Annotated in this window: 50 protein-coding genes (2 of these 50 cut by a window edge); 19 read left to right on the top strand and 31 right to left on the bottom strand. The window is 73.9% G+C overall.

What is annotated here, in order from left to right; translation table 11 throughout:
* Positions 1-1099, bottom strand: partial view of a glucose-6-phosphate isomerase gene (gene pgi, locus AB0C33_RS11640; RefSeq protein ID WP_358286286.1) — the 5' portion only. Its footprint begins 533 nt before the window's first position; 1099 of the gene's 1632 nt are visible here — the first part of the coding sequence; it begins with the start codon at positions 1097-1099; its stop codon lies beyond the left edge, outside the window.
* Positions 1100-1234: 135 nt separating this feature from the next.
* A complete protein-coding gene (locus AB0C33_RS11635) occupies positions 1235-2941 on the bottom strand; it encodes an IlvD/Edd family dehydratase (RefSeq protein ID WP_358286284.1) in 1707 nt (568 codons plus the stop codon).
* A gap of 62 nt (positions 2942-3003) precedes the next feature.
* Between AB0C33_RS11635 and AB0C33_RS11630 the strand changes: the two genes are divergently transcribed.
* Positions 3004-5307: a phosphoketolase family protein gene (locus tag AB0C33_RS11630; RefSeq protein ID WP_358286282.1), complete on the top strand. Its 2304-nt coding sequence runs from the start codon at positions 3004-3006 to the stop codon at positions 5305-5307.
* On the top strand, positions 5283-6461 hold the full coding sequence (locus tag AB0C33_RS11625; protein ID WP_358286280.1) for an acetate kinase: 1179 nt from the start codon (positions 5283-5285) through the stop codon (positions 6459-6461). Before AB0C33_RS11630 ends, AB0C33_RS11625 begins: the two co-directional genes overlap by 25 nt.
* A 7-nt stretch (positions 6462-6468) precedes the next feature.
* On the opposite strand, the gene AB0C33_RS11620 is transcribed toward AB0C33_RS11625, so the two are convergent.
* The 3 genes from AB0C33_RS11620 to AB0C33_RS11610 form a co-directional block, all read right to left on the bottom strand.
* Positions 6469-7893, bottom strand: coding sequence for a PAS domain S-box protein (locus tag AB0C33_RS11620; protein ID WP_358286278.1), 1425 nt, complete (start codon positions 7891-7893; stop codon positions 6469-6471).
* A gap of 40 nt (positions 7894-7933) precedes the next feature.
* On the bottom strand, positions 7934-8362 hold the full coding sequence (locus AB0C33_RS11615) for an ATP-binding protein (protein WP_358286276.1): 429 nt from the start codon (positions 8360-8362) through the stop codon (positions 7934-7936).
* A gap of 93 nt (positions 8363-8455) precedes the next feature.
* Entirely contained in the window at positions 8456-9100 is a 645-nt protein-coding gene (locus AB0C33_RS11610; protein WP_358286274.1) for a response regulator transcription factor, read from the bottom strand.
* A 229-nt stretch (positions 9101-9329) separates the two neighbouring features.
* On the opposite strand from AB0C33_RS11610, the gene AB0C33_RS11605 reads away from it, so the two are divergent.
* From AB0C33_RS11605 to AB0C33_RS11590, 4 genes are all read left to right on the top strand, one after another.
* Entirely contained in the window at positions 9330-9812 is a 483-nt protein-coding gene (locus AB0C33_RS11605; protein WP_358286272.1) for a cation:proton antiporter regulatory subunit, read from the top strand.
* An 8-nt stretch (positions 9813-9820) separates the two neighbouring features.
* A complete protein-coding gene (locus AB0C33_RS11600; RefSeq protein ID WP_358286270.1) occupies positions 9821-10981 on the top strand; it encodes a cation:proton antiporter in 1161 nt (386 codons plus the stop codon).
* A gap of 17 nt (positions 10982-10998) precedes the next feature.
* On the top strand, positions 10999-11616 hold the full coding sequence (locus AB0C33_RS11595; protein ID WP_358286268.1) for a pentapeptide repeat-containing protein: 618 nt from the start codon (positions 10999-11001) through the stop codon (positions 11614-11616).
* A gap of 78 nt (positions 11617-11694) precedes the next feature.
* Positions 11695-13599 (top strand): hypothetical protein, encoded by a 1905-nt coding sequence (locus tag AB0C33_RS11590; RefSeq protein WP_358286266.1) that lies wholly within the window; start codon positions 11695-11697, stop codon positions 13597-13599.
* A 21-nt stretch (positions 13600-13620) separates the two neighbouring features.
* Here AB0C33_RS11590 and AB0C33_RS11585 read toward each other — a convergent pair whose 3' ends face one another.
* From AB0C33_RS11585 to AB0C33_RS11575, 3 genes are all read right to left on the bottom strand, one after another.
* Complete coding sequence (locus AB0C33_RS11585; RefSeq protein WP_358286264.1) at positions 13621-14613, bottom strand: hypothetical protein; 993 nt, start codon at positions 14611-14613, stop codon at positions 13621-13623.
* Positions 14603-15136, bottom strand: coding sequence for a copper resistance CopC family protein (locus AB0C33_RS11580; RefSeq protein WP_358286262.1), 534 nt, complete (start codon positions 15134-15136; stop codon positions 14603-14605). The genes AB0C33_RS11585 and AB0C33_RS11580 overlap by 11 nt, the downstream gene beginning before the upstream one ends.
* Positions 15137-15232: 96 nt before the next feature.
* The gene (locus AB0C33_RS11575) at positions 15233-15796 is read right to left on the bottom strand and encodes a hypothetical protein (RefSeq protein ID WP_358286261.1); all 564 of its coding nucleotides are present in this window, start codon (positions 15794-15796) and stop codon (positions 15233-15235) included.
* A 76-nt stretch (positions 15797-15872) separates the two neighbouring features.
* Here AB0C33_RS11575 and AB0C33_RS11570 point away from each other — a divergent pair, with 76 nt between their 5' ends.
* Complete coding sequence (locus AB0C33_RS11570) at positions 15873-16175, top strand: hypothetical protein (protein WP_358286259.1); 303 nt, start codon at positions 15873-15875, stop codon at positions 16173-16175.
* On the opposite strand, the gene AB0C33_RS11565 is transcribed toward AB0C33_RS11570, so the two are convergent.
* From AB0C33_RS11565 to AB0C33_RS11555, 3 genes are all read right to left on the bottom strand, one after another.
* The gene (locus AB0C33_RS11565) at positions 16142-17107 is read right to left on the bottom strand and encodes an acyl-CoA desaturase (protein ID WP_358287551.1); all 966 of its coding nucleotides are present in this window, start codon (positions 17105-17107) and stop codon (positions 16142-16144) included. The genes AB0C33_RS11570 and AB0C33_RS11565 overlap by 34 nt on opposite strands.
* 223 nt (positions 17108-17330) lie before the next feature.
* Positions 17331-17756, bottom strand: a complete 426-nt coding sequence (locus AB0C33_RS11560; protein WP_357976749.1) for a nucleoside deaminase — start codon at positions 17754-17756, stop codon at positions 17331-17333.
* Positions 17743-18624: an LLM class flavin-dependent oxidoreductase gene (locus AB0C33_RS11555; protein WP_358286257.1), complete on the bottom strand. Its 882-nt coding sequence runs from the start codon at positions 18622-18624 to the stop codon at positions 17743-17745. Before AB0C33_RS11555 ends, AB0C33_RS11560 begins: the two co-directional genes overlap by 14 nt.
* 95 nt (positions 18625-18719) lie before the next feature.
* Here AB0C33_RS11555 and AB0C33_RS11550 point away from each other — a divergent pair, with 95 nt between their 5' ends.
* Positions 18720-19178, top strand: a complete 459-nt coding sequence (locus AB0C33_RS11550) for an Lrp/AsnC family transcriptional regulator (RefSeq protein WP_358286255.1) — start codon at positions 18720-18722, stop codon at positions 19176-19178.
* 36 nt (positions 19179-19214) lie between these two features.
* Here the strand turns inward: AB0C33_RS11550 and AB0C33_RS11545 are convergent, their stop codons facing one another.
* From AB0C33_RS11545 to AB0C33_RS11525, 5 genes are all read right to left on the bottom strand, one after another.
* A complete protein-coding gene (locus AB0C33_RS11545; protein ID WP_358286253.1) occupies positions 19215-20354 on the bottom strand; it encodes an FAD-dependent monooxygenase in 1140 nt (379 codons plus the stop codon).
* 25 nt (positions 20355-20379) lie between these two features.
* Positions 20380-21948 (bottom strand): MFS transporter, encoded by a 1569-nt coding sequence (locus tag AB0C33_RS11540; protein ID WP_358286251.1) that lies wholly within the window; start codon positions 21946-21948, stop codon positions 20380-20382.
* Positions 21949-22033: 85 nt separating this feature from the next.
* The gene (locus AB0C33_RS11535) at positions 22034-23419 is read right to left on the bottom strand and encodes an FAD-binding oxidoreductase (protein ID WP_358286249.1); all 1386 of its coding nucleotides are present in this window, start codon (positions 23417-23419) and stop codon (positions 22034-22036) included.
* A 46-nt stretch (positions 23420-23465) separates the two neighbouring features.
* Positions 23466-23732 carry a hypothetical protein gene (locus AB0C33_RS11530; RefSeq protein ID WP_358286247.1) on the bottom strand — a complete coding sequence of 89 codons (267 nt, stop codon included), beginning with the start codon at positions 23730-23732 and terminating at the stop codon, positions 23466-23468.
* A 69-nt stretch (positions 23733-23801) separates the two neighbouring features.
* A complete protein-coding gene (locus tag AB0C33_RS11525) occupies positions 23802-24692 on the bottom strand; it encodes a hypothetical protein (protein WP_358286245.1) in 891 nt (296 codons plus the stop codon).
* Between the two features lie 247 nt (positions 24693-24939).
* Between AB0C33_RS11525 and AB0C33_RS11520 the strand changes: the two genes are divergently transcribed.
* From AB0C33_RS11520 to AB0C33_RS11500, 5 genes are all read left to right on the top strand, one after another.
* The gene (locus AB0C33_RS11520) at positions 24940-26643 is read left to right on the top strand and encodes an exo-alpha-sialidase (RefSeq protein WP_358287548.1); all 1704 of its coding nucleotides are present in this window, start codon (positions 24940-24942) and stop codon (positions 26641-26643) included.
* Positions 26644-26890: 247 nt separating this feature from the next.
* Entirely contained in the window at positions 26891-27685 is a 795-nt protein-coding gene (locus AB0C33_RS11515) for an ABC transporter permease subunit (protein WP_358286243.1), read from the top strand.
* Entirely contained in the window at positions 27682-28425 is a 744-nt protein-coding gene (locus AB0C33_RS11510) for an ABC transporter permease (protein WP_358286241.1), read from the top strand. Before AB0C33_RS11515 ends, AB0C33_RS11510 begins: the two co-directional genes overlap by 4 nt.
* Before the next feature lie 90 nt (positions 28426-28515).
* Positions 28516-29484 (top strand): ABC transporter substrate-binding protein, encoded by a 969-nt coding sequence (locus AB0C33_RS11505; RefSeq protein ID WP_358286239.1) that lies wholly within the window; start codon positions 28516-28518, stop codon positions 29482-29484.
* Positions 29481-30782, top strand: a complete 1302-nt coding sequence (locus AB0C33_RS11500; protein ID WP_358286237.1) for a flavin-dependent oxidoreductase — start codon at positions 29481-29483, stop codon at positions 30780-30782. Before AB0C33_RS11505 ends, AB0C33_RS11500 begins: the two co-directional genes overlap by 4 nt.
* A gap of 78 nt (positions 30783-30860) precedes the next feature.
* Here AB0C33_RS11500 and AB0C33_RS11495 read toward each other — a convergent pair whose 3' ends face one another.
* The 3 genes from AB0C33_RS11495 to AB0C33_RS11485 all read right to left on the bottom strand — a co-directional run bounded on the left by AB0C33_RS11495 (position 30861) and on the right by AB0C33_RS11485 (position 33061).
* Positions 30861-31760, bottom strand: a complete 900-nt coding sequence (locus AB0C33_RS11495) for a DUF2382 domain-containing protein (RefSeq protein WP_358286235.1) — start codon at positions 31758-31760, stop codon at positions 30861-30863.
* Positions 31761-31865: 105 nt separating this feature from the next.
* Positions 31866-32501: a hypothetical protein gene (locus AB0C33_RS11490; RefSeq protein WP_358286233.1), complete on the bottom strand. Its 636-nt coding sequence runs from the start codon at positions 32499-32501 to the stop codon at positions 31866-31868.
* 14 nt (positions 32502-32515) lie between these two features.
* Positions 32516-33061: a DUF4142 domain-containing protein gene (locus AB0C33_RS11485; protein ID WP_358286231.1), complete on the bottom strand. Its 546-nt coding sequence runs from the start codon at positions 33059-33061 to the stop codon at positions 32516-32518.
* Positions 33062-33246: 185 nt separating this feature from the next.
* On the opposite strand from AB0C33_RS11485, the gene AB0C33_RS11480 reads away from it, so the two are divergent.
* Positions 33247-33696, top strand: coding sequence for a pyridoxamine 5'-phosphate oxidase family protein (locus AB0C33_RS11480; protein ID WP_358286229.1), 450 nt, complete (start codon positions 33247-33249; stop codon positions 33694-33696).
* Between the two features lie 305 nt (positions 33697-34001).
* Positions 34002-34289, top strand: coding sequence for an iron-sulfur cluster biosynthesis family protein (locus AB0C33_RS11475; RefSeq protein WP_352327979.1), 288 nt, complete (start codon positions 34002-34004; stop codon positions 34287-34289).
* Between the two features lie 52 nt (positions 34290-34341).
* On the opposite strand, the gene AB0C33_RS11470 is transcribed toward AB0C33_RS11475, so the two are convergent.
* Positions 34342-35319: an acetylxylan esterase gene (locus AB0C33_RS11470; RefSeq protein WP_358286227.1), complete on the bottom strand. Its 978-nt coding sequence runs from the start codon at positions 35317-35319 to the stop codon at positions 34342-34344.
* A 111-nt stretch (positions 35320-35430) separates the two neighbouring features.
* Between AB0C33_RS11470 and AB0C33_RS11465 the strand changes: the two genes are divergently transcribed.
* On the top strand, positions 35431-35721 hold the full coding sequence (locus AB0C33_RS11465; protein WP_358286226.1) for a hypothetical protein: 291 nt from the start codon (positions 35431-35433) through the stop codon (positions 35719-35721).
* A 10-nt stretch (positions 35722-35731) separates the two neighbouring features.
* Complete coding sequence (locus tag AB0C33_RS11460; protein ID WP_358286224.1) at positions 35732-36922, top strand: alpha/beta hydrolase; 1191 nt, start codon at positions 35732-35734, stop codon at positions 36920-36922.
* Between the two features lie 7 nt (positions 36923-36929).
* Here AB0C33_RS11460 and AB0C33_RS11455 read toward each other — a convergent pair whose 3' ends face one another.
* From AB0C33_RS11455 to AB0C33_RS11430, 6 genes are all read right to left on the bottom strand, one after another.
* A complete protein-coding gene (locus AB0C33_RS11455; RefSeq protein ID WP_358286222.1) occupies positions 36930-41048 on the bottom strand; it encodes a hypothetical protein in 4119 nt (1372 codons plus the stop codon).
* A gap of 331 nt (positions 41049-41379) precedes the next feature.
* The gene (locus AB0C33_RS11450; protein ID WP_358286220.1) at positions 41380-42858 is read right to left on the bottom strand and encodes a DHA2 family efflux MFS transporter permease subunit; all 1479 of its coding nucleotides are present in this window, start codon (positions 42856-42858) and stop codon (positions 41380-41382) included.
* 335 nt (positions 42859-43193) lie between these two features.
* Positions 43194-43718: a type II toxin-antitoxin system prevent-host-death family antitoxin gene (locus AB0C33_RS11445; protein WP_358286218.1), complete on the bottom strand. Its 525-nt coding sequence runs from the start codon at positions 43716-43718 to the stop codon at positions 43194-43196.
* Between the two features lie 73 nt (positions 43719-43791).
* Positions 43792-44736 carry a TIGR01777 family oxidoreductase gene (locus AB0C33_RS11440; RefSeq protein WP_358286216.1) on the bottom strand — a complete coding sequence of 315 codons (945 nt, stop codon included), beginning with the start codon at positions 44734-44736 and terminating at the stop codon, positions 43792-43794.
* 145 nt (positions 44737-44881) lie between these two features.
* Complete coding sequence (locus tag AB0C33_RS11435; RefSeq protein ID WP_358286214.1) at positions 44882-45769, bottom strand: aldo/keto reductase; 888 nt, start codon at positions 45767-45769, stop codon at positions 44882-44884.
* A 132-nt stretch (positions 45770-45901) separates the two neighbouring features.
* The gene (locus tag AB0C33_RS11430; RefSeq protein ID WP_358286212.1) at positions 45902-46531 is read right to left on the bottom strand and encodes a class I SAM-dependent methyltransferase; all 630 of its coding nucleotides are present in this window, start codon (positions 46529-46531) and stop codon (positions 45902-45904) included.
* A gap of 483 nt (positions 46532-47014) precedes the next feature.
* Between AB0C33_RS11430 and AB0C33_RS11425 the strand changes: the two genes are divergently transcribed.
* Together AB0C33_RS11425 and AB0C33_RS11420 are read left to right on the top strand one after the other, a co-directional pair.
* Entirely contained in the window at positions 47015-47779 is a 765-nt protein-coding gene (locus AB0C33_RS11425) for an SDR family NAD(P)-dependent oxidoreductase (protein ID WP_358286210.1), read from the top strand.
* A gap of 59 nt (positions 47780-47838) precedes the next feature.
* Positions 47839-48438, top strand: a complete 600-nt coding sequence (locus tag AB0C33_RS11420; RefSeq protein ID WP_358286208.1) for a DUF4142 domain-containing protein — start codon at positions 47839-47841, stop codon at positions 48436-48438.
* A 135-nt stretch (positions 48439-48573) separates the two neighbouring features.
* Here AB0C33_RS11420 and AB0C33_RS11415 read toward each other — a convergent pair whose 3' ends face one another.
* The 5 genes from AB0C33_RS11415 to AB0C33_RS11395 all read right to left on the bottom strand — a co-directional run.
* Entirely contained in the window at positions 48574-51672 is a 3099-nt protein-coding gene (locus tag AB0C33_RS11415; RefSeq protein ID WP_358286206.1) for a chondroitinase family polysaccharide lyase, read from the bottom strand.
* A 59-nt stretch (positions 51673-51731) separates the two neighbouring features.
* A complete protein-coding gene (locus AB0C33_RS11410) occupies positions 51732-53114 on the bottom strand; it encodes a WD40 repeat domain-containing protein (RefSeq protein WP_358286204.1) in 1383 nt (460 codons plus the stop codon).
* A gap of 68 nt (positions 53115-53182) precedes the next feature.
* Positions 53183-54595 carry an aldehyde dehydrogenase family protein gene (locus AB0C33_RS11405; RefSeq protein ID WP_358286202.1) on the bottom strand — a complete coding sequence of 471 codons (1413 nt, stop codon included), beginning with the start codon at positions 54593-54595 and terminating at the stop codon, positions 53183-53185.
* Positions 54592-55752 carry a P1 family peptidase gene (locus AB0C33_RS11400; protein ID WP_358286200.1) on the bottom strand — a complete coding sequence of 387 codons (1161 nt, stop codon included), beginning with the start codon at positions 55750-55752 and terminating at the stop codon, positions 54592-54594. Before AB0C33_RS11400 ends, AB0C33_RS11405 begins: the two co-directional genes overlap by 4 nt.
* Positions 55752-56079, bottom strand: partial view of a M20 family metallopeptidase gene (locus tag AB0C33_RS11395; RefSeq protein ID WP_358286198.1) — the 3' portion only. The gene runs 854 nt beyond the window's last position; only the last 328 of its 1182 coding nucleotides appear in the window; the start codon falls outside the window, past its right edge — the gene reads right to left on this strand; it ends in the stop codon at positions 55752-55754. Before AB0C33_RS11395 ends, AB0C33_RS11400 begins: the two co-directional genes overlap by 1 nt.

The raw sequence follows: 56079 nt of genomic DNA, 5'->3' as shown, positions 1-56079 counted from the left end.
TCACCGGGCTGCCGTCGGCGCGCACCGACTTGCCGTTGGACTCCATGGTGAGCTGCTGGAGGTAGGCCGGGAAGCGGTGCAGCCGCTGGCTGTAGGGCAGCACGGCGCGGGTCTCGGCGCCGAAGAAGTCGGTGTACCAGATGCCGAGCAGGGCCATCAGGACCGGCATGTTGGCGTTGAAGGGCGCGGTGCGGAAGTGCTGGTCCATGCTGTGGAAGCCGGACAGCATCTCGCGGAACCGGTCCGGCCCGACGGCGATCATCAGCGACAGGCCGATGGCGCCGTCGAAGGAGTAGCGGCCGCCCACCCAGTCCCAGAAGCCGAACATGTTCTCGGTGTCGATGCCGAACTCGGCGACCTTGCCGGCGTTGGTGGAGACGGCCACGAAGTGCTTGGCGACCGCGTCCTCGCCCAGCGCGCCGACCAGCCAGGACCGGGCGACCCTGGCGTTGGTCAGCGTCTCCAGCGTGGTGAAGGTCTTGGAGGCGACCACGAACAGCGTGGTGGCCGGGTCGAGGTCGCGCAGGTTGCCCAGGATGTCGGCGGGGTCGATGTTGGAGACGAACCTGGCCTCGACGCCGGCGTCCACGTAGTCGCGCAGCGCCTCGTAGGCCATGGCCGGGCCGAGGTCGGAGCCGCCGATGCCGATGTTGACCACGGTCCTGATCGGCTGCCCGGTGGCGCCCTTCCACTCCTTGGACCTGACGCGGTCGGCGAAGGCGCTCATCTTGTCCAGCACCGCGTGCACGTCGGCCACGACGTCCTGGCCGTCGACGACCAGTTCGGCGTTCTCCCGCATGCGCAGCGCGACGTGCAGGACGGCGCGGTCCTCGCTCACGTTGATGTGCTCGCCGCCGAACATCGCGGCGATGCGCTCGCGCAGGCCCGCCCGCTCGGCCAGGGCCACCAGCAGGTCGATCGTCTCCTGGGTGGCGCGGTGCTTGGCGTAGTCGAGGTAGAGGTCCCCGGCGCTCACCGTCATCCGCCCGGCCCTGCCCGGGTCCTCCGCGAACAGCTCACGAAGCTGCTTTCCCGCCAGCTCCTCGTGATGCTTGCCCAGAGCCGCCCACTCCTGGCTCTGGCTGATGTCGCCGTTCACCGCTTCCTCCTCTTGCGTCGTCAAACCTGATCACATCGTCCCGCACTCGCGGGAGATCCGCTGAGCCGGGCTCCCGTAGGGAACCCCGTACCCCACGGGGAAGATTCCGCGCATGGCGCCGGGCACTCTTTGCTCTCAATGGGACTCCCGGCCGGGGGCGTCGCCGGAGGAGCCCGTCAGGAAGTCGAGGTCGGCGCCGAGGTGCGCCTGGGTGACGTGGTCGACGTACAGGCGCTCCCAGCCGCGGGCCGGCCGGGCGTGGCCGGTCATGACCGGCTCCCTGGCGGCCAGCTCGGCCTCCGGGACGTCCACGTCCAGCCTCCTGGCGGCCACGTCGAGCACGATCGGGTCGCCGGTGCGCACCCGCGACAGCGGGCCGCCGGCCGCCGCCTCCGGCGAGGCGTGCAGGACGACCGTGCCGTACGCGGTGCCGCTCATCCGGGCGTCGCTGACCCGCACCATGTCGCGCACGCCCCTGGCCAGCAGCTTGCGCGGCAGCGGCAGGTTGCCGACCTCCGGCATGCCCGGGTAGCCCCTGGGGCCGCAGCCGCGCAGCACCAGCACCGAGGTCTCGTCGACGTCGAGGCCGGGCGAGTCGAGCCGGGCGCGGGCGTCCTCGACGCCGTCGAAGACGATCGCCCGGCCGCGGTGGCGCAGCAGCTCCGGCGAGGCGGCCGCGGGCTTGATCACGGCGCCGTCGGGCGCGAGGTTGCCGCGCAGCACGGCGATGCCCGCGTCGGGCAGCAGCGGGTCGGAGCGCCGCCGGATCACGGTGTCGTCCCAGATCTCGGCGCCGGCCAGGTGCTCGACCAGCGGCCTGCCGGTGACGGTGATCGCCGCGGGGTCGAGCAGGTCCTCGACCTCCCGCAGCAGGGCGGTCAGGCCGCCCGCCCGGAACAGGTCGTCCATCAGGTGGCGGCCGGCGGGCTGGAGGTCGGCCAGCAGCGGCACGCCCGAGCCGGCCCGGTCGAAGTCGTCGAGGCTCAGCTCGACGCCGAGCCGCCCGGCGATGGCCAGCAGGTGCACGACCGCGTTGGTCGAGCCACCGATCGCGGCCAGCGTCACGATGGCGTTGAGGAAGGAGGCCCTGGTCATGACGCGGCTGGGGCGGCGGCCCGCGTGTACCAGCTCGACGGCCAGCCGGCCGCTGTCGTGCGCGCGTTCCAGCAGGCGGCTGTCGGGGGCCGGGGTGCCGGCCGTGCCGGGCAGCGTCATGCCGAGCGCCTCGGCCATGCAGGCCATGGTGGAGGCGGTGCCCATCGTGTTGCAGTGGCCGCGGCTGCGGATCATGGACGACTCGGAGGCGAGGAACGCCTCGCGGGAGAGCGTGCCGGCCCGCACCTCCTCGCTGAGCCGCCACACGTCGGTGCCGCAGCCGAGCGGCACGCCGCGGAAGTGGCCGGTCAGCATGGGCCCGCCGGGCACGACGAGCGCCGGCAGATCGACCGAGGCGGCGGCCATGAGCAGCGCCGGAACGGTCTTGTCGCAGCCGCCGAGCAGCACCACGCCGTCGATCGGGTTGGCCCGCAGCAGCTCCTCGGCGGCCATCGCGGCCAGGTTGCGCCAGAGCATGGCGGTCGGGCGCACGTTCGTCTCGCCCAGCGACAGGACCGGCAGGTCGAGCGGCACGCCCCCGGCCGCCCACACGCCGTTCGTGACGCTGCGGGCGACCTCGTCGAGGTGGGAGTTGCAGGGCGCGAGGTCGGAGGCGCTGTTGGCGATCGCGATGTGCGGCCGCTCGCCCTCGAACGCCTCGCGCGGCAGGCCGCGGCGCATCCAGGCCCGGTGGATGTAGGAGTTCCTGTCGTCACCGGAGTACCAGAGGGAACTGCGCAGCGCCATGTGACGGCACATTATCGGCAGCCCGGGGATTCAGCACCGCCTGCGGAGGAATGGGCAGGGGCATGGACCACATAGACGCGTACTGGCGGGCGGCCAACTACCTGTCCGTCGGGCAGATCTACCTGCTGGACAACCCGCTGCTGACCGAGCCGCTGCGCCCCGAGCACATCAAGCCGCGGCTGCTCGGCCACTGGGGCACCACCCCGGGGCTGAACTTCTGCTTCGCCCACCTCAACCGGGTGATCTCCGAGCGCGACCAGGACATGATCTACATCGCCGGTCCCGGCCACGGCGGGCCCGCCTCCGTCGCGCACGCCTGGCTGGAGGGTTCCTACACCGAGCGCTATCCGGACGTCTCGCAGGACGTCGAGGGCATGCGGCGGCTGTTCCGCCAGTTCTCCTTCCCCGGCGGCATCCCCAGCCACGTCGCGCCCGAGACCCCCGGCTCCATCCACGAGGGCGGCGAGCTGGGCTACTCCCTCGCCCACGCCTACGGCGCCGCGTTCGACAACCCCGGCCTGGCGGTGGCCTGCGTCATCGGCGACGGCGAGGCCGAGACCGGCCCACTGGCCGCGAGCTGGCACTCCAACAAGTTCCTCAACCCCCGGCGCGACGGCGTCGTGCTCCCCATCCTGCACCTGAACGGCTACAAGATCGCCAACCCCACCGTGCTCGCCCGCATCCCCGAGCAGGACCTGTTCAAGCTCATGGAGGGCTACGGCTACCGCCCCCACCTGGTCGGCCCCTCGCACGAGGAGATGGCCGCCACCCTCGACACCGTCTTCGACGAGCTGGCCGAGTACAAGGACGGCCAGGACCGGCGGCTGCCGATGATCGTGCTGCGCACCCCGAAGGGCTGGACCGGCCCGCGCGAGGTGGACGGCAAGCCGGTCGAGGGCACCTGGCGGGCCCACCAGGTGCCGCTGGCCGGGGTCCGGGAGAACCCGGCGCACCTGGCGATGCTGGAGGAGTGGATGCGCTCGTACCGGCCGCAGGAGCTGTTCGGCTCCGACGGCAGGCCGGTCGAGGAGGTGCTGGCGACGGTGCCGCGGGGACCGCTGCGGATGAGCGCCAACCCGCACGCCAACGGCGGCGAGCTGCTGCAGCCGCTGCGACTGCCGGACTTCCGCCGGCACGCGGTCGAGGTCAAGTCCCCGGCCGCCCAGCTGACCGAGCCGACGCGCGTGCTCGGCGGGTTCCTGCGCGACGTGATCGCCGGCAACCCGCGCAACTTCCGGCTGATGGGCCCCGACGAGACCGCCTCCAACCGGCTGCAGGACGTGTTCGAGGTCACCGACCGGGCGTGGGAGGCCGAGCTGCTGCCCACGGACGAGAACCTGGCCCCGGGCGGCCGGGTGATGGAGGTGCTGAGCGAGCACCTGTGCCAGGGCTGGCTGGAGGGCTACCTGCTGACCGGCCGGCACGGCCTGTTCAACTGCTACGAGGCGTTCATCCACATCATCGACGCCATGTTCAACCAGCACGCCAAGTGGCTGGAGTCGTCGCAGAAGATCGCGTGGCGGCGGCCGGTGGCGTCGCTGACGTACCTGCTGTCGTCGCACGTGTGGCGGCAGGACCACAACGGCTTCAGCCACCAGGACCCCGGCTTCCTGGACGTGGTCGTCAACAAGAAGGCGTCGGTGGTGCGGGTCTACCTGCCGCCGGACGCCAACACCCTGCTGTCGGTGGCCGACCACTGCCTGCGCTCGCGCGACTACGTCAACGTGATCGTGGCGGGCAAGCAGCCGGTGCTGGACCTGTTCACCATGGACGAGGCGATCGCGCACAACACCCGCGGCCTGGGCATCCTGCCGTGGGCCTCCACCGACCAGGGCAGCGAGCCGGACGTGGTGCTGGCCTGCGCGGGCGACGTGCCGACCCAGGAGACGCTGGCCGCCGCGGCGCTGCTGCGCGAGCACCTGCCGGAGCTGAAGGTGCGCGTCGTCAACGTGGTGGACCTGATGCGGCTGCAACCACGGTCGGAGCATCCGCACGGCCTGCCGGACGCCGAGTTCGACACGCTGTTCACCGTGGACCGGCCGATCATCTTCAACTTCCACGGCTACCCCTCGCTCATCCACCAGCTCGCCTACCGCCGCACCGGGCACGCCAACATGCACGTGCGCGGCTACAAGGAGGAGGGCACCACGACCACGCCGTTCGACATGGCCATGCTCAACGACATCGACCGCTACCACCTGGTCATCGACGTCATCGACCGGGTGCCGGGGCTCGGCTCCAAGGCCGCGCACCTGCGCCAGCGGATGAGCGACGCGCGGCTGCGGGCCCGCGCCCACACCAGGGAGCACGGCGAGGACCCGGCGGAGATCAGGTCGTGGACATGGCCGGCCGAATACTCGTCCTGAACACCGGCTCCTCCTCCATCAAGTACGAGCTGGTGGACGTGCGCACCCGGGAGCGGCCGGCGCGCGGGCTGGTGGAGCGCATCGGCGAGGAGCGGGGGCGGCTGACGCACCACGCCGGCGGCGGGCCGCCGTACGTGCGGGAGGAGCGGTTCGCCGGGCACGCCGAGGGGCTGGCGGCGATGCTGGAGGCGTTCGCGCGGGCCGGGCCCGAGCTGGAGCCGGTCGCGGTCGGGCACCGGGTCGTGCACGGCGGCACCCGCTTCACCGGCCCGGCGCTGGTCGACGACGAGGTGATCGCCGCGATCGAGGAGCTGGCGCCGCTCGCGCCGCTGCACAACCCGGTGAACCTGGCCGGGATCCGGGTGGCGCGGGCGGCGTTCCCCGGCGTGCCGCAGGTGGCGGTGTTCGACACGGCGTTCCAGCTCACGCTGCCGCCGCAGGCGTACACGTACGCGGTGCCGCGGGCCTGGCGGGAGCTCGGCGTGCGGCGCTACGGCTTCCACGGCACCTCCTGCGCCTACGTCTCCCGCCGCGCCGCCGCCCTGCTCGGCCGCGACCTGGCCGGCCTCGACCTGGTCGTGCTGCACCTGGGCAACGGCGCCAGCGCGACGGCGATCTCCGGCGGGCGCAGCGTGGACACCTCCATGGGGCTGACCCCGCTGGAGGGGCTGGTGATGGGCACCCGTTCCGGCGACGTGGACCCCGCGATCGCCGGCTACCTGGCGCGGGTGCGCGGCCTGGGCGGCGAGGAGGTGGAGCGCGCGCTCAGCCACGAGGGCGGCCTGCGCGCCCTGGCCGGGACGCTCGACATGCGCGAGGTGCGGGCCCGCGGCGACGAGGAGGCCCGGCTGGCCCTGGAGGTCTACACCCGGCGCATCCGCAAGTACGTGGGCGCGTACTACGCCCTGCTCGGCCGCCTGGACGCCATCGTGTTCACCGGCGGCGTCGGCGAGCACGACGCGGCCACCCGCGCGGAATCCCTGGCCGGGCTCGACCGGCTCGGCATCACCGTGGACCCCGCGCTGAACGCGGCCGGCCCGGCCGGGGAGCGGGCGGTCTCGCCGCCGGGCGCGGAGGTGGCGGTGCTGGTCGTGCCCACGGACGAGGAGTGGGAGATCGCCCGCCAGTCCCTGGAGGTGCTCCCCCGCCGCTGAGCGACGGTCAGGCGTGCGGGACGGCCGGGACCCAGAAGTCCACGATGGTCCCGGCCCCCGGCAGGTCGGTCAGGCTCCACCAGCCGCCCGCGATCTCGGCCCGTTCGCGCATCTCGATCAGCCCGAAGTGGCGCAGCGGCCCCTCGGCGCCCGGCGGCAGCCCGGCGCCGTCGTCGGCGACGCGCACGTGCACGCCGCGGTCGAGCGAGACCAGCGAGAGCCTGATCGAGGTGGCACGGGCGTGCTTGCGCACGTTGGTGATCGCCTCCTGGCAGATCCGGAAGATGGTGACGGCGGCCTCGGGCGGCGGGTCGGCGTCGAGGCGGTGGTCGATCTCGAACGACAGGCCGGTGCCGGCCGTCACCTGCCGCAGGTAGCCGGCCAGGCCCTCGACCAGGCCCTCCTCGTCGAGGGCCGGCGGGCGCAGCTCGAAGGTCAGGTCGCGCAGGCGGGCGACGGCGGCCTCGACGGCCTCGCCGATGCCGCGCACCTCGGCGGCCCGCTCACCGGCAAGGGCGCTCTCCATCGCGCGCAGGCGCATGCCGACGGCGACCATGGACTGGATCGTGTCGTCGTGCACGTCGTAGGCGATGCGCCGGCGTTCGACCTCCTGGGCGCGGACCAGGTGGGCCAGCAGCATGCCGCGTTCGTCGAGGGCGCGGGCCACGTTGCGGCGCTCGGTCAGGTCGCGGGTGACCTTGCCGAACCCGCGCAGCTCGCCGCGGTCGTCGTGCAGGGCGGTGATGACCACGCTGGCCCAGAACCTGGTGCCGTCCTTGCGGACGCGCCAGCCCTCCTCCTCCCACCGGCCGTCGGCGACGGCGACCTCCAGCTCCATGGCGGGTTTGCCGGCCGCGACGTCCTCGGGCGGGTAGAAGACCGAGAAGTGGCGGCCGATGATCTCCTCGGCGCGGTAGCCCTTGATGCGCTCGGCGCCGGCGTTCCAGCTGACGATCCGGCCCTGGGCGTCGAGCATGAAGATGGCGTAGTCGACGACGTTCTGGACCAGCAGGCGGAAGCGCTCCTCGCTGTCGCGCATCGCCTGCTCGGCCAGACGGCGCTCGGTCAGGTCGCCGGTGACCTTGCCGAACCCGCGCAGCAGGCCCCGCTCGTCGCGCAGGGCGGTGATGACCACCCGCGCCCAGAACCGGGCGCCGTCCTTGCGGACGCGCCAGCCCTCGTCGGCCACCCGGCCGACCGCCGCCGCGCGGCCCAGCAGTTGTTCCGGACGACCGGCCGCGACAGCCTCGGGCGGGTAGAACAGCGAGAAGTGCCGGCCGATGATCTCCTCGGCCCGGTAGCCCTTGATGCGCTCGGCGCCGGCGTTCCAGCTGGTCACATGGCCCGCGGGGTCGAGGAGACAGATCGAGTAGTCGACGACGCTGCGGACGAGCAGCTGGATGTCCTCTGACTGCCTGTCTTGACCGGGCATACTGCAGCTTCGCACGGCCCGGCGGCAGACCGAAACTCGATCATGCCCTGGAGCGCTCCTGGGCGGGCGCGACGGCGTGCGGCGCCAGCTCGCACCACACCACCTTGCCGCCTTCGCCGCCCCCCTCGGCGCGGGCGACGCCCCAGCCGGTGGACAGCAGCTCGATGACGTGCAGGCCCCAGCCGTTGTCGGGCCCGGGCTCGCGCGGCTCGGGCAGGCGGTGGCCGCAGTCGCGCACCTCGATCCGCACGTGGGAGGGGGTGCAGCGGATGCGTAAGGCGGGCGGGCCGTCGCCGTGCACGAGCGCGTTGGTCACCAGCTCGGAGACCACGAGCAGGACGTCCTCGCGGCGCCCGCGGTAGCCGCACGCGGCCAGCACCTCACGTGCTCTCTGTCGGGCCGCGGTGATGCTGCCCATCTCTTCCGGCAGCTGGGTGTCCACCTGGTACGGCGCAGCGAAACTGCCCACCCTCCTACTGTCGGGCAGTACAGGACTGATCACGAGACGCAGTGGAACCACCTCTACCGGTGCGGATGAGGGGCGCCGTCTGGTGCGTCTGCGTCAGTCGAGCAACCCTTCCCTGCGCGCGACGGCCACGGCCTCCAGCTTGGACCGGGCCCCGAGCTTCTCCAGGACGTGCTGGACGTGGTTGCGCGCGGTGTTGCGGGCCACGCCGAGCCGCGCGCCGATCTCGTCCGTGCTCGCCCCTTCGGCCAGCAGCCGCAGCGTCTCGCGCTCGCGCGCGGTCAGCGCCGCACCCGGGCTCCGCACCCGGCCGGTCAGCCGGTCGAGCACGCCGGGCAGCAGGCCCGGCGCGAACACCACGCCGCCGGCGGCCACCTCGCGCACCGCCGACTCCAGCTCCTCCAGCCTGGACGACTTCACCAGCAGGCCCGCACCGCCCGCCTCCACCACCCGCGCGGCGACGGAGGCGGTGGCCTCCCCGGTGAGCACCAGCACCCGGGCCCCGGGCGCGACCGCCGCGAACCGGCTGATCGCCTCGACGCCGTCGCCGTCGGGCAGCCGCCGGTCGAGCACCACGACGTCGGGCCGGCGGCGGGCGGCCGCGGCGAGGGCGGCGGCGACCGTGCCCGCCTGCGCCACGACCTCGATGCCCGGCGCCCGGCCGAGCGCCAGGCCGATGGCCTCGGCCACCATCGCGTGGTCCTCCACGAGCAGCAGCCGGATGGAGGAAGTGGTCGGCATGGCTTCGTCTCGCCTCTCCCGCGGCAACGTCCCCGGCATCTTCCCACCCGCGTCCCGCCCGCGCCGCCCGTTCCCGGCGGGCCGGACGGGTGCCGCCGCGGGCGGCCGGAGAGCGCCGGACGGCATGCGAGGGCGGGATACGAGGGCGGGATACGAGGAGGTCAAGCGGGCGGAGACCGTTGGTAGTGTTGTCCAGAAATATGCGTATTTTTTGGGATGGGTGGGATAGGTGGAGGTTGAGCAGACAGCGTTGCCGGGCATCGGGCTTCGGCACGATTTCACCACCCGCGCCGGCCAGCGGGTAGGCATCGTCTCGCACCGCACCGGCCGTCGCGACCTGGTGATCTACGACAAGGACGACCCCGACCGCGCCTGTCAGACGGTCAAGCTGAACGACGAGGAGGCCGACGCCCTGGCCGAGCTCCTCGGCGCCCCCCGCATCGTGCAGCGGCTCAACCAGCTGCACCAGCAGGTCGAGGGCCTGGTCAGCGTCCAGCTCCCCATCCCGTCCGGCTCCCCCTACGCCGGGCGCGCCATGGGCGAGGCCCGGGTCAGGACCCGTACCAGCGCCTCCATCGTCGCCGTGGTCCGCGGCGGCCAGGTGTTCGCCAGTCCCGGCCCCGACTTCGTCTTCCGCGAGGGCGACGTCGTGGTCGTGGTGGGGAGCGCGGACAGCACCGCGGACGTCGCCGGCATCCTGGCTGACGGGTAGGACCGCGGGTGCACGAAACCGCGGTCATCTTTCTCGAGTTCGGTGCTGTTCTTCTGGGTCTGGGGGTTCTGGGCGCGCTCGCGCTGCGCGTCGGCATCTCACCGATCCCGCTCTACCTCATCGCCGGTCTGGCGTTCGGCACGGGCGGCGTGCTGCCGCTGGCGACCAGCGAGGAGTTCATCTCGGTCGGCGCGGAGCTGGGCGTCGTCCTGCTGCTGCTGACGCTCGGCCTGGAGTACAACGCCGACGAACTGGTCACCAGCCTCACGAGCAACGCGCGGGCCGGCATCGTCGACCTCGTGCTGAACGCCGCCCCCGGCGCGATCTGCGCCTTGCTGCTGGGGTGGGGGCCGGTCGCGGCGGTGGCCATGGCGGGCGTCACCTACGCCACCTCCTCCGGCATCACCGCCAAGGTGCTGTCCGATCTGGGATGGATCGGTAACAGGGAGACGCCGACGGTGCTGTCCCTGCTGGTGTTCGAGGACCTGACCATGGCGGTCTACCTGCCGGTCCTCACCACGTTGCTGGCGGGCCTGAGCCTGGTCAGCGGGGCGATCTCGGTCGGCATCGCGCTCGGCACGGTGAGCGTCGTGCTCGTCGTGGCGTTGCGCTTCGGGCGCTTCATCGAGGCGTTCGTGTCGAGCCCCAACTCCGAGGTGCTGCTGCTAAAGGTGGTCGGGCTGGCGCTGCTGGTGGCCGGGCTGGCCCAGCAGCTGCAGGTCTCGGCGGCGGTCGGCGCGTTCCTGGTCGGGATCGCGCTGTCGGGGCAGCTCGCGCACGACGCGCAGGCGCTGCTCGCGCCGCTGCGCGACCTGTTCGCAGCGGTGTTCTTCGTCTTCTTCGGGTTGCAGACCGATCCGGCGAAGATCCTGCCGGTGGCGGGGCTGGCCGCTCTGCTGGCGCTGGTGAGCATGGTGACCAAGCTCCTGACGGGCGCGTACGCGGCCAGACGGGCGGGCATCGGCAAGGCCGGTCAGGCACGGGCGGGCATCGCCCTCATCCCGCGCGGCGAGTTCAACATCGTCATCGCGGGCCTGGCGGTGGGCGCCGGGGCCCATCCCGACCTCGGGGCCCTGGCGGCGGCGTACGTGCTGATCCTGGCGGCGTTCGGGCCGCTGGCGGCCAAGCTCGTCCAGCCGCTCATCACGGCCATCGCGAACAAGGCGTGATCCGCTAGTTTGTTCGCATGGCCGACCGTAAGCACGGGGTGCCCGCGCCCCCGATCGAGACGACGATCCACGCCGACGACTGGGACAGGACGGAGATCGCCGGTGAGACCTTCCACCGGGTCCTGTTCCAGGGCGTCGACCTGACCGAGCTGGTCGACCAGGGGGCGTCGTTCGAGGAGTGCACGTTCAGGAACGTGCGGCTCAACGTCTCCACCCACGAGGACGCGTGCTTCCTCAACTGCCTGTTCAGCCGGTGCTCCCTGTTCGACGCCACGTTCAGGGGGTGCAAGCTGACCGGCAGCATGTTCGACGGCTGCACCTTCGGGCTGCTGAAGGTCGACGGCGGCGACTGGTCCTACACCGGGCTGCCCGGCGCCGACCTGCGCGGCAGCGCCTTCCACGGCGTCCGGCTGCGCGAGGCCGACCTGACCGGGGCCCGGCTCGCCGGGGCCGAGCTGCGCCGGGCCGACCTGTCGGGGGCCTGGCTGCACGGCGCCGACCTCACCGGCTGCGACCTGCGCGGCAGCGACCTGAGCACGCTCGACCCGCACACGGTCACGCTCAAGAAGGCGGTCATCGACCCCTTCCAGGCCACGGTCATCGCCGAGGCCCTGGGCCTGGAGGTCCGCTCCTGAGCGCCGGCCTGGAGGTCCGTTCCTGAGGCACTGGGCCTTGAGGTCCGCTCCGGCGGTGGGGTCGGCGATGATGGCGGTGTGCCGATCGCCGATCTCCACGACACCGAGCGGGCCGTGGCCGCCGCGCTCGCCCACGGCCGCGCCGTCGACCTGCGCACCGGCGACCCCGCCGCCGACGACCCGGCCGCGGCCGCGTCCTGGGGCCCCGGCCGCACGGTCCGGGGCGAGGTGCTGGCCGGGCTGCTGCTCGGCGGGTTCGACGAGCCCGCCGCCAAGCCGCGGCTGATCCTGGCGGGGGCGCGGATCACGGGCGCGCTCAACCTGGCGTTCGCCGAGCTCCCCTTCCCCGTCACCTTCCAGGGCTGCGCCTTCGACGCCGTCCCCGACCTCTACCACGCCCGCACCCGCTTCCTCAGCTTCAGCGGCTCGCGGCTGCCCGGCCTGACCGCCTCGAACGTCCAGGTCGAGGGCAACCTGCGGCTGGCGGGCAGCCACGTCACCGGCGAGCTGCGGCTGCCCGGCGGCCGGATCAGCGGCAACCTCGTGCTCAACTGCGCCCGCCTGAGCCACCCGGCGGGCACGGCGCTCAACGGCGAGCACCTCGACGTGGCCGGTCACCTGCGCGCCCAGGACGGCTTCGCCTGCGACGGCACGCTCGTCCTGGCCTCCGCCCGGATCGGCGGCGCGGTCGAGCTGGACGGCGCCCGCCTCAACGCGCCGGGCGGCACGGCCCTGGAGGCGTCCAACGTGATCGTCCAGGTCGGGCTGTTCGCGCGGGACGTGGAGGCCGACGGCGAGGTCAGCCTGCGGTTCGCCCGCGTGTCCGGCCCGCTCACGTTACGCGGCTCGCGCATCCGGCGGCCGGGCGGGCTCGCGCTGCGCGCCACCGGGCTCAACGCCGAGGCGGGCCTCTTCCTGGCCGGGCTGACGGCCGAGGGGCAGGTGCGCCTCAACCGCTCGGTCATCGGCGGCACCCTCGGCCTGGAGGGCGCGCGGCTGAGCGCCCCGGGCGGCGTGGTGGTCGCCGCCGACGGCCTCACCGTGAACGGCTCGCTGCTGGCCTGGCGGGGGCTGCGCGCCGAGGGCGAGTTCAGCCTGCTCGACGCCACGGTCACCGGACCGGCGCACTTCGAGGGCGCGACCCTGGTCAACCCCGGCGGGGCCGCGCTGTCCGCCAACGGCCTGTCGGTGGGCAAGGTGCTCAACCTCTGCGACGGCTTCTCCGCCCGCGGCCGGATCAGGCTGACCAGCGCCCAGGTCGGCAGCCGCCTGTGCCTCGACGACGCCACCCTGTCGGCCCCCGGCGAGGTGGCGCTGAAGTGCTGGCGGCTGGAGGCCCGCGAGCTGGCGCTGCGCACGGCCGCGCCGGTCGAGGGGGTGGTGGAGTTACGGTACGCGCGGATCGGCGTCCTGCGTGACGACCCCGCCGGGTGGCCGCGGGCGATGCGCATGGACGGGCTGTCGTACGAGGTGCTCGACCCCATGCTGCCGGCCGCCGGGCGGCTGCGCTGGCTGCGTGCCGACCCCGACGGTTACCTGCCGGGCGCCTACGAGCAGTTGGCCGCGATGTACCGGCGGCTCGGCGCCGACGCCGACGCCCGCGAGACGCTGCTGGCCGGCCAGCGGCGACGCCGCGCCGCGCTCCCCGGGTACGCCCGCTTCTGGGGCCACCTCCAGGACGCCACCGTCGGCTACGGCTTCCGCCCCCTGCGCGCGGCGGCCTGGCTGGCCGCGCTGCTGGCCGCGGGCACGGTCGTGTTCGGGCTCGACGTGCCGCCGCCGTTGAAGCCGGGCGAGGCGCCGCCGTTCCACGCGCTGGTCTACACCCTCGACCTGCTGCTGCCGATCATCGACCTCGGGCAGGAGAAGGCCTACAACCCGCAGGGCGGCGCGCAGTGGCTGGCCTGGGGGCTCATCATGGCCGGATGGGTGCTGGCCACGACGATCGCCGCCGGTCTGACCCGCTCGCTGCGCCGGACCTGAGGCGCGCGATCCTGGGGCCCGTCAGCACAGTGCCATGGCCGTCTGCCACAGGCTGGGCAGGGCGGCCAGCACGTGGTCGCCGCGGCGGCGCCGGTCGGCGAACGTCTCGGCGCCCAGGTCGGCCAGCAGCTCCTGGAAGCCCTCCTCGTACCCGGCCGGCGCGCCGGCGGCGGCGCGTTTGTCCAGGCAGCGCGCGTACGTGGCGACCAGCCAGAACACCGCCTCCCGGTGGAGCCCGGCGGCGACGAGCTCGCGGCTGCCGTCGATGGCGATCGGACGCGCCTGCGGCGTGATGTCGGAGGTGAAGCGGTAGGAGGGCGCCTCCAGCCCGGCCGTCGCGTCGAAGACCGCCTCCAGGGCCGCCAGGTGCCGCTCCACCCGCTGGGGGGTCATCCGCGCGCAGCCCAGCAGTTCGAGCAGGTGCTCGTGCCAGTCGAGCCGGCCGTGCCCGGCCAGCAGCTCGCGCACGGCGACGTACCGGCGGCGCACAGTCGGGTTGCGCAGCCCGGCGACCAGCAGGACGTGCGTGGTCACGCCCGTGCCGAACAGCCAGGACGCCACCTGCTCGGGGACGGGCGCGTTCTCGTCCATGGAGTTGATCCAGCCGCGCACCCGGTCCATCGCCTGCGTGCAGCGGGCGATGATCCAGGGCCGCTCGGCGAAGTCGCGGGCCACCAGGCGCTGGATCTCGCCGAGCCGCCCGGTCGGGTCGGCCAGCACGCTGGGCAGATGGAAGCTGCCGGCCAGGTGGTAGTCGCTCAGCACCTCGTGGGTGGAGCCGATGCGGGCGATGCCGGAGACCTCCAGCAGGACGCCCTCGTAGCGGAACTTGCCGATCGCGGGCGGCGGGTCGGCGAGCACCATCACGTCCACGTCGGACGTGGAGCCGAGTTCCGTGCCCGGGGCCGCCCACAGCGCGGACCCGGTCAGGAACGCCCCCTCGAACCCGGGCAGGCGGGCGCCCTCGTCGAGCACCCACCGCCGCGCGAGCTGCCTGGCCCGCTCAACCAGCATCCACGTCCTCCCGGTCAGGGCCGCGGCGCGCGCCCCTGATCAGGAGGACCGCGCCCAACACGACGAGCACCGCCAGCCCGCCCCAGATCCAGCCGGGGACGCCCGTCGCGGCGGGCCGTTCCTCGACGGGCGAGGGCGCCGCTGCCGGTTGCGAAGTAGATCCTTTCATGACGAACGGGATTTCGCCCTCGATCGGATGTCCGTCCGAGGACACGACACGCCAGGCGATCACGTACGAACCGGGCGCGGGCTGCCGGGGCACCTCGGCGAACACCTTGGGCCCCTCGACGCGGGGCTTGCCGACCTCGACGGCCTTGCCCGCCGCATCGTGCAGCACGACGAAGGGGAACTGGACGTGGGCGTTGAACTCCAGCTCGATCCGCTCCATCGCGGACAACTGCGCGTTCTTGGCCGGTGAGCTGCTCTTGAGCGTGTCGTGGGCGAGCGCCGCGGTGGACGGCAGCAGCGCCAGGAGGGCCGCGCAGGCGAGCGCGGCCAGGCGGAAGGGCCAGGAGGGTTTCATGGGAGCTCCGGATGCGGACGGCCGGACCGGCGCCGGGGCGCCGTCCGGGCACGGAAGAGCAAGGACGGGGACGCGTCCTGGACCGGACGCGGCACTTCAGCGGAGGCGGAGCCGCCGGGGTGGTCCTCGCCGGGTGACCGTGCGGCAGGCGGTCCTGCCCATCGGAGTGGGGACGTCGGCGTACGCCGGAGGGCGCCCGTCGGGGCGGCGCGGCGGGCTCAGCGCCTCGACCGGCGCGAGCGGCAGCGGCCCGAGGATCGGGGGCGGCGCGGCGGACAGGCGGATCATGAGCCACAGCGCGCGCTCGCCGCGGTGCAGCCACCAGGCCGTCAGCGCGGCCACGGTGAGGTGGACCAGCGCCATGGCGGGCGCGGGATGACCGTGCCCGGCGGCGGCGCCCGTGGCGGGCGCGAGGCGTTCGAAGAGCTGGTGCAGCACGAGCTGGGTGAGCGTGGTGGCGGCCAGGATCGCCGCGGGGCCGCGCTCGCGGCCGTTGATCGTGAGCGCGGCGGCGAGGGCGGCCAGCACCCCGAGCGCGCCGCCCCAGAGCGGGACGGCCCCGCCACCGGCCAGCAGGTGCCCCGCCGCGGACACCAAGCCGCAGACCGTCGCGAACACGACGGCCCGCGACAGACGCAGCCAGACGGACGCGGCGGTCACAGCCGCCATCCTTACACAACCGCCACACTTACCAGGCGGCGCGTTCGGCGTGTCCGCGCGGGGGCAGCGGACTCTGATGGACTTCGCCCGAGGCGATGGGCCGGATCTGGAACTGGTGGTCCGGCGGGAGCTGACCGACGCGGGTTTCAACGTCGAGCCGTCCCTGCTGCCGGTCGACGGGGGGCTCACCGTCTGGCTCGATCCGTCCCGCGGCGTGGTGGTCGTCTGGGGTCCGGCCGGCACCGACACCGCCGCCCACCTGGCGAAGTACGCGACCATCCGCACCGCGGTCCTGCTCGCGCTGCGGATGGTCCTGGCCGGGGCCGGCCACGTGATCCGGGAGGATCAGGAGGGCCTGGAGCTGGTGGTCACCTCCTGAGGGGCGCGCAGCGGCGCCCCGACGTCGTGCAGGTGCCGCATGGCCTGGGCCCACGACTCGACGAGCCCGCACTCGGCGTACGCGACGCCGAGCTCCCGACAGTACTCGCGCACGAGGGGCCGGGCGCGGCGCAGGTTGGCCGAGGGCATGCCGGGGAACAGGTGGTGCTCGATCTGGTAGTTGAGCCCGCCGAGCGCGACGTTCATCAGCCGGCCGCCGCGCACGTTCCTGGAGGTCAGCACCTGGCGGCGGAGGAAGTCCAGGGAGTCCTCGGCGGTGAGCACCGGCATGCCCTTGTGGTTGGGAGCGAACGTGCAGCCCAGGTACACGCCGTAGCAGGCCTGGTGCACGGCGAGGAAGGCGAGCGCCTTGCCGGGCGGCAGCACCGCGAACACCCCCGCGAGGTAGGCCAGGTTGTGCGCGACGAGCAGCAGCCCCTCGGTGCGTCCGCCCTTCACCCTGCGCAGGGCGCGGAAGCCGGCCACCTTCAGGTTCAGGCCCTCCAGGGTGAGCAGGGGGAAGAACAGGAACGCCTGCCACCTGCCGATGAAGCGGGGCAGCCCGCGGCTGGCCTCGGCCTGCCGCCGCGACCAGATGAGGATGTCGGGCGCGACGTCGGGGTCGTGCTCCTCGTGGTTGGGGTTGGCGTGGTGGCGGGTGTGCTTGTCCATCCACCAGCCGTAGCTGAGCCCGACGGTCAGGTTGCCGACCACCAGCCCGGCGATCCTGCTGCGCCGCCGCGACCGGAACACCTGGCCGTGCGCCAGGTCGTGGGCCAGCAGCGTGACCTGGGCGAAGGCGACGGCCAGCAGCGCCGCGACGCCGAGCTGCCCCCAGGAGTCGCCGACCGCGGCGAACAGCGTCCACCCTCCGGCGAACAGGGCGGCCACCAGGCCGATCCTGATCGCGTAGTAGGCGGGCCGCCGCTCCATCAGCCCCGCCTGGGCGATGCGGCGCGACAACTGCGCGAAGTCGCTCCCCCGGGGCGCGGCGCGAGGGGTTTCCACCACGGTCAATGCTCTCTCCGATGCTGGTGAGGCGGGCGTGAACACTCCTCAGCATCGCGGCGGCGGCCTTCCGGCGGACCCCCGCTGTCACCCGTCCTGATGGTGGGGCAGGCCCTACCATCGGCGGCCCCCGGCGGGGCCGCGCGGGTCAGCGGTAGTAGCCCTCCAGCGGGGCGCTGGCCTCGGCGTACAGGGCCGGGCCCTCCTGCGGGACGTGCGGCCAGCCGGGGCCGGTCTTCAGGCCGGCGAGCTGCTCGTTCGACAGGGCGTACACCACGCGGCCGAGGCCGGAGCGTTCGATGGCGCCCGCGCACATGCCGCACGGCTGGCAGCTGGTGTACATGGTGGTGGCGGCCGCGGCCTCCGGGGTCAGCTCGCGGGCGGCCCAGCGGGCCAGCTTCAGCTCCGGGTGGGCGGAGATGTCGCGGTCGCCGAGGACCGTGTTGTGCTCCTCGGCCAGCACCTCGCCGCCGGGGCCGGCCAGCAGCGAGCCGAAGGGGGCCTCGCCGTTCGCGCGGGCGCGGGCGGCCAGCTCGATGGCCCGGCGCAGCAGGGTCTCGTCATCGGGGGTCATCGTCGTCCTCCTTGGACGGGTCGCGGGATTCGAGGTCCCAGTGGCCGGCCACGGCGGCGAGCGCGTGCCAGGCCGTCTGGGGGTGCAGCGTCTCGGCGGGGTCGCCGGCGAACGGGTCGAGCACGACGGTGTCGGCGCCCAGCTGCCGCAGCGCGTCGAGGTCGGCCAGAACCTGGTCGAGGGTGCCCTCCCCGGCGTGGCGGCCGGGGCCGGTGACCGGCTCGGCGGTCAGCCGCAGCAGGATGCGCGGCGCGAACGCGGGCACCGGGCGGCCGAGCTCGCCGGCGACGTCCGCCAGCCGCCCGGCGGCCTCGCGCAGCCAGGGCAGGGTGTTGCGCAGGGGGTGCCACGCCTGGCCCAGCCGTACGGCGCGGCGCAGGCCGGCCTCGCCGTTGCCGCCGACCCAGAACGGGATGGGCCCTGCGCGGTAGTCGTCGGCGGCGGACCAGGCGGCGCGCATGGCCAGCAGGTGGTCGTCGGTCAGCCGTCCGCGCCGCTCGAACGGCACCCCGAGCGCGTCGAACTCCTGCCGCGCCCAGCCGATGCCCACGCCGAGCACCAGCCGGCCGCCGCTGAACCGGTCGAGGTTGGCCGCCATCCGGGCCATCACCAGCGGATGCCGGTACGGCACGATGAGCACCGAGGTGCCGAGCCTGACCCGCGTGGTGATCCCGGCCAGCCAGGAGAGCGTGGTGAACGGCTCGTAGAAGGGACCCGGGTACTGCTGGGCGACGTCGGGGGTGATCGCGACGTGGTCGGAGATCATCAGCAGGTCGTAGCCGAGGCTCTCGACGGTCTGCGCCCATCGCCGCAGCGTGGCCGGGTCGGTGCCGGGCCCGAAGTTCGGTACGTTCACGCCGATTCTCATGACACCGAAGGCTATCCAGGCCGTCCCGCCGGACTGAAGGCCCCGCTCACGGTGTGCGGCGGGGATCGCCGTGGATCTGCCGGTATATTCGCCGGATGGCCGAGGATCTCGACGACACCGACTGGGCGATCCTGGCGGAGCTGCAGCGGGAGGGCCGGCTGCCGCTGACCGAGCTGGGCCGCCGGGTCAACCTCAGCGCCTCGGCGACGACCGAGCGGGTCAGGCGGCTGGAGGCGCTGGGCGTCATCGCCGGCTACCGGGCGGAGGTCGATCTGGGCAAGGTCGGGTTCGGCGTGCTGGCCGTCGTGCGGCTGAAGTATCCCGGCAGCCGGCACGAGCCGCTGCGCCGCCTGCTCGGCGAGCGCCCGGAGATCCTCGAATGCCTGCGCACCACCGGCGAGGACTGCTACACGCTGAAGGTGGCGGCCGGCTCGATGCCCCACCTCGAACGCGTCATCGACGAGCTGGCCCGGTTCGGCAGCACCACGACCAGCATCGTCTACAGCCAGACCCTGCCCTACCGGGGCCCGGCCGCCCCGCCCGCACGGCTCTGAGGCGGGCGCGCCGGGGCCTCGCGGAGGGCGGCGGGGTCAGATCGGCTGCAGCGCGGGAGCGGTGCGGGGCGCCGCCTCGTCGCCGTAGATGTGCAGGTCGGCGCGGAAGGCCCGCAGGTACGCCCGCCGGTCGTGGAACGTGGCGGCCAGGGCGTCGCCGTAGTCGATGAGCTGCCGGTGCGCCTGCCGGCGCGGCTCGTAGCGGGCCTGGAGCAGCTTGTCGAGCAGCGGCAGGTCGCCGCCGGCCGCGGAGATGACGTCGGCCAGGATCTCGGCGTCGTACAGGGTGTAGCTCATGCCCATGCCGGTCATCGGGTGGCAGGCGAAGGCGGCCGAGCCGAGCAGCGCGGCGTTGCCCCTGTGGTACGCCCCCACCCGCAGCGACGAGACCCTGATCGGCTGCCAGGCGGCGGCCTGCAGGGAGGCGAAGGCGTCGGTGCTGTCGGTGACGAAGCCCTTCAGCATGTCGGGCAGGCCGGCGGCGCCCCGGCCGAAGACCTCGTCGTCCTGCTCGGGGGGCAGGCCGACGAACACCCTGGCCTGGTCCTTGTCGAGCGGGTAGAGGTAGGCGAGCCAGCCGCCGGAGCTGAAGTAGAGCCGGTTGAGCTGGGCGACGCTGGCGCTCAGCGGCACGGTGGCCACCCGCATCAGCAGCCGGTCGTAGGGCATGGTGACCTGGTCGATGTCGAGCGCCCGGCGCACGGCCGACTTGGTGCCGTCGGCGCCCACGACCACGTCGGCGCGCAGCCGGCTGCCGTCGGACAGCGTCAGCAGCTCGATGCGGTCGCCCTCGCGCTCGACGTGCTCGATGGCGGCGTCGAAGCAGAACTCGACGCCCTCCATCGCGCAGCAGGCGTAGATGAGCTCGACCAGCTCGCGGTAGGGGCGGATGAGGAAGCCCCCGTCGGGGAAGCGGCACTCCCTGATCGGCTCGCCGTCGTGGTAGTAGCGGATGAGGTCGCGCCGCAGGCCGTGGCGCTCGACGAGCTCGGCCAGCCCGTGGCGGGCCAGCACCCGCAGGCCGGGGGGCTTGAGGAAGTCGGCGCCCGCGCTGGGGATCGAAGGTCCCTGCTCGATGACGACGACGCGCTGCCCGCGGCGGCGCAGCAGCAGTGCGAGGAAACAGCCGCCGAGCCCGGCGCCGACGATGGCCACGTCGCACGAGGTGGTTGCCATGACGAGAGCCCTTCTTGAGGTTGAACTAGACGTGCGTGGTTCCGTAGGTCTCCGAGCTCTCTGCCGCCCGGGGCCTCGGGATGTGATCCCTGGGGGTCGTGCGGGTCTCGACAGGCAGCAGCGCGTCGGCCTCCGCCGCGACGGTGGCGAGGGTCATGCGCAGCTCCAGCAGCAGCCGGCGCGGCACCTTGATCATGTCGTCGCCCGGGTCGGTCCGCAGCCGGGTGATCTTGGTGAGTGCGATGGCCCCGATGAACACCGAGATGGCCACGCACATGGCGAGCGCGCCGGCCAGCCCGGCCAGCGGGCCGGTCAGGATGAACGGGTGGTCGATGACGAGGGACACCACGGCGATGCCGACGGCCCCGCCGACCATGCGGGCCATGGTGGCCGCGCCGACGGCGGAGGCGTACTGGCTGGGGCGGGCGGCCAGGGTGGTGGCCACGGAGGTGCCGGGCGCCAGCGCGCCGACGCCCATGCCGACCACGACGCTGGCGATCAGGCCCCACACCGTCGGCCCTGACTGGGTCAGCACCAGCACGCACGCGCCGCCGCAGAGCAGGGAGCCGGCGTAGATCAGGCCGTACGCGCCGATGTGCTTGAGCAGCTTGCCGGCCAGGTAGCTGGTGACGACGACGGCCACCGAGGTGGGCGTCAGCCACATCGCCACCTCCAGCATCGGGTAGCCGAGGTGCAGCAGGTACAGCGGCTGCACGGTGAGCAGCCCGTAGGACAGGGCGCCGAAGAACCAGGTGGCCAGCCAGCCCCAGACGAACTTGCGCTGCCGCCACAACGCCAGGTCGATGGCGGGCAGGCGGTGGTGCCTGGCCTGGGCCAGCGCGCCGCCGAGCAGCGCCAGGGCCGCGACGGCCAGCCACACGACGTCCATGCCCCAGGCCATGGCCTTGGAGATGGCCAGCACGATCACCGCGATCCCGGCGGCCAGCAGCCAGGCGCCGAGCACGTCCGGCACGCCCTTGGCCGCGGCGCGCCTGCCGGACGGGAGCGCGGCGCAGGCGATCAGCAGCGCGACGCCCATGACGACGTCGGGCACGAACAGGGCGCGCCAGTCGACGGTGGCGGCCAGCCAGCCGCCGCCGGCCTGCATGAGCAGGCAGCCGAGCCCGGAGGCCGAGCTCCACAGCGCGATCGCGCCCCGGCGCTGCGACTCGGGCAGCTCGCCGAGCAGCAGCCCGAGGCTGGCCGGGATCATCGCCGCCGCGCCCGCGCCCTGCACCGCCCGCGCGGCCAGCACGAACGACCAGGACGACGCGGCCACGGTGGCGATCCCGCCGGCCACGAAGACCACCAGCCCGAAGGCCAGCACCCGGCGACGGCCGAACAGGTCGGCCCAGCGGCCGGCCGTGGCCAGCAGCGCCGCGATCGGGATGAAGGCGGCGCTGGTCAGCCAGACCAGGTCGCCCAGCGGCATGCCGGCGCCCGCGGGGGTGTAACGCAGCACGCCGACGGCCAGGGTGGTGGCCGTGGTGTCGGCCATCACGGTCAGCATCACGCCCGCGCCGACCAGCCGCAGCATCACGGCGTGACGGCGGGTCACGCCGGTTGCTCTGACGGCCACTGGTGTCTCACGCACTCGGTCCTCCTCGCAAGAAAGCCTCAGGTTCCCCGCCGGCCGGCACACTGCGGTGGGTGCGACCGGCGCGGGGTGGTTCGGGGGGTCAGGCGCCGTAACGGCCGGGAGAGAGCAGGCCGTCCGGGTCGAGAGCGGTCTTGAGCCGGTGGAGCATGCCGAGGCTGGCGGTGCTGGTCTCGGACCAGACGTCGGCGGCGGCGTGGTCGATGTCGGAGCGGTAGATGGCGCAGCCGTTGCCGCGCAGCAGGCAGCTCGCGTCGTTGCGCAGCTGGTGGGCGCGGTGGGCGGCGTCGGCGTCGGCCCGGTCGAAGAAGATCTGGATGACGGCGTTGGCCATGTGCGGGCTGACCAGGTTCCACTCCACCATCAGGGCGATGCCGTGGGTGTCGACGGCGGTCTGCAGGGCGTCGAGGATGCGCTCGGTCTTCGTGGCGTGCAGCGGCATCAGCGGCAGCAGCACGAGGAAGCCCATGCCGCCGGCGTCGATCTGGTCGCACGAGGTGACGCCGAGCGCGTTGCGCACGCCCTGGCAGGTCGGGATGCCCTGGGCGGTGAGCGCCCTGGTGTAGAGCGGGTCGTCGGGGCCGACCGCGGCGGCATCGAGCACGCGCAGCGTCTCGCCGCCCTCGACCTCGATGAGCGCCTTGCGCAGCATCTCCTCGGCCAGCTCGACGGTGGCGCCGGTGCCGAGCAGCGGACCGAGGACGGTGAACTTGCCGGTGTCCACGCCCGCCGGCAGCAGCCAGCCGCCGTCGCGGCCGGGCGCGAGGGCGAGCTCGCGGAGCCGCATGAGCCCGCCTGCCGGGTTGCCGCGGCGCAGGAACCCGGTCATCGCGCCGATCGCGGCGCCGACCTGGTCGCGCCGGATGCGCGCGTGCACGAGCCCGATCGTCTCCGGGCGCGGCACCAGCGAGACGGCCATGGCGGTGACGACGCCCAGGTTGTGCTGGACGAACGCGGCCGTCAGGTCGGGCCCGGCGACCCGGCCGTGGTAGACGCCGGTGGGGTCGAGCCCGCCGGTGGTGATCACGCTGCCGTCGGCGAGCACGGCCTCGATGCCGGCCACGTCCTGGACCCGGGAGCGGAAGCAGCCGTCGCCGCGTTCGAGGGCGTTGCCGATGACCGAGGTGTCGGCGCAGGAGGCGGTGACGTTGAGCATCCACGGCGTGTCCCGCAGCGCCTCGGCGAGCTGGGCCTGGGTCACGCCGGGCTCGATGACGGCGTAGCCGGCCTCCAGGTCGAGGCCGCGGATGCGGTTCATCCGGCTGAGGTCGACGACGACGTTGTCCTCGGTGACCGGCAGCGCGGAGCCCATGCCCCAGTTCCTGCCGGTGCTGACCGGGTAGAGGCGGCTCTTGCTCACCATGGCCCGGCGGACGAGGGCGCGTACCTCGTCCAGGGTGTGCGGGGTCTCGGTGCCCGCCAGCGAACGCGGTCGGTGGGCGCCCACGTCACGCGGCCGCAGATCCACTCGCGATAGTCCCTGCATGGCTCTCCTCGGGGGATGCGAAATCACGTCAGGCGGTGTGCTGGAGGAGGTCGTCGATGGAGCCGATGGCCTGGGTGGACATCTCCCTGATCTCACGCAGCCGCTGCTCGGTGAACGCCTCGTAGGGCGCGGGCGGGACGGCGGCGGGGGCGGGGGCGGGGAAGTCGAGTGAGCCGCGCGGGGCGGCCTGTGCGGGCACGTCGTGCGGGCCGTAGGGGTGGCGGCGGGCGCGGGTGCGTCCGGTGTCGGACGACTCGTGCCGGACGAGCGCGGGCAGATGCGGTGGGGTTCGCATGACGGGAGCTCTCCTACAGGGTTCGTACGGGTTGTGCGTGCTGCCGCCCGTGGAGCGGCACGTGGGTCGTCACGTGCTCTCCTGGTGGCCGGAGCGGGGGATGACGGCCGTGGGGGTCGCCCTCGGCACGCCGTGGTTGATGACGCTGGCGGCGATCCGACGCTCGGTCAGCCCCATGTGCGGACGGGGCGCGCCGGCCGGGCGCACGGCGGCGGTGCCGCGGATGATCGAGCTGGCGTGCACCCACCGGCGGGTCTCGGCCAGCACCTCGCGCTGCGCCCTGGGCAGGTCGCCGTGGGCGGCGTAGTGCTCGCAGACGGACCACGCGAGGGCGCGGGCCATGATCAGGTGCTCTTCGCAGGCCGCGGCCACCTTCGACTCCAGCCCGACCACCTGGGCCAGGAGCAGTTGCAGGTGGGCCAGGCCGGAGCTGCGGTCGAACCCGTCGAGCTCGGCCAGCCGGGCCGGCCAGCGCAGCCGCCGCTCGACGGCGGCGCGGGTCGCGGCGGCGACGTCGGCCGCGGTGCGGCCCCGCGGGTCCTCGCCCTCCAGTTGCACGGCCCGCTGCGCGGTGTGCTCGAAGTCGGACAGCCGCTTCAGCCCGCTCTGCAGCAGCCTGATGCGGTTGTGCAGGCAGGCGGCGCTCCAGCCGAGCACCAGCAGCCGGTCGCTGTCGGCCTCGCAGTGCCAGCCGACGAGGCTGACCTCGCGGGCCATGCGGTGGTGGAGCACCCATGCCTCGCGGGGGTCGACGTGGACGGGGGCGTCGATCCACACCTGCAGGCCGCCGGGAGGCAGCTCGCCGACGCCGACCTCGACCCCTTCGGGGGCCACCCTGGCGCAGATGCGCTGGACGACCTTCTGCTGCGCCGCCGTCTCCGGCGCCACCGGCGCCGGGTCCGCCGCCCAGACCGGCGGCACGCGCTCGGGGGCGACTCGCGCCCTGGGCTCGATGCTCATCTGAGGCCACCTCCAGACCCGAAGGTCCCTCCTACGTAAATTGACACTTAATCCTGCAGCTCTGATCCTCGGGTCGCAGCACGTCGCTGTCAACTGACACTTAACGAATACCTATCGGACGCACGGTTGGCAACCCTGGGACGCAGGTGAAACAAGGGGCCGGAGGGGGCAGAGACAAGGCATGGCCTCGCCCGTCGCGAGGCGGCCGCCCGCGAGCGGCCACGAGAGGAAGGAGTCCCCGGTGGCGATGCCCAGAGCCGCGCTGGCGGCGGTGTTCCTGGCCGCCGGGCTGCCCGCGGCCCATGGGGTCACGCACGCCGGCGAGACGTTCTGCCGTATGCCGGAGTTCACCGGCAAGTCGGTTCCGGAGAGGCCTTACCTGATCGACACTGATGTCTCACCGCGGTGGATTTACCCGTACCCGACGCCCGCCGAGCGCGAGCCGTCGTCGGAGCAGCGGCTCGACTTCGCCGGGTTCCCGAGCGTGGCGGCGCTGGACACGGTGGGCCGCGACGGCGCCCCGGTCAGGAAGCTCCTGGTCACCTACGCCACCAACGTGGACAAGGTCGTCACCCTCTCCAGCGAGTCGGCGACCTCCGACGACGGCGGCGTCACGTTCGGCCCGAGCAACCGCACGCCGCTGCGGGAGGCGCCGATCGAGCTGCGCGACGGCCGCCTGCTGGCCCTGGAGTACTACCTGCGGCGCTCCGGACCGGGCACCGCCAAGCTGGGCGTGCTGTCCTCCACCTCCGCACACGACGAGAGCTGGGTGCGCTGGGAGGCCACGGTCTCCTCGCCGGACGCCGGCGCCTCCGGCGGGGCCGCGCACGGCCTGCCGATCCAGCTCGCCGACGGCACGATCCTGTTCACGGCCTACATCCGCCAGGGCGACACCGAGGCCTACCAGGCGGAGGTGTTCGCCAGCGACGACGGCGGCCGCACGTTCGCCAGGCGCGGCGTGATCGCCCCGCCCCAAGGGCCGTTCGTCTACAACGAGACCGCCCTGGCCCAGACGCTCGACGGCTCCCTGCTGGCGGTGCTGCGCCGGGACGGCGAGCCGCCCTCCACGCTGCACCAGAGCCGCTCCTCCGACGGCGGCCGCACCTGGTCGCCGGTCCGGCCGCTGCGCATCGACGGCCAGGACTGCCTGGTGCGCGGCGTGGCGCCGCGGCTGCTGCTGATGCCGGACGGCGTGCTCGTGCTCAGCGCCGGGCGTCCGCACAACTGGCTGGCGATCGCCCCCGACGGGATCGGCGAGGAGTGGCGGCAGCAGACGGTGACGTACCGGAACAGCGACGGCGTGCGGGACGTGCACGGCTCCTCGGGCTACACCGCCGTGGCCGCGGTCGGCCCGCACCGGCTGATCCAGGTGTTCGACAACTGCAAGCTGCCCGGCGTGCGCCCCGACGGGCTGCTCAACGAGACGGCCTGCCCGGCCCACGGCAAGTTCGAGAACGGCGGCTGGTACGCGATCAAGCGCCGCCTGTTCACCGTCACGCCCCCCGGCCCCGACCTGCTCGACCTGGCCGCCCTGTACCGCCGCGGCGCGCTCAAGGTCGAGACCGACATGCGCTGGACCCGCCCCGGCCGGCCGCGCACCGGCCCGGCGGGCGCCTTCGACGGCAGCACCGACTACTGGTCCGGCGCCGTCGCCGCCGGCCCCGGCCGGTACGTCCTGCACCTCGACCGCCCGTACGCGATCAACCGGATCGGCCTCGCCCTGCGCCCCGGGCACGCGGCCGGCGCCCGCGTGTACGTCTCCGCCGACGGCCGCTCCTGGGGCGAGCCCGTCGTCACCGTCGAGGACCGGACCGACTACGCCATGCGCTACCACACGGTGGCCCGCACCGGGGCGCACGTCATGGTCGTCACCGAGCCGACGGACGACTGCGACGCCGAGATCGGCGACTCCTGCAGCATGCTCAGCGAACTCGAACTCTACGGACGCTGAACCCGGCCGGAATATGCGGGTTATCAGACGGGCCGAAATGGCGCGAGCCTACGGAATGTGACGCCCGGACCCGGCGGGCTTTTCGGGACCGGAGTTTTCCCCGCCGGGCGGAAACGCGCGGCTCGGTTACTGTGACTTCCGTTCCTCTCTGCCCGCCTTCCGGCCTGCCGCGGTGACGAATGGCCGGACCGATGTTCCGGAGAGCCGAAAAATTGCCGCCCCACTCCCCCGGCGCGGAGGCGTCGCCGTGCGCCTGATCCCCTCCCGCCCCTTCGACAGCGCCGCCGTGTGCGGCGTGACGGGCACCGTCGCGCTGCTGTGCGCCGCCGAGGCGGCCGGCCGCCTCGGGCTCGTCTCCCAGCTGGAGCTGCCGCTCGCCTCGGCGGTCCTGGCCACCGCCGCCGGGCTCGCCGCCGACCCCGCCTTCCTGGCCGACGTGCTGGCCACCTGCGGCGCGTGGGCGCTCGGACTGCTGACCGCCGTGGCGGTGGCCGTGCCCGCCGGGCTGCTGCTGGGCAGCCTGCCGCCGGTCGAGCGGGCCCTGCGTCCCGTGCTGGAGTTCCTGCGGCCCATCCCCTCGGTGGCGCTCATCCCCCTGGCCGCGTTCGTCTTCACCGGCCGCCTGGAGACGGAGGTCGCGATGATCGTGTACGCCGCGACCTGGCCCATCCTGCTCAACACCATGTACGGGCTGCGCGAGGTCGACCCGCTGGCCAAGGAGACGATGCGGGCCTTCGGCTTCGGCCCGCCGGCCGTCCTGTGGCGGGTCAGCCTGCCGAGCGCGGCCCCCTTCGTGGCGACCGGCGTGCGGGTGGCCGCGGCCATCGCCCTGATCCTGGCCGTCAGCACCGAGCTGCTGGCCGGCGCCAGCGGCATCGGCCACTTCATCATCGTGGCCGAGAGCAGCCCGGACGGCCTGCGGCTGACCATCGCCGCCACCCTGTGGGCCGGCGCGCTCGGCCTGCTCACCAACGCCCTGCTCGCCCACGCCTTCCGGCGGCTGCTGCGCTGGCACACGACGCTGACGGGAGCGGCACGATGATCAGACCCGTGGCGCGGCTGTGGGCCGTGCCCGTCGTCGTGGCCGTCTGGGAGCTGGCCACCAGGGCGGCGGGCAACCCCTACTTCCCGCCGCCGTCCACGATCGCGCTGCGCCTGCGCGAGCTGTGGATCAGCCGGACGGCCCTGGACGACCTCTCCCACAGCCTGGGCCGGCTGCTGACCGGCTGGGTGCTGGCCGGCGTGCTGGGCGTGGCGGCCGGGGTCGCCATGGGCCGCTCGCCGCTGCTGTCGAGGTTCGTGGACCCGGCGGTGCAGTTCTGCCGGGCGCTGCCGCCGCCCGCGCTGCTGCCGGTGTTCCTGGCGCTGTTCTCGACCGGCACCCTCATGCAGGTCATGACCATCGCGTGCGGCATCGTCTGGCCGGTGCTGGTCAACGCCGCCGACGGCGCCCGCGACGTGGACCGGCTGCACCTGGACACCGCGCGGGCCTTCAGGCTGTCGGCCGGGCAGCGCCTGCTGCGCGTCGTGCTGCCCTCGGCGGCCCCGAAGATCCTCGCCGGGCTGCGGCTCAGCCTGTCGCTCGCGCTGATCCTCATGGTGATCGCCGAATTCTTCGCCACCGACGGCGTCGGTTTCCGATTGCGCGCCGCCCAGCGCTCCTTCGACCTGCCGGGCATGTGGGCGGCCGTCACCGTGCTCGGGGTTCTGGGTTATCTGCTCAATCAGGTTTTCCTGATTCTGGAACGCCGGTTGGTGGCGCATTATGGCGCGACCGAATAAAGCCGCCCGGGAATGCGGAAGATTGCCGGACGGCTGTTCTTTTTCCCCGGCACGCTTTGTTCGCGAACTCAACTCTCTGGGAGCGTTTTCATGCGTCTGTTACTCGCGGCGGTCGCCCTCGCCCTGGCGATGACCGGGTGCAGCGGGGCGGACCCCCGGCCGTCGTCCGGCGGGCCGGAGAAGGCCGTGCTGAACCTCGGCATGCTGGCCCTTCCCGAGGTCGCGCCCGTCCAGATCGCCATCGACAAGGGGTTCTTCGCCGCGGAGGGGCTGACCGTCAAGCCCGTCGTGATCCAGGGCGGGGCCGCCGCGATGCCCGACCTGATCAGCGGCAAGCTCGACGTCCTGCACAGCAACTACGTCTCGGCGATGCTGGCCGCCGCGCGCGGCGTGGGCCGGTTGAAGGTCGTCGGCGACGCCTACGCGGCCAAGCCCGGCAACTTCGTCCTCATGACGAGGAAGGACTCGCCCGTCACGAAGCTGGCCGACCTCAAGGGCAGGAAGGTCGGCGTCAACACCCTCGGCAACGTCGCCACCCTGGCCGTGAGCGCGCTGCTCAAGCCCGCCGGCGTGGCGCCCGCCGACATCACCTTCGTCGAACGGCCCTTCCCGCAGATGGCCGGCGCCCTGGCCAACGGCGACGTGGACGCCGCCGTGCTGCCCGAGCCGTTCTGGCAGACCGCGGCCGCCACCAGCGGGGCCCGCAGCCTGTCGGACCTGTTCACCGGGGCGACCGCCGACTTCCCGATGGCGGGCTACCTGACCACCGAGGGCTTCGCGGCCGACAATCCGCGCACGGTGGCCGCCTTCCAGCGCGGCCTGCGCAAGGCGGTGGACCTGGCCATCGCCGACCCGGCCCAGGCCAAGGCCGCGCTGCTCACGTACACGAAGATCGACAAGGCGACGGCCGACCTGATGGCGCTGGGCGGCTACTCCACCACCGTCGACAGGGCCCGGTTGCAGCGGGTGGCCGACCTCATGCTGGAGTTCAAGGGCAACGGCTACCTGGAGGCGCCGTTCGACGTCTCGGCCCTGCTCCTTCCCGGCGGCTCCTCATGACGGGCCTCGCGGGACGACGTCCGCGGCGGGTGGTCATCGCCGGGGCGGGCATCGCCGGGCTCACCGCCGCCCTCAGCCTGCACGCGGCCGGCATCACGGACGTGACCGTGCACGAGGCCGTCAAGGACATCCGGCCGCTCGGCGTGGGCATCAACCTGCTGCCGCACGCCGTGCGCGAGCTGATCGAGCTCGGCCTGGGCGACCGCCTGGCCCGGGTCGGCGTCGAGACGGCCGACCTGACCTTCGTCACGCGGCGCGGGCAACGCATCTGGACCGAGCCGCGCGGCCGGGCCGCGGGCCACGCCTGGCCCCAGTACTCGATCCACCGCGGCCGGCTGCAGCTCCTGCTCCTCGACGCCGTACGCGAGCGGCTCGGCCCGGACGCCGTGGTGACCGGCTCTCCCGTCACCGGCCTCGACCACGACGCCGACCTGCTCGTCGGCGCCGACGGCATCCGCTCCGGCGTCAGGGCCGCGCTGTTCCCCGGCGAGGGCGAGCCGCTGTGGGGCGGTCACGTGCTGTGGCGCGGCACGTCCCGGGCGCGGCCGTTCCTCACCGGCCGATCCATGATCATGGCGGGCGACGGCGCTCAGAAGATCGTCATCTACCCGATCGCGCCGCCGGACCCCGACGGCACGCAGCTCGTCAACTGGGCCATCCAGCACCGGGCCCCCGAGGCCGTCCCCCGGGGCGACTGGAACCGGGAGGTGGAGATCGGCAAGTTCCTGCACCACGTGGCCGACGTGCGCTCCGACGCCCTCGACATCCCCGGCCTCATCGCCTCGGCCGACAGGGCGTACGAGTACCCGCTGGTGGACCGGGACCCGCTGCCGTACTGGTCGTCGGGGACGGTGACGGGCGCGGTGACGCTGATGGGCGACGCCGCGCACCCGATGTACCCGACCGGGTCCAACGGCGGCACGCAGGCCGTCATCGACGCCCGCGTGCTGGCCCACGCGCTGGCCACCGGCCAGGGCCTGGAGTTCTACGAGAGCCGGCGGCGGCCGGTCACGAACCGCATCGTGCTGGCCAACCGCGAGGACGGGCCCGAGGTCGTCCTGAGGATGGCGCACGAACGCGCCCCCGACGGGTTCGCCGACATCGAGGAGGTCATCCCCAGGGACACGCTGGAGAAGATCGCGCTGCACTACAAGCAGCTCGCGGGCTTCGAGCCGGCCACCCTGAACGCCCGCCCCAGCTGGTCGGTCCCCCCGGACACCGGCCAGGGATCTGTTTCCCTGAACGCCGGCCAGGAGACGGTTCCCCTGAACGCCGGTCAGCCCGAGAGCTCGCCCTGACCGCGGGACGTGTTCTGAAGGTGGGTGTGGTGAGGCGGGGGCGCGTGGGCGCCCCCGCGCGGGACCGGGCGCGGCCTCCTACCGCTTGGGCGGGAGGTCGTCGCCGCGGTTGCGGGTGTGCTCGCGCGCCTCGCTGTCCTCGTCGACCTCCAGGTGTTCCCTCCTGACCTGGCCCTCGACGGTCTCCTCACGCTCGACGCGCTCCTTGTGCACGCGGATGTGCTCGACCGGCCTGGTCTCCTTGCCGATCACCGGCCGCTCCTCGTGCAGGGTGATCTGCTGCTCGTCCTCGCCGATCTCGTACGTGCCGGGCTGGCCGTCCCTGATGGGCTCGCGCTCGATCACGACCTCCTCGTGCGCGAGCGGCACCCGCTCCTGGACGTTCTCGGTCTCGACGTACTTGCGCAGCCGGACGTGCCCGCTCTCGCGGCTCTCCTTGCCGATGTGGAGCTGCTCCTCCGACGCGGTCATGTCCATGTCGCGGTCGCCCACGTCCCGGCCGCGCATCGGGCCCGGCTGCCCCGGCTGGCCCATCGCGCCGGTCTGGCCGGTCGGCGGCTGGCCGGTCATGCCCGGGCGCATGCCGCGTTCCCCGGCCGTCCGCGGCTCTCCGGTGGGCCGCTGGGTCTGCCGCTCCCCCGCGGCGGGCGAGCGCTGGGACGGGATGGTGGACGGCTGCATCCCGTAGTACCGGTAGAGCTCGGCCTCCTCCTCCAGCGACAGGCGGCCGTCCACGTCGATGTTGGGCGCGCCCTTGATCATCTCCTTGTCGAAGGGGACCCTGATCTCGTCCCCGGAACGGCGGGCGTTGGCCAGCGGCACGAAGGTCTGCTTCATGCCGAAGAACCCCGTGCGCACGGTCACCCACTCCGGCTCGCCGGTGCGGTCACTGAGGTAGACCTGGCCCACCTTGCCGATCGACTGTCCGTCCGACCCGATCACATGGCACTCGAGCAGGCTCCGGATCTCTGTTTGCATAGCCACGACGATCCCCCCGATTGTTCGTCCTGGTTCAAAAAGGACAAATACCCCAGAGAGTCGCATTTGCACACACAGGTCGGCCAGTCTTTGCCATGGATCGGCCTACAGCGGAGGCACGCCGCGGCCCTGCCGGGAGCCCTCGTAGGCGGCCCGCCGCAGCCTGGCCGTCCATCCGGCCGGACGCAGGCAGGGGGCGCTGTTGAGCACGGGGTCGAAGGTCAGGTCCGCGCCGGGCAGCGCGGTGTGCAGGCGCAGGCGGGCCAGGTAGCGACCGCCCGCCCACAGGTGGAACAGCAGCGGGCCGCGGGCCAGCGCGCCGGGCAGCAGCGCCGGATCGGCGGGCACGCTCTCCCCCTCGGGCCGGGCGACCAGCCGGTACCGGCCGGTTCCGTACACGTACGCCGTGAGGCTGGAGTACGGCCCCGACGTGAAGGTGCGGCGCGGCACCGGCACCGGGCCCGCGCCGGTGGACAGCAGCAGGTCCACCCCGTTGGGCAGGCGCACGGCCAGCCCCAGCACGTCGGGCAGCCGGCCCGGCAGGGACAGCCCCTTGGACAGCCGGGCCCGCACCTCGTGCTCGCCCGGCTCCCCCAGCGGCGCCGCCTCGACCGTCAGCGTGCCCGCCAGGAGCAGCCCGCGCCGGTGCAGCGCGCGGCCGTGCCGGAGACCGGCCAGCACGCGCGCCGCGGCGCGGGCGAAGGAGTCGAGCGCGGCCGGAGGGCCCGTGCCGCCGGGCATCGCGGACGCCCTCGTCAGTAGTCTTCCTGCGCCTTCTTCAGCGCCTTGAGGTGCTCCTGCAGCGTCGGGGACGCGGACTTGGCCAGCGCCACCACCGCCGGCGACGAGCCCTTGGAGATCTCCTCCTTGGTGGCCTCGATCGCCGTCTTGTGGGCCTTGACCATGCCGACGACGAACTCCTTGTCGAACTCCTTGCCCTTGGCGTCCTGCAGGCGCTTGGCCATGGCGGCCTGGGCGGAGGTCGGCGCGGCGGGAAGCTGGATGGCGAGCTGGCTCGCGGTCTCGGTCACCTTCTTGTCGAACTGGGTGTGGTCGTCGACGAGCATCCGGCCGATCGACTTGATCTGGTCGGTGGCGCCCTTCTTCTCGGCCAGGCGGCCCGCCTCGATCTCGGCCAGGTTCCCCTGGTGGATGGTCGCCATCCAGGTCCTGTCCTGCTCGGACGGCTGAGCGTCGGTCCGCGGCGCCAGCCCCGCGGTGTTGGTTGTGGCGCTTTCGCCGCACCCGGACAGGGCGACGACGGCCGCGGCGGCCAGCAGCATGGTCAGACGAGTACGCATGAGGTTTCCTATGACATGGTGACACTTCTCCGACACAGAGAGTAACCATGCGCTCGCGACTTCCCCCTCAGGCGCGCCGCGTCGCACCCCTGGCTGCCGGGTGTCGCGGGCCGCCGCCGTGAGCCGTCATCATGTTGACGGACGAGACGCGGTCGGACCTGACCGCCGAGAGCGCGAGGAGAAGGATGACGCCACCGGCCCGATCACCGGAGCAGCGCAAGCGGGACACGCTCGACCGGCTCGAACACGACGTCGACGCCTGGGTGGCCACGGCGGGCGACGGCGGCCCGTACATGACGCCGCTGTCGTTCCTGTGGGACGGGCACCGGCTGCTGCTCTCCACCGCCGACGCCACGCCCACCGCCCGCAACCTGCTCGACGGCGGCACCGTCCGCCTCGGCCTGGGCCTGACCAGGGACGTCGTCCTCATCCACGGCACCGTGACCGCGCAGCCGGCCGCCACGATCCCCGGCGACATCGGCGACGCGTTCGCGGTGAAGACCGGGTTCGACCCGCGGGTGTCGCGTGGCCCGTACACGTACTTCTGGGTCACGCCGGTGCTGGTGCAGGCGTGGCGCGAGGTGAACGAGCTCGCCGGGCGCGACCTGATGCTCGACGGGAAGTGGACCGTCTAACCGAACCCCAGCACCAGCGTGGTGTGCCGCTTCACGATGACGAACTCCTGTCCCGGCCCCTGGGCGGCACTCTCTGAGGTGGAGCTCTCTGGGGCGGCGCTTTCTGAGGCGGGGCTTTCTGAGGCGGGGCTTTCTGAGGCGGGGCTTTCTGGGGCGACCATGGCCTGCCTGAGCCGGACGGCATCCATGCCGCGATTGTCCACCGGCCGGGAATTCCCGGTAAAGAAAACGCCAAGGAGGGTTGGGCTCCGGGTTGAGGGGAATGGCAGGCAACTTCTGTACGTCGACCGTTTGGAGGAGCCGTAGTGCTCACCCTGACAGCCAACGCAGCCCAGGCGATCCGCGACCTGACCGCGTCCGCGCCGGAACCCGCCCAGGGCGGGATCCGCATCTCGTCGCAGGGCGAGGGCGCGAACTCGCTCACCCTCTCCCTGGCCACGGCCCCTGAGCCGGCCGACGAGGTGGTGGAGACCGAGGGCGCGCGGGTCTACCTCGATCCCGTGGCCGCGACCGTGCTGGACGACAAGTCCCTCGACGCCGGGGCCGACGCGCAGGGGAGCGTGTCGTTCATGGTGACCCCGCAGGCGGTGTGACGGGCAGCCGCCGTACCGGTGCTCACGCCGGTACGGCGGCCCCGCACCCGGGTCAGCCGGCCAGGAGCTTGTGCAGGTAGCGGACCTGCTCCTCGGTCTGGTAGCCCGACCCGCCCTCGTGCCCGTTCCAGGGCCAGACGGTGATCTCCTTCGGCCCCTGCCAGTGGTTGTAGGCGGCGAACACCGTGGAGGGCGGGCAGACGTAGTCCATGAGCGCGACCGAGTACAGCACGGGAACCCGGCCGCGGGCGGCGAAGTTGACGCCGTCGAAGTACGACAGCGTGCGGAACACCTGGTCGGCGCCGTCCCGGCGGGAGGCCAGGAAGCGCACCACCTCCTGGTAGGGGTCCCGGTCGGTGATCTCCAGCGCCCGCCGGAAGTGCGTCAGGAACGGCACGTCCACCAGCGCGGCCCGCACCGACGGGCGCAACGCCGCCGTGGCCTGCGCGATCGCGCCGCCCTGGCTGCCGCCCGAGACCACGATGCGCCCGGCGTCCACCGCCGGATGGGCCGCGGCCACGTCGACCGCCCTGGCCGCGTCGGTGAACACGCGCCGGTAGTAGTAGTCCTCGGGGTCGAGGATGCCCCGCGTCATCATGCCGGGCGCCTGGACGTCGGCGCTGCCGTGCGGGTCGCCGGTCGTGCCGGGGCTGGTGGGGCTCGCGCCGCCGTGTCCCCGGGTCTCCATCACGAACACCGCGTAGCCGGCCGTGGGCCACAGCAGGTGGTCCTTCGGGAACCCGCGCCCGCCGCTGTAACCGATGTAGTGCATCACGCACGGCACCGGCTCCCGCACGCCGCGCGGCAGGATGAACCAGCCGCTGATCCGGTGGCCGCCCCACCCGGCGAACGACACGTCGTAGACGTCGACGCCGCTCAGCGGCAGGTCGTAGGGCACGAACTCGGCGGCCGGGTCGAACGCCTCGGCCTCGGCCAGCGTCCGGGACCAGAAGTCGTCGAAGTCGGCGGGCTCGTCGCGGTCGGGGAGGTAGGCGCGCAACTGCTCGATCGGGAGGTCGAACAAGGACACGGGGGGACTCCAAGCTGTAGGCAACCCTGATATTTCACCTCATCAGCCCAGGTAAGCGCTATCCTCCGCCGACCGAAGCTGAAAGCGCGCGTACGGGGTAGGGGAGGTCGCGTGATCGAATACGTGATCGAGGTTCCTTCCTCCCATCTCTATCCCGGCCTGGTGCTGGAGGCCCCCGCGGACGCCGAGGACTTCCTCGTGCTGTTCACCGACGACTCCGAGTCGCGCGCCCAGCTCCTCGGCGACGCCTCGGGACGTCCGGTGCTCAGGCTCGGCGGATACATGACCACGAACGGCACCGTCATCGACGAGCGGGTGTGGACCGTGCGCGAGACGCTGCGCACCGGCGACCGCCTGCGCATCCGCCTGGGCCGCTCGCTCCCCTCCCCCGTCACGGGCTAGCGTCCCCTTTGTGAGGTCTTTCGCCGGGATGGTGGCGGGCGTCGCGGTGCTCGCGCTGTCGCCCGTCGCCGGGCTGGCCGCGCTGGCCGGGACGGCGATGGTGGGCGCGCGGCCCGGGATGTTCACGGTGACCGGCCTCGCGGTGTTCGCCTCGGTGTGCTACCTCGGGCTGCTGCTGTGCGTGCCCCGGCCGCGCGCGACCTGGGGGCGGTGGTTACGGGCCGCGCTGATCCTGGCCGTCGAGGCGGCGGTGGTCTGGCGGGTCGCGGACGCGACGCTGACCCCGCCGCCGGCGGCGGCCGGGGCCCCGTCGCCGGTGGCCGGGCAGCGCGAGTGGCGGCTGCCGACGGGGTCGCGGCTGGCGTACGTACGGGTCGCGCCGAAGCGGGTCACCCGCCCGGAGCCGGTGGTCTTCCTGTCCGGCGCGGCCGGCCTGGCGGATTTGGCCGCCGATCCGGCGTTCTACCGGCGGCTGGCCGCCGACGGGCACGAGGTGTACGTCTACGACCGGGTGGGCGCGGGACGCTCGGCGCGGCTGCCGGACCCGGCCGCGTACGGGCTGGGCCGCGACGTGGCGGACCTGGAGCAGGTGCGGCAGGTGATCGGCGCCCGCCGCCTGACCCTGGTCGCGCGCGGCGAGGGCGCCCGGCTGGCGGCGGCCTACCTCTCCGCCCATCCGGACGGGGTGTCCAGGGCGGTGCTCGCCTCCCCCGCCGACCTCGACCGGGCCCGTGCCGCGACGCTGCTGGACGACGGCCCGCCCACCCCCCGGATGCTCGCGGTCCACACGCTGCTGCGGGTCGAACCGGCGGCGGCGCACGCGTTCGCCGGCGACGCCGAACTCGACGCCCGCGCCGCAGGCTCCGCCGTCTGCCCGGAGGGCCGGCCCGCCGGGAAGCCGCCCCTGACCCAGTCGGACGGTTCGGGTGGGTACGCGTGGCTGGTGGACCGGCCGTCGCCGCCCGGGATGCGGGAGGGGCTGGCCCGGGTGACCGCGCCCGTCCTGGTGGTCAAGGGGGCGTGCGACGGGGAGAGCTGGTCGGCGGCCACCGACGTCCGGCGGGCGATCCCCGGTGCCGGGCTCGTCTACGCCGAGGGGCGCGGGGCGTACCTGGCGACGCTGCGGGCGTTCCTGGCGGGCCGGGCGGTGCCGCCGTACGAGGGGACCACGCCCCCGGCCGGTTACCGGGGGCCGTGGTGAACCCAGCTCAGCGGTCCCGCGTCCGGGGCTCCGGGCGGCCGGGGCGGGCGCAGGAGCCGGCCGTGGCCGCCGCCACCTTCCATTCCGCGTCCGGGAACGGCGACATGAAGTGCGTCAGCAGGTCCACCGCGTAGTCGGGGGCCTGCCCGCCGGGGTCGAGGAAGGACACCATCTGCGGGCCGTCGGAGCCGCGCAGGGTGATCGAGCCGCCCCTGCCGCCGGAGGCGAAGCCGGGCTTGGCGTCCACGGTGAGGCAGGCGAGCCCGATCCCGGCGGCGGCGATCTCCTGGCGGGCGCCGATGCGGCGCATGCGCTGGTCGTAGCGGCGCAGGGCGAGCGAGGTGGCCCGGGTGAGCCGCAGGGAGCCGGTGAAGGCGTCCGCTCCGATTTTCCTGCTCAGCCTGACCCGCAGGGAGACGTCCGGCCGCAGGTCCACGCCCTTGGCGGTCAGGCGGAGGCGGCCGTAGGCGCCCTCGAAGCCGGGTGCGAGGAACCCGGCCGCGGCCGGTGCCCTGAGCCCGAACGGGATGCGCCCCGGCCGTACCCGCAGCCAGGACACGCGCCGGACCGCCAGCGACACCTCCCGCACCGCGCTCGCGCCGAGCGCGAAGTCCCCGCCGACCTGGTAGGTGAGGAACCCCGAGGTGTACGGCACCTCCTTGGACACGGCGATCCGCTGCCGCTGGACGGGGCCCACGCGCAACCCGGCGCCCACCGCGACGCGGCCCGTCGGCCCGGGTTTCGAGACCAGATCGAGCGACTGGTCGGGATTGAGGCGGATCGTCGTGTCGGCGGCCAGGTCCTCGACCGCGAGCGAGACGCCGCCGAGCCGCCCGGACGGGTCCACCAGGCGGCCGTCCACGGCCAGGCGGCCGTCCAGGGTGCTCGCGCCGCCCCGGTAGGTGAGCGTGGGGACGCTCAGCCCGGCGGCCGAGGCGTCGGCGTCCAGGCCGAGCACCGCCGGGACGTCGGTCAGCCGCAGCCCGCCGCTGCCCCGGCCGGGCAGGGTGACCTCGGCGGTCAGGCGTTCGACCGGCGCGGAGTTCCGTACCCGGATCCGGGTCCTGGCCCCGTACGTGCCCCGCACGTCCACGGCGGCGGGCACCGGGTCGAGGGCGACGTGGCCGCGCAGCCCGCCCGCCTCGGCCCGCACGTCCAGCGCGCCCAGGGTGGCGGCGGGCTCGACGCGGTAGGCGACGTGCCCGGCGTCCAGCGGGCCCACGGACAACCGGGTGATCCTGGGCGGCAGCCGGGTCAGCGTGGCCCGCGCCCTGATCGGGACCGGCGCGAGCACGCTGCTGTCCAGGTGGAGGACGAGGGTCCGGCGTCTGGGGGCGAAGCCGGAGAAGGCGAACGTGCCGCCCGCCGGGTCGATCGTCACCTGGCTGGGCAGGCCGGTGACGTCGAGGACGCCCTGCAGGCCGTAACAGCCGCGTCCCGCCGCGCAGAACGGGCCCTGACCGCAGCCGCCGGCCGGGCAGCCGCCGTCCGCCAGCGAGAGGCCGCCCTCGACGGCGGGCGCGGGACGCATGCGGGCCAGCGCGGCGGTCCTGCCGAGCCAGGCGCGGGCGGTCACGCCGAGCCGGGAGCCGGAGTAGGTGAGCCTGCCCTCGGGGGTGGCGGCGACGGTCAGGTCGCCCGGCACCGGCCCCACCCTGCCGAGGACGCCGAAGCGCACGTCCCCCAGGACGATGTCGGCGTCCACGGCGAGCCGCTGCCTGGCGGCCCGGAACCGGGCCAGGAACCCCTGGCCGGACGGGCTGAGCTCGACCCGCGACAGGCCCCTGACCAGCACGCTGGCGTCCAGGTCGCCGCCGGTCCGGTCGTAGTGGGCGGCCAGGTGCGGGCCGCTGGGGGACGTGGCGCCGTCGTGGTTGGCGACGGCCAGGGCCGCCGACCCCACCGGGCCGGACAGCCCGCGGAAGCGGTAGACGCCGTCCTTCCAGGCGGCCTCGAAGCGGGCCGGGACGCCGGTTACGTCGGCGGCGGCCCTGAGCACCCGGCCGCCCGTCCTGATCCGGGCCAGCGCCGACACCTTGGCCACGGGGGCGCTCGCGGTCCAGGTGAGCGTCCCGGCCGCGGTGTCGGCGACCAGTTCGGCCCGCTTCGGCACACCCTCCACCGCCACCCGCACGTCGTCCCCGGCCGAGGCGCCGTCGAGGGCGGTGACGTACGACCTGGCCGCGTAGAGGCGGAGGGCGCGGAGCCGGCCGGACGTGGCGACCTCGACCGACGAGCGCTCGCCCAGCGTCCACGCGGTCCTGACGTCCCCACGCACCCCGCGGACCGTGCCGTCGATCGTCGGCCCGCTCCGGACGTCGGCGTAGGCCGCCCGGACCCGGTCGATCGCGCCGCCGGCCCGGTAGACGGCCGTCCCGGCGGCGGGGTCGAGGGTGAGTTCGGCCTCGGCGGGCGTGTTGGAGAGCTCCAGGCGTGCCAGGCGCCTTCCATCGAGGCCCGCGGCCACGAAGGGCCGGCCGCTCGCCCTGGCCTCCAGGTGGGCGTGCGGCGCGCTGCCGTAGGTGACGTCGAATCCCGACACGCCGGACAGCAGCGCCGAGACCCCGGCGGCGTCGCCGTTCTTGATCAGGGTGACGTGGCCGCCGGCGGGGCTGGAGATCGCGCCGCCGCCGCGTTGCAGGACCGCGGCGAACCGGCCGATCGGCGAACTGGCCGTCTGCGTGACGCGGTGCGCGGCCGGGTCGCTCTCCAACCGGACCCGGGCCGGCAGCCCGCTCAGCTCGGCCCGCAGCACGGTCCCGGACGCGGCCCGGTCGTAGTACAGCACCTTGGCCGAGCCCGCCCGCGCGGGCCCCGAAGACTCGACGGTCAGGCTCTGCCTGCCGCCGGACGCGACGTGGGCGGCGGTGAACGAGCGGGGCACCTCACGCAGCTCGGCGCTCGCCGCCGTGGCCAGGCGGCCGTCGCGGTAGAGGTGGGTGTGCAGCTCGGCGCGGGCGATCGGGGCTGGGGCGGTGAAGCGCATCCGTCCGCCGGCCAGGCGCACGTGGGCGCGGGCAGGCATGCGGTCCAGTACGGCCTGCGTGTAGCGGCCCGGGGAGACGGCGATCGCGTCCAGCCTGGCGGGACGCGACGCGGTGACGTCCAGCTCGACCTCTGGAGAGGTGGTGGCGTCCCGCTCGGCGGCCGGGGTTGGTGAGTCGAGGGTGGCCTCGACCGTGAGTCGTTCGGTGGCGGGGGTCTGGCGCAGGCTCACCGCCGTGCGTCCGGTCAACCCCGCCAGGGTGACGGCGGACGGTCCCGGGTCCTTGCGGGTGACGTTCGCCCTGACCGTCCGGCCGTCCGGGGCGATGGTGAACGTCCCGCGGTCGAGCGCCGACAGCGACGCGCCGCCGCGCAGGCCGTCGAAGCCGACGGTCACCTTGTCGTCGTACTCGGCCCAGACCAGCGCCCTGACCCTCTTCCCGGACAGGCTCCTGACCGCGAACCCGAGCCCGATGCCCCCGCTCCCGGGGTTCGCGACGGGCATCAGGTCGGCCGCCAGGTCGGGGAGGCCGTCGCCGGTGACGTCCGCGGCGACCGGCACGGCGACGGGCCTGCGCGCCGAACACGCCACCGCCCGCTCCACCCCCACCACGCACAACCGATACGTCACCCCTTGTCTCGTCGGCAGGGCCCCACCGGCCGCATCACCCACCGCCCCTCTCGCCGAGACGACCGCGCCGCCTCCCTGGGGGCGGATCGTGGGGACGGCCGCGCGGCCTCCCTGGGGGCGGATCGTCGGGACGGCCGGGTGGCCTCCCTGAGGGCGGATTGCGCGGCCTCCCTGGGGGCGGATCAGGGGGCGGATGTCCAGGCGCAGGGCGTCCAGGGCCTTGGTGACGGACGGGGGCGGGCGCAGGAGGGTCAGAGGGGCGGCGCCGGTCGTGTCGGGCAGGAGGGCGGCGGGGTCGGGAGCCCGCCGTCCGAGCCCCTGCCGTTCCTGCCGCCGAACGGCCTGGGCGGCGACGGCGTCGGCGAGACCCGTCCCGGCGGGCGTGGTGATCTCCAGCCGTTCCGGCCCCACCGGCCCCTTCCCCATCGGCCGTACGGCGGGCGACGGCCCCGACGGAACCCGCACCACGGCAGGCGGCGGCTCCGGAACCCCGGGCACCGCCTGCGTCATCACCTGACCACCCGCCGACGCCTGGACCACTCGCGCAGTCGAGGCATGACCGGAGGCGGCGACGACGGGCGGACCTGCCAGTGCCGTGGCTGCGATGGACGTCGAAGCGAGCACGCGCAGAAGGGCGTGCGGCATGAAGCGTTCCCCCGAACCCGTCTAACTCATCCCATCAGAAACAATGGTCACGAGATGACCATATTTCCTCACTAATCGTCAAACGCGGCGCAACGTGGAACTCCAATTCCCGCCCCCGCCACCTCGCCCCTGGCCGCCTCATCCCTGGCCGCCTCGCCCCCCTCGCCGACGCGTTCGCTCGACGCCAGGTGAGCCGCTACGCCGCCCGGCGCACCCCCGTCCGGCTCACCGCCGTGACCACGGTGGCCGCCACGGCGAGCACCAGCAGGACGCCCACCGCCAGCCGGTAACCGTCCTGCAACACGTCGGCCACGCCGGACAGCCGGGCGGGGTCGGCGGCGTAGACCAGGTGCCGCTCGGCGGCCGGCACGGACGCGGCGACGATCGCCAGCGACATGGCGGTGCTGATCACGGTCGAGACGTTGACCAGCATGAGCCGTACACCGTTGACCACGCCGAGCCGGTCCTGCGGCGCGTCCATCATGATCGCGGTGGTGTTGGCGGTGATGAACAGCCCGCTGCCCGCGCCCACCAGCGCGAGCGCCGTCCCGAGCCAGGCGTAGGGCACGGACGGGTCCAGCGCGGCCAGCATGACCGCCATGCCCGCCGCGCTCACCGCCGAGCCGGCCACCGCCACCGTGCGCGGGTGGAACCGTCCGGTCAGCGCCCCGGCGACCAGCGAGGTCAGGGCCGAGGCGGCCGAGACGGGCAGCACGGCGAGCCCGGCCTGGGCGGGCTCGAACTGCCGGGTGGACTGCAGGAACAACGAGATCACCAGCACGATCGAGAACTGCCCGAGCGAGTTGAGCACGGCGGCCAGGTTCGCCAGCGCGAAACCGCGGTCGCCGAACAGCCGCAGGTCGAGCAGCGGCGTCCGGCTCCGCCACTCGACCAGCGCGAACACCGGGGCCGCCGCCGCGAACGCCACCCCGCCCGCCACCACCCACGGGCTCAGCCAGCCGAGCGAGCTGCCCTGCGACAGGGCCAGCAGCAGGCCGCTCAGCCAGGTGAACAGCAGGACGATCCCCGGCACGTCCAGCCGCTCGCGCGGACCCCTCGGCACCGGGCGGAGGGTGACCGCGCCCCACACGATGGCCGCGACCCCGACGGGCACGTTGAACCAGAAGATCCACCGCCAGCCCGCCGCGCCCGCCAGGAACCCGCCGAACGACGGCCCCACGAGCCCCGCCACGGAGATGATGGCCATGTAGACGGCCATGCCACGGCCCAGCCGGGCCGGCGGGAAGGCGCGGGCCAGGATGGCCGAGCTGTTGGCCAGGATCATGGCCGAGCCGCACGCCTGGGCGACGCGGGCCGCGAGCAGCACCTCGATCGAGGGCGCGAACCCGGCCGCCAGGCTCGCGGCGGTGAACACCACGAACCCCAGTAAGTACGTGCCGCGCCTGCCGAACAGGTCGGCCACCCGCCCGAACACCACCAGCCCGACCGAGCTGACCAGCATGTAGGCGAGCAGCACCCAGCTCGCCAGGAAGGCGCCGACGCGGAAGTGCGCGACGACGGCGGGCAGGGCGACGTTGAGCGAGCTGGAGTTGAGCCCGGTCAGGAACATGCCGAGGCTGGTGACCGAGACGGCCCGCCAGGCGTACCGGAGCTGCGCCGCCTCATCCTCCGCCGCCGCCACCGGCACCGCCACGACGGCCTCGGACTCAGTCACACCGGACCGCCTGCATGTTCATGCCCCACTCTTTCTAGAATCACCCTCTAGGAAAGAGCCCGCCCCACCGATTGTCAAGATCCCAGCTCCAGGAACGTACGGCCACAGGCGCGGGCGAGGGTGGCGGTGAGGTGGGGTGGGGGCACGTGCGGGCAGTGGCACGGGCGGAGGCGCACAAGCAGAGGCGCACACGTGAAGGTGCACGCGCAGCGGCGCACACGCAGAGGGTGCCGCACGCAGAGGGTGCCGCACGCGGAGGGTGCCGCACGCGGATCCGGATGCAAGGGGCGGGCACAGGGGGCGCTGCGGGAGTCGGCGCCCCGTGTGGGGAAGGTTCAGGCCAATGTGCGGAGGGCCTGCTCCACGGTGTCGCCGGTGCCGACGGCCACCTCGCCGCCGACGCCGTCACGCGCCACGGCGATCACGCCGGACCCGGTCGGATGGCGGCTCAGGGTGACCGTGCAACCGTCGCGCAGCAGCGCCTCCACGTCGGCCGCCCTCTGCGGCGCGGCCCGCTCACCGGATCCGGGCCCGAGCAGACGGGTGGCCGCGATCAGCGCGGCGACCGGCGTCCGGTGCCGGGCCAGGAGCACAGGGCTGTCGTCGTACGGCTCCGAGACCTGCCGGACGAGCTCCCCCAGCTTCGCCTTGGCGGTGGACAACGACACCACGGGCAATCCGGTCAGCATCCCGGGAACCTTGGACAGCGGCACCAGCGCGGCCCACTCCCACCGCTCCCGCGTGATCAGCGTGATCTGCCCCTCACCCGCCGCGCCCACCAGCGCCCCCCAGCGGGACCGTGCCTCCTCGACCCCGATGGGCACGCCCAGCCTGTCCTCCATCTCGCTGTAATTGATCATGAGGAAAACCGTAAGGCACCTTACGATATTCGCGCAAGGATCCTCGCCCGCTCCCGCGAGGCGTCGGGCGCGCTCACCTCCCGCGACGCACCCTCCGGACGAGGTCGTCGGCGGCCTCCCGCCACTGCGGGTAGTCGAAGGCGAAACCCGCTTCCAGCAACCGCCCCGGGACCACCCGGCGGCTCTTGAGCAGCAACTCGGTGTCGGACCGCAGCGCGTACGCGCCGAGCTCGGCCATCCACCGCGTCGCGGGCAGACCCACCGGCACGCCCCACGCGGACCGGAGCGTCCGCATGAACGCGGCCTGCGGCAGCGGCCCGGGCGCGGCCAGGTTGACCGGTCCGTCCAGGTCGTCCCGCCCGGCCAGGAACTCGACCGCGCGGACGAGGTCGCGGTCGTGGATCCAGGACACGTACTGCGCGCCGCCCGCCAGCGGCCCGCCGAGGCCGAGCCGGGTCATGCGCAGCAGCACGTCGAAGACGCCGCCGCGGTCGGGGCTCATCACCATGGCGGTGCGCAGGGCGACCTTGCGCGTGTGCGGGGTCTCGGCCCGCTCCTGCTCCCGCTCCCAGGCCTTGGCGATCTCGACGCTGTAGCGCCAGTAGCCCGGGACGCCGGGCTCGTCGCCGCCGATCAGGCCGGTCGCCTCGTCGTTGGGGGCGTCGAAGCGGTGGGCGTAGAGGGTGGCGGTGCTCATCTGCAGCCAGGCCCGGGGCGGACGTGCGGCGGCGGCGATCGCCCGTCCCACGACTTGGGTGGAGCGCACCCGCGAGTCCATCATGGCCCGCAGGTTGGCGGGGGTGTAACGGCAGTTCACGCTCCGCCCGGCCAGGTTGACCACGAGGTCGCTGCCGTCGATCTCGCGCGCCCACGCGCCCAGGGTCGCGCCGTCCCAGGCGACCTCGCCCCTCCGGGACGGCCTGCGGGTCAGCACCACGACCTCGTGGCCGGCGGAGGTCAGCGCCCGGCGGAGGATCTCGCCGACCTGTCCGGTTCCTCCGGGAATCACGGTCTTCACTCTGCCGACCCTACTCCCGTCTTTTGAACGCGTTCAGGGCGGCCCCGAGCGCCGCCGGGCAGCGCGCTCGTCGCGGCGGAGGGCGTCGGAAAGGACGAAAGAGCGGAGGGGGCCTGACCGGGCGGGAGTTCGCGGTCGCGGCGGATCAGGACGTGAGGGCGTCCAGTGTGCGCGTGTCCTCGTCGGTCAGCGTGAGGTCGGCGGCGGCCAGGTTCTCCGCCAGATGGACGGCCGAGCCGGTGCCGGGCGTGGGCAGGACGACCGGGGAGCGGTGCAGCAGCCACGCCAGCGCCACCTGCCCGGACGTCGCGCCGTGCCGGGCGGCCACCCGCTCGATCGCCGCCCCCGTCCCGGACCCCGCGGCGAGGGAACCGTTTCCGAGGGGGAACCAGGGCAGGAACGCGATGCGCAGTTCTTCGCAGCGCGCGAGCACCGGCTCCGACTCCCGGTCCAGCATGTTGAACCGGTTCTGCACCGACGCCGGCCGCAGGACGGTCAGCGCCTCGTCGAGCTGGTCCAGGGTGACGGTGTCGAGCCCGATGTGCCGGATCTTGCCCTCTTCGCGCAGTTCGGCCAGCGTGCCGAGCTGGTCGGCGAGCGGCACCGCGGGGTCGATGCGGTGGAGCTGGTACAGGTCGATGGTGTCGGTGCGCAGACGGCGCAGGCTCGCCTCGCACATGGCGCGCAGATCCTCGGGACGTCCGGCCGGGTGCCACTTGTCCGGACCGGTGCGGATCACGCCGCCCTTGGTCGCCAGCACCAGGTCGCCGGGGTACGGATGGAGGGCCTGGGCGATCAGCTCCTCGGCGATGTCCGGGCCGTAGTTGTCGGCGGTGTCGATGAGCGTGACGCCGCGGTCGACGGCCAGGCGGAGGAGCGCGACCGCCTCGCCGGGCGTCAGGCGCGGGCCCCAGTAGCCGGGGCCCGTGAGCTGGGCGGTGCCGTAGCCGAGGCGTCGTACCCGCAGCTCACCGGCGATCTCGAACGTCCTGCCCACCACCGCGCCCGCCCTTTCCCCGATGAAAGGGCCCATCGTACGGCCGCCTGGACCGCCGCCCCCTGACAGGGCGGCGCTCGTCCAGCAGTGACCACGGGTCAGGCTCCAGCCGGAAGCCGGAAGCCGATGCCGGACATCCGGCACTCCCGGGGCCCGCCGGGCCTGTTCTCAGAGCGTGGCCACCACCGCGTAGCGCTCGTCGGTGATCTCCTTGCCCCACAGTGCCGGGTCGGGCATGGGATGCACCTGAAGGTCGCCGACCAGGGGACGGAGGGCCGTGGTCAGGTTGTCGGCGGTGACGCCGCCCATCCACGGGAAGTGCTCGCCAGGCACGTAGTCGGACTGCCCGCCGGAGGTCTGCCAGCGGCCCTCGACCAGCACCAGCCGGCCGCCGGGGCGCAGCAGCGACACCCAGCGGGCCAGCGCCGCCTCCGGATCGGGGATGGTCCACAGCAGGTGGCGGGCCAGCACGACGTCGAAGCGGCGGTCGCCGACGGGCGGGGCGGCCGCGTCTCCCGTCAGCACCGTGGCGCCGGTGGCGGCCAGCTTGGCCCGGGCGCGTTCGACCATGCGCGGGGCCAGGTCGACGGCGGTCAGACGATGGCCCTGGACGGCCAGCAGCAACGACAACGAGCCCGTGCCGCAGCCCAGGTCGAGCACGTCGAGCGGCCCGGCGGGCACCCATTCGGCCAGGCGCGCCGCCCAGGCGGCCCTGACGTCGGGGTCGCGGAGCCCGTGGTCGGCTTCGTCGTCGAAGGAGTCGGCGGCGGCGTCCCAGAAGCCTGCGATGGTCGTCATGAGTCGCATCCTGGCAGGCGCCGCCGACAGTTTCGGGCCAGCGTCCGTACGCCCCCACGCGCCGCGCCCCGGCGCGGCCCCCTGACCCATCGGCCATTCCCCGCGCCCCCACATGCCGGATCCCAGGGCGGGCGGCGCGGGGAGGGCAGCGCGAGGCGGACGGTCGTGCGCGGGAGGTCGTGGGGCGGACGGTCGTGCGCGGGGGTCGTGGGGCGGACGGTCGTGCGCGGGGGTCGTGGGCGTGGGGTCGTGGGCGTGGGGTCGTGGGCGTGGGGTCGTGGGCGTGGGGTCGTGGGCGTGGGGTCGTGGGCGTGGGGTCGTGGGCGGGGGGTCGTGGGCGTGGGGTCGTGGGCGGGGGGTCGTGGGCGTGGGGTCGTGGGCGTGGGGTCGTGGGCGTGGGGTCGTGGGCGTGGGGTCGTGGGCGTGGGGTCGTGGGCGGGGAACCTGGTGTACTGGTCTGACCAGTCGCTAGTGTTTCTCAGCATGACGGGATATGACGCGCTGTTCCGCCTCGACGGGCGGCGGGCCGTGGTGATCGGGGCCGGCAGCGGGATCGGCAGGGAGTCGGCGTTCGCCCTGGCCGCGCATGGGGCGTCCGTGGTGTGCGCGGACCGGGACCTGGGCGCCGCGGAGGAGACCGCCGCCGGGTGCGGGGGCACGGCCCGGCTGCTCGACGTGCTGGACCCCGACGCCGTCCGGGCGGCCGCCGACGAGGAGCCGGCCGACGTGCTGGTGTTCACGGCGGCGACGAACGTGCGCAAGCGGCTGCTCGACTACTCCGGCGAGGAGTTCGACCGGGTGGTGGGGCTGAACCTGCGGGCCTCGTTCGACGTGGTGCGGGCCTTCGGCGCCGGAATGGTGCGGCGGGGGCGCGGGTCGATCATCGGGTTCGCGTCGATCCGGGCGTCGGTGACCGAGCCGGGGCAGGGCGTCTACTCGGCCACGAAAGCGGGGCTGGTGCAGTTGCTGCGGACGGCGGCGGCCGAGTTCGGCCCGCACGGCGTGCGCGTCAACGCGATCGCGCCCGGCGTCGTGGAGACCCCGCTGACCCGGCAGATCAAGGACAACCCCGACTGGTACGCCGCGTACGCCGCCAAGAGCGCCCTCGGCCGGTGGGCCACCGCGCCCGAGATGGCCGGCGCGGTGGTCTACCTGGCCGGCGACGCGGCGAGCTTCGTGACGGGCTCGGTGTTGTACGTGGACGGCGGCTGGACCGCCGTGGACGGCCGTTTCGATCCACCCAATTAACTCGAATACTCCCGACCGGATGGGGCAGCAGGCACGGGTCCCATTGAAGGGAGGGACTCATGAGAACAGCACGGAGCCACTTAGCACCCGCGGGAATCGCGGCCGTGCTGGCGTTGACCGTGTCCGCCACGGCCCCCGCCGCGGCCCAGGCCGCCACCACCGTCCGGCCGGTGGCCGCGCCCGGCGCCGCAGCCGCCCCGTCCGTCCAGGCGTTCCACGCCTCGGGCCAGGACCGGGCGTACCTGCGGCAGGCGCACCGCGGCAATCTCGCCGAGATCGCGGCCGGGAAGGCCGCGCTCCGCAGGTCGCACGACGAGGACGTGCGCGAGATCGCCTGGCGGCTGATCCGTGACCACCGCAAGCTCGACGCCCGGCTGCGCGAGGTCGCGCACCGGCTGCGCGTCAGCCTTCCTGACGCGCCGAGCGCCGCCCAGCGCGACGACCTGGACGCGGTGCTCGCCCGCCGTTCCGGTCACCGGTTCGACCGGGCGTGGCTGCGCCTGGAGGCCGGGGCGCACGAGCAGACGCTCACGCTGATCCGGCGCGAGCTGCGGGACGGTCACTCCGGCTGGGTGCGGGACCTGGCGCGCGACGGCGCCCCCGCGGTCCGGCACCACCTGCGCGAGGTCCGCGCGGAACTCGACCGGCACACCCGCTGACCGGGCGTGCACCATCCCGCCCCGTGACCGGGACGTGAACCCGCCTGACCAGGACGTGAACCGGCTGATCAGGACGGTGGTCGTCGCGGTCGCGGGCGTGATCCCCGGGCGGGGGCGCCCCCGCCCCCGCCCGGGTCAGGTCGCGGGACTCAGCCGCACCTGCACCGGCCGTCCGTGCACGGTCTCGAACTCCAGGACCGTGCGCGGCCCGGTGATCCTCGCCCGGCACGGCTGGCCGGCGTCCGCCCGCCACCGGCCGTCCAGGGTCACCCTCATGCGGTGCGGGTGGCTCGGGTTGGCCAGCCAGGGCCGCGACCACGGGCTGTAGTGCCCGACGTAGCGGCCCTTCTCGTACTGGTCGTGGTCGATCCCGCCGTAGAGGCGCAGGTCCGGATCGCATACCGCGATCACCAGCGTCTCCCCCTCCGTACGGACGAGCAGCATCGAAGGCGTGTCCACCTCGCGTACCAGTCCTTCCAGACGGGTGCGCTCGAACACCGCGTACCCGGTGATGCCGGTGTCCCGATCCCGTACGACGTGGGCCGCCGTGTCGGCGCGCAGCACCCGGTAGGGGGCGTTCGCGGCGTCCCCCATCGCGGCGGCGAAGCCGGCCATGCGCTCGGCCGTGGCGTTCACCACCATCGCGTACTCGTACGTCCCGTTCCGAGGGGCGGTGCCGTGCCTGATCCAGGCTGTGGCGAAGTCTCCGCTGGTGGGCTCTTCCGTGGCGTTGTTGCGGGAGGTCTGGGCCGAGCGGGTCAGGGCCACTTTCTGCCCGGGCGCCAGGTAGTAGCCGATGCCCTTGTCGTCGAGCAGCCAGCGCGGGCCGCCGTCGAGCGCCTGGTGGGGGAAGGCCGTGACCGCGGCGCCGTCCACCACGGTGGGCGCGGTCCTGGCCGGCAGCCGGGTCTGGAAGAGGGTGGTCTCCGTCTCGTCCGCGGTGTCGTCGTTGGTGATGCCGGTGCCCAGGGCCACGACGCGGTCGTCGAACAGGAACACCGACTTGCGGGCCCGGTGCGTGCCGTCGTACTTGGGGTGTCCGTGCAGGTCCATGGCGAACAGGGCGTTGCGTCCGTCGATGGTGCAGGCTCCGGCGAAACGGGAGTCGGTGAGGAGCATTTCCTCGATGGCCCCGGTCAGGTCGCCCTTGAGCTGGTCGAGCGGTTTGTGGATGACCGTGGTGCCGGGGCGGCGGTTCCAGTCCCAGCCGGGCTGGGCGTAGCCGCTGTCCTGGTTGGTGACGGGGTCGCCGCGGTGCAGGACCTGGATCTGGCCGTAGGTGTTGTAGCGGCCGTACCAGTTGGCGCCGACGTAGATCTCGGTGCTCCACAGGTAGCGGTTGTGCCCGCGTACGGTGATCTGCCATTCGTCGCGGCGGTGCACGGCCAGCGCCGCGTAGTTGAGCGCCCAGGCGCCGGTCGGAGCCGGTTCCGGGGCGATGCCGCGCGCGGCGAGCCGGGCCGCGAGCTCCTTCTGCCGCGGCGTCGGGTTCCCGGGCAGCAGGCGCAGGAAGGCGGCGGCGATCTCATCGTCGATCGGGGCAAGCCACTCGAACGGCACGATCGACAGCGCGGTGGCGCCGCTGGGATTGCGGCCGCTGATGGAGATCGGCCAGTGGTTCTTGTTGGCGTAGACCCGCTGCGTGAGCAGCGCCTTGCGCAGCCAGCCGGACGCCTCGGGCGAGATCGCGAACGAGCCGCCGTGCAGGACGTAGACCAGCGGCGCGAGCCCGGCGAAGCCGTCGCGGACGTAGTCGGGGAAGAAGCCGACGTGGTGGAAGGCGGTGCCGTCCACCTTGATGCCGTCCTGGATGCCGTCGGTGGGCAGGAGGGTGGCGTTCAGCCAGTCGCGCAGCGCCCGCAGGTACGCCACCTGCTGCGCCTCGCCGTCGCGCAGCAGCACGGCCGCGAGCATGCCGCGGACCGTGGTGTTGTAGAGGTCCATCATGCTGCCCCGGGCCATCCGGAAGCCGAAACCGCGGAAGATCCGGCCGAGTCCGCTCAGCCACTCCAGGTCCGCTCGTACCCGCTGCAACTCCCCCGCCTCGCGCAGGGCGTCCCGCATGAGATGGACGGAGTCGTACAGGCCGCGGACGTCGTAGCCGAGGTGGTGGATCGTGCCCTGGCAGCTGCCCTTCGTCCAGCCCTGTTCCCGCAGGTGGGCGACCATGCGCAGGTAGAGGGCGGCCAGCGCGGGACGTTCGGCGGGGGCGGCCTGGTGGGCCTGGGCGATCGTCTTCATCAGGTCGGTGCAGGCGCGCAGCGTGACCGGGTTCACGAACGCCTTGAGCTCGGCGGCGATCCCGGCCGGGTAGATCTGCGCCTGGTAGGCGTGCGTGGGACGGCCCTCCAGAGCGGCGACCTGCGCCGTCAGTCCCGGCACGTCCGGCTTGACCTGGGCGGTCAGGTACTCGTCGTGGTAGCGGGCGTGCAGGGCGCGCAGCGAGGCCAGCTCGGCGGCGGACGGCGGCGACAGGTCGGGCTCGACGGTGGCCAGCAGCCGGTCGAAGCGGTGGAGGGCCTGCCAGTGCTGGTTGTCGTACTCGTCGCCCTCGGGGGCGATGTCGGGGAGCTGGTGGTCGCGGCAGGGGGCGTCGGGACGCAGCGGCACGTTGAGCATGAGCTGGTCGAGGTGCAGGGTCCCGGCCCTGCGCGGGGCGACGATCCGCAGGGTGTCCATGTCGGGGTGGGGCCGGCCGTGCATGTCGTAGGCGTACCGCACCCAGGCGGTACGCCACCCGCTGAACCCGAGCCGGAACTCGAACCACAGGTCGGTGCGCTCACCCCGCCCGAACTCGAACCGCAGCACGTCGTCCACCGGCTCGGCGTTGTGCACCCACACGCAGAACGCGTCCACCAGCCCCTGCCACGCCTGGTCGTCGCCGAGCCGGTAGGGGTCGGGCACCCACCGCAGCGGCGCCCGCACGGTGATCACGTCACGGCTCGCGTGCTCCCAGCGCAGCGACCGCGTCCCGCACACGGCGACCCGGTCGCTGATCGACAACGTGGAGCCGGGCCCGGCGGCGAAGTGCGGCGGGACGGCGCTCTCCAGCAGGAACACCGGCGGGTCCATCGCCATGGCCCGCTGCTCCAGCCCTTCGGCGGCCACTCCCCCGGCAGCCGGTCCTCCCACCAGGCCGGACGCCGCCAGTGCCGCCGTCCCCGGGCCGCCGCCCGCGAGGAAAGCGCTTGCCGCACCCGCCTTGAACACCGTTCTGCGCGTGATCTCCACCATGCGCGCCATCCAACGCGACCGCTGCGGCAAGGTAAAGACATCTGGTCAAACCGTTACCCTCATCGGAGGGAGCAGAGGCTCACGTCCCCGTCGCCGCCGCCGTGGTCCGAGGGGTCCGCGCCGCCGGTGTAGCGGTCCCAGTCCGCCCTGCTCAACATCCGGGAGCCGCCGTCGCACAGGGCCTGCTCGGGGTCGGCGACCACCTGCCGCAGGTCGTGGAGGTCCCAGAGGGAGAAGGTGGTGCTGTCGGGGGCGGCCAACAGGGCGCTGCGGGCGCCGTCGCTCAACGCCACCCCCCGCACCTCAGACGGGTACCCGCGCAGCCCGGCCAGCCGGACGGGCCGGGAAGGGACGGACAGGTCCCAGAGCGATCCGTTGCCGTTGGAGCCCGCCAGGAGAGCGGTCCCGCCGTCGGGTGTGAGGGCCACGTCGAGCATGTCCGCCGGAGGCATCCCGATGACGGCGGTCCGGACCGGGCGGGCCGGACGGGCCGGGTCGGCGAGCGTCCAGACCTCCGCCTGGCTCCGCCAGTCGGCCCCCGGGTCGCGCCGCGCGACGACGAGGACGCGTCCGTCGCCGCTCAGGGCGGCGGCCGTGCCGTTGTGAATGGACGGGGTCAGCTCGGCCGCCTTGACCGGGTGCGCCGGGTCCGCCAGGTTCCAGATCGTCACCGGGCCATCGTCGGCCGTGGTGACCGCCGTCCTGCCGTCGCCGCTGAGGTCGAGGTCCGCCGTCGGGGAGTCGTGGACGGCGGTGACCGAGCGCCGGACCGGGTGGTCGCCTACGGTCAGGTCCCACACCAGCAGGTTCCCGGCGGAGTCGGCGACCGCGGCGACCCGGCCGTCCCGGCTCACCGCCACCGCCTGGACGTCGTCGAGCGGCCCCTTCGCCGCCACGCCCGGCAACGTCGCCCGCCGGGCCGGGCGGGCGGCATCGGTGAGGTCCCACACGGTCGTGGCGCCGTCGTCGCCGCCGGTCAGAGCGGTGCGGCCGTCGTGGGAGAGCGCCGGCGCCGCGCCCTCGGGCCCGTCCAGCGTGACCGATCTCCCGGAGCCGAGCCGCCAGACCTCGGCCTTGCCGTTCCCGGCGACCAGGCCGACGCGTCCGTCGCCGCTCAGCTCGGCGTGCCGGACGCCGCCGGAGTCGCGGGGCCGGAGGTCGTCCCTGCGCCACAGCAGGAGGGTGTCGGTCAGCCCGGCGCGGGTCTGGTCGTCGGCGTGCACGCCCACAGCGGCCAGGCCGAGGTCGCGCGCCTTGACCGGATCGTCCTCGCGCAGCTCGGCGGCGTGCAGCGCGAGCCCGTGAGCCAGCGCGACGCGCTCCCGGTCCCGCGCCTGCCCGCGCTCAAGCCACCAGGCCGTGCCCGCGCAGGTCAGAGCGACGGCCAGGAGGGCGGCGAGCACGGGCAGAGCCCTGCCGCCGCGCGCTCGCGGGACAACCATCGGCTCGTCCGTACGTAAGGCCAAGGCACGCGCCTCCTCGCCGTTTGGGCGCCACCCTACAGCGGCCGTCAGGGGCGGATGATCGCCATTCTGGTCACCGTCATTTCCTCCATGGCGAAGCGCGGGCCCTCGCGGCCGCTGCCCGAGTCCTTGACGCCGCCGTACGGCATGTTGTCGGCGCGGAAGCCGGGCACCTCGTTCACCACCACGCCGCCGGTCTGGATGCGTTCGATCGCGGTGAAGGCGGTGGCCAGCGAGCGGGTGTAGACGGCGGCGTGCAGGCCGTACCGGGAGCGGTTGACGGCCTCGAAGGCGGCGTCGAGGTCCGGCACCCCGCGGACGCACACGACCGGGCCGAAGATCTCCTCGTCCCACGCCGCGGCGCCGTCGGGCACGCCGGACAGCACGGTCGGCGCGATCGCCCGGCCCTCGCGCACCCCGCCGGCGACCACCTCGGCGCCCGAGTCGCCGATCCAGGCAAGGACGCGGTCGGTGGCGGCGGCGTCGATCAGCGGGGCCACGCGCGTCCCGGGCAGGCGCGGGTCGCCGACGGCGACGTCCTTGACGCGGGCGGCCAGCAGCGCCAGGAACTCCGCCCGTACCGGCTCTTCCACCAGCACCCGCTGCACCGCGATGCACGCCTGGCCGGAGGCGTAGTAGCCGCCGCGCACGACGGCGTCGGCGGCGGCCGCCAGGTCGGCGTCGGCGGCGACCACGAGGGCGGCGTTGGAGCCGAGTTCGAGCAGCACCTTGGTGGGGGCGGCGGCGCGGGCGATGGCGTGCCCGGCGGCGGCCGAGCCGGTGAAGGAGACCGCGCCGATCCGCCGGTCCTCGACCAGCGTGCGGCCGACCTCGACGTCCCCGGTGACGAGCTGGACGCCGGCGGGCGGCAGGCCGCCCTCGCGGAGCAGGTGCACCAGCCGGAGCGTGGCCAGGGGCGTCGCCGGGGCGGGCTTGACGATCACCGGGCAGCCGGCCGCGACCGCCGGAGCGATCTTGTGGGCGGCCAGGAGCAGCGGGTAGTTGTAGCCGGTGATCCCGACGACGACGCCGATCGGCCGCCGCGTCCAGAACCCGATCAGCCCCTCCCCCGACGGCAGCAGGTCCAGCGGGACGGTCTCGCCGTGCAGCCGGGCGACCTCCTCGGCGGCCGTGGCGAGGGTGAGCAGCGTCCTGGCCACCTCGACCCGGCAGTCGACCAGCGGCTTGCCGGTCTCCAGGACGAGCAGCCGCTCGAACTCCTCGCGGCGGGCGGCGAGCGCGTCGTGCGCGGCCATGAGCGCGGCGCGGCGGGCGTGCGAGGGCAGCGCGGCCATGGCGGGCGCGACGGCCAGCGCCGCCTCCAGGGCGCGGGCGGCGTGGGCGGGGGTGCCCAGCGGGGCGCGGGCCACCACCGAGCCGTCGTAGGGGAAGATCACCTCGGTGGTGTCCTCGGTGGCGGTCCATCCGTCTCCGATGGGCAGGCCGTCCGGCCAGGTCATCTGTCTCCCCCTAGGACGCTCGGGAACACGTCGAGGTACGCGGGCGCGTCCTCGCGGCCGGTGGCGGCGAGCATGGCGTGGGCCACCGCCCGGCTGAACACGTCGGCCGCGGCGGCCAGGACGTCCTGGAGCCCGTCGGGGCCGGGGGCCGGGCGGGCGCAGGCGGCCAGGCCGAAGACGGTGTCGCCGTCGACCATGGTGTGGGCCGGCCGGATGGCTCTGGCCAGGCCGTCGTGGGCCACCCCGGCCAGCTTGCCGCACTGGGCCTTGGTGAGGGTGAGGTCGGTGGCCACCACGCCGATGGTGGTGTTGAACGAGGTGACCTTGTCCGGCTGCCACGCCCCGGCCTCGGCGGGGTCCGGGCGGCGCAGGTGGCCGAACTCGCCCGGCAGGCCGTAGCGGACGCCGGCGAGGGTGGCGCCCGCGGGGTCGAGCACGGATCCGGCGGCGTTGACGACGGCCAGGGCGGCCACGGTGACGCCGCCGGGCAGGACGGCGCTGGCCGTCCCGACGCCGCCGGCCAGGCCGCCCGCCATCGCCCCGGCCCCGGCCCCGATGGACCCGCTGGCCGTGGGGGGCGCGGTGGCGTGCCGGGCCGCGCCGCCATGGTGGGAGGCGTCGCCGTAGCGGGCGGCCGTCCGCGGGGAGGAGGCGTCCGCGCTGCCGCCGCGGCGGGGCGGGGGTGCGGGGAAGGGCGGTTCGTGCGCCGGAGTGCGGGCGGCGGCGTAGGCGGCGGCGCCGAGGGCGGCGTCGGGGGTGGCGCGGAAGTCGCCGCCGCGCCCGAGGTCGTAGATGACGGCCGACGGGACGATGGGCACCACGCCGCCCGCCACCGGGAAGCCGATGCCCGCGTCGGCCAGCCCGTCCATCACCCCGCACGCCGCGCTCAGCCCGTACGCGCTGCCGCCCGACAGCACGACGGCGTGCACGCGCTCGACCAGGTTGCGCGGATCGAGCAACTCGGTCTCGCGGGTGCCGGGAGCGGCGCCGCGCACGTCGACGCCGGCCACCACGCCCTCCGGCGGCGCCAGCACCACGGTCGTGCCCGTGCGGTAGCCGCCGCCCACCCGGTGCGCGTGCCCGACGCGCAGCCCGGCGACGTCCACCAGCGAGTTCGTCGGCCCGGGACGCATGCCGGGGGCTGGTTCGGCGAGCATCAGAAGTCCCGGTGCAGGAAGCGCCGCGCCGCCTCGGCGAACACCCGGGTGCACCGGACGATCTCGGCGACCTCGACGTACTCGTCCGCCTGGTGGGCGATCCACTTGCCGCCGGGGCCGTACACGACCGAGGGGACGCCGCCCCAGTGGGTCAGCACGGTCCCGTCCGTCGAGCCCGGCACGCCGCCGTAGACCGGCTCCTCCCCCGTCACCGTACGGTGGGCCGCCGCCAGCGCGGCCACCACCGGGTCGGTCACCGGCACGTCCACCGGCGGCCGGTCCACCAGGACCGACACCGACGCCTCGATCCCGTCCCCGGCCGCGGCG

This window comes from Nonomuraea sp. NPDC048881, from assembly GCF_040649795.1.
GTDB lineage: Bacteria > Actinomycetota > Actinomycetes > Streptosporangiales > Streptosporangiaceae > Nonomuraea.
The sequence above is the reverse complement of the archived record's forward strand: the minus strand, read 5'-3'. Positions and strand labels throughout refer to the sequence as shown.

Excerpts from the sequence above, each read along its gene's own strand:
- AB0C33_RS11635 (WP_358286284.1), bottom strand. The coding sequence starts at position 2,941 with ATGGCGCTGCGCAGTTCCCTCTGGTACTCCGGTGACGACAGGAACTCC.
- AB0C33_RS11630 (WP_358286282.1), top strand. The coding sequence starts at position 3,004 with ATGGACCACATAGACGCGTACTGGCGGGCGGCCAACTACCTGTCCGTC.
- AB0C33_RS11625 (WP_358286280.1), top strand. The coding sequence starts at position 5,283 with ATGGCCGGCCGAATACTCGTCCTGAACACCGGCTCCTCCTCCATCAAG.
- AB0C33_RS11620 (WP_358286278.1), bottom strand. The coding sequence starts at position 7,893 with ATGCCCGGTCAAGACAGGCAGTCAGAGGACATCCAGCTGCTCGTCCGC.
- AB0C33_RS11610 (WP_358286274.1), bottom strand. The coding sequence starts at position 9,100 with ATGCCGACCACTTCCTCCATCCGGCTGCTGCTCGTGGAGGACCACGCG.
- AB0C33_RS11595 (WP_358286268.1), top strand. The coding sequence starts at position 10,999 with ATGGCCGACCGTAAGCACGGGGTGCCCGCGCCCCCGATCGAGACGACG.
- AB0C33_RS11585 (WP_358286264.1), bottom strand. The coding sequence starts at position 14,613 with ATGCTGGTTGAGCGGGCCAGGCAGCTCGCGCGGCGGTGGGTGCTCGAC.
- AB0C33_RS11580 (WP_358286262.1), bottom strand. The coding sequence starts at position 15,136 with ATGAAACCCTCCTGGCCCTTCCGCCTGGCCGCGCTCGCCTGCGCGGCC.
- AB0C33_RS11570 (WP_358286259.1), top strand. The coding sequence starts at position 15,873 with ATGGACTTCGCCCGAGGCGATGGGCCGGATCTGGAACTGGTGGTCCGG.
- AB0C33_RS11565 (WP_358287551.1), bottom strand. The coding sequence starts at position 17,107 with ATGGAGCGGCGGCCCGCCTACTACGCGATCAGGATCGGCCTGGTGGCC.
- AB0C33_RS11560 (WP_357976749.1), bottom strand. The coding sequence starts at position 17,756 with ATGACCCCCGATGACGAGACCCTGCTGCGCCGGGCCATCGAGCTGGCC.
- AB0C33_RS11555 (WP_358286257.1), bottom strand. The coding sequence starts at position 18,624 with ATGAGAATCGGCGTGAACGTACCGAACTTCGGGCCCGGCACCGACCCG.
- AB0C33_RS11550 (WP_358286255.1), top strand. The coding sequence starts at position 18,720 with ATGGCCGAGGATCTCGACGACACCGACTGGGCGATCCTGGCGGAGCTG.
- AB0C33_RS11545 (WP_358286253.1), bottom strand. The coding sequence starts at position 20,354 with ATGGCAACCACCTCGTGCGACGTGGCCATCGTCGGCGCCGGGCTCGGC.
- AB0C33_RS11530 (WP_358286247.1), bottom strand. The coding sequence starts at position 23,732 with ATGCGAACCCCACCGCATCTGCCCGCGCTCGTCCGGCACGAGTCGTCC.
- AB0C33_RS11525 (WP_358286245.1), bottom strand. The coding sequence starts at position 24,692 with ATGAGCATCGAGCCCAGGGCGCGAGTCGCCCCCGAGCGCGTGCCGCCG.
- AB0C33_RS11520 (WP_358287548.1), top strand. The coding sequence starts at position 24,940 with ATGCCCAGAGCCGCGCTGGCGGCGGTGTTCCTGGCCGCCGGGCTGCCC.
- AB0C33_RS11510 (WP_358286241.1), top strand. The coding sequence starts at position 27,682 with ATGATCAGACCCGTGGCGCGGCTGTGGGCCGTGCCCGTCGTCGTGGCC.
- AB0C33_RS11505 (WP_358286239.1), top strand. The coding sequence starts at position 28,516 with ATGCGTCTGTTACTCGCGGCGGTCGCCCTCGCCCTGGCGATGACCGGG.
- AB0C33_RS11500 (WP_358286237.1), top strand. The coding sequence starts at position 29,481 with ATGACGGGCCTCGCGGGACGACGTCCGCGGCGGGTGGTCATCGCCGGG.
- AB0C33_RS11495 (WP_358286235.1), bottom strand. The coding sequence starts at position 31,760 with ATGCAAACAGAGATCCGGAGCCTGCTCGAGTGCCATGTGATCGGGTCG.
- AB0C33_RS11490 (WP_358286233.1), bottom strand. The coding sequence starts at position 32,501 with ATGCCCGGCGGCACGGGCCCTCCGGCCGCGCTCGACTCCTTCGCCCGC.
- AB0C33_RS11485 (WP_358286231.1), bottom strand. The coding sequence starts at position 33,061 with ATGCGTACTCGTCTGACCATGCTGCTGGCCGCCGCGGCCGTCGTCGCC.
- AB0C33_RS11480 (WP_358286229.1), top strand. The coding sequence starts at position 33,247 with ATGACGCCACCGGCCCGATCACCGGAGCAGCGCAAGCGGGACACGCTC.
- AB0C33_RS11455 (WP_358286222.1), bottom strand. The coding sequence starts at position 41,048 with ATGACGCAGGCGGTGCCCGGGGTTCCGGAGCCGCCGCCTGCCGTGGTG.
- AB0C33_RS11445 (WP_358286218.1), bottom strand. The coding sequence starts at position 43,718 with ATGATCAATTACAGCGAGATGGAGGACAGGCTGGGCGTGCCCATCGGG.
- AB0C33_RS11435 (WP_358286214.1), bottom strand. The coding sequence starts at position 45,769 with ATGGGCCCTTTCATCGGGGAAAGGGCGGGCGCGGTGGTGGGCAGGACG.
- AB0C33_RS11430 (WP_358286212.1), bottom strand. The coding sequence starts at position 46,531 with ATGACGACCATCGCAGGCTTCTGGGACGCCGCCGCCGACTCCTTCGAC.
- AB0C33_RS11425 (WP_358286210.1), top strand. The coding sequence starts at position 47,015 with ATGACGGGATATGACGCGCTGTTCCGCCTCGACGGGCGGCGGGCCGTG.
- AB0C33_RS11420 (WP_358286208.1), top strand. The coding sequence starts at position 47,839 with ATGAGAACAGCACGGAGCCACTTAGCACCCGCGGGAATCGCGGCCGTG.
- AB0C33_RS11415 (WP_358286206.1), bottom strand. The coding sequence starts at position 51,672 with ATGGTGGAGATCACGCGCAGAACGGTGTTCAAGGCGGGTGCGGCAAGC.
- AB0C33_RS11410 (WP_358286204.1), bottom strand. The coding sequence starts at position 53,114 with ATGGTTGTCCCGCGAGCGCGCGGCGGCAGGGCTCTGCCCGTGCTCGCC.
- AB0C33_RS11405 (WP_358286202.1), bottom strand. The coding sequence starts at position 54,595 with ATGACCTGGCCGGACGGCCTGCCCATCGGAGACGGATGGACCGCCACC.
- AB0C33_RS11400 (WP_358286200.1), bottom strand. The coding sequence starts at position 55,752 with ATGCTCGCCGAACCAGCCCCCGGCATGCGTCCCGGGCCGACGAACTCG.